This window comes from Tomitella fengzijianii (assembly GCF_007559025.1).
Classification (GTDB): Bacteria; Actinomycetota; Actinomycetes; order Mycobacteriales; family Mycobacteriaceae; genus Tomitella; species Tomitella fengzijianii.
Window position 1 is genome coordinate 1,717,795 of the sequence record NZ_CP041765.1, and the last position, 57,671, is coordinate 1,775,465.

General features: G+C 69.9%; 45 protein-coding genes, 1 tRNA gene and 1 pseudogene (2 of these 47 only partly in view). 28 read left to right on the top strand and 19 right to left on the bottom strand.

Annotated elements, in window-relative coordinates; all coding sequences use genetic code 11:
- Together FO059_RS07820 and FO059_RS07825 are read right to left on the bottom strand one after the other, a co-directional pair.
- A protein-coding gene (locus tag FO059_RS07820; RefSeq protein ID WP_143907769.1) for an ABC transporter ATP-binding protein crosses the window boundary here: on the bottom strand, positions 1-410 show its start. 3,277 nt of this gene lie to the left of the window's left edge; the window shows 410 of its 3,687 coding nt (coding positions 1-410); its start codon is at positions 408-410; its stop codon lies beyond the left edge, outside the window.
- A gap of 232 nt (positions 411-642) precedes the next feature.
- Positions 643-1,422: a hypothetical protein gene (locus FO059_RS07825; RefSeq protein WP_143907771.1), complete on the bottom strand. Its 780-nt coding sequence runs from the start codon at positions 1,420-1,422 to the stop codon at positions 643-645.
- A gap of 94 nt (positions 1,423-1,516) precedes the next feature.
- On the opposite strand from FO059_RS07825, the gene FO059_RS07830 reads away from it, so the two are divergent.
- The gene (locus FO059_RS07830; RefSeq protein ID WP_143907773.1) at positions 1,517-3,031 is read left to right on the top strand and encodes a DHA2 family efflux MFS transporter permease subunit; all 1,515 of its coding nucleotides are present in this window, start codon (positions 1,517-1,519) and stop codon (positions 3,029-3,031) included.
- Here FO059_RS07830 and FO059_RS07835 read toward each other — a convergent pair.
- A complete protein-coding gene (locus FO059_RS07835; RefSeq protein ID WP_143907775.1) occupies positions 3,012-4,322 on the bottom strand; it encodes a D-arabinono-1,4-lactone oxidase in 1,311 nt (436 codons plus the stop codon). The genes FO059_RS07830 and FO059_RS07835 overlap by 20 nt on opposite strands.
- A 218-nt stretch (positions 4,323-4,540) precedes the next feature.
- On the opposite strand from FO059_RS07835, the gene FO059_RS07840 reads away from it, so the two are divergent.
- Positions 4,541-5,203, top strand: a complete 663-nt coding sequence (locus FO059_RS07840) for a TetR/AcrR family transcriptional regulator (protein WP_158726750.1) — start codon at positions 4,541-4,543, stop codon at positions 5,201-5,203.
- A 131-nt stretch (positions 5,204-5,334) separates the two neighbouring features.
- Here the strand turns inward: FO059_RS07840 and FO059_RS07845 are convergent, their stop codons facing one another.
- Complete coding sequence (locus tag FO059_RS07845; protein WP_143907778.1) at positions 5,335-7,131, bottom strand: AMP-dependent synthetase/ligase; 1,797 nt, start codon at positions 7,129-7,131, stop codon at positions 5,335-5,337.
- A 170-nt stretch (positions 7,132-7,301) separates the two neighbouring features.
- Here FO059_RS07845 and FO059_RS07850 point away from each other — a divergent pair, with 170 nt between their 5' ends.
- Entirely contained in the window at positions 7,302-8,006 is a 705-nt protein-coding gene (locus FO059_RS07850) for an alpha/beta hydrolase (RefSeq protein WP_143907780.1), read from the top strand.
- On the opposite strand, the gene FO059_RS07855 is transcribed toward FO059_RS07850, so the two are convergent.
- Positions 8,007-8,759 carry a heme peroxidase gene (locus tag FO059_RS07855; RefSeq protein WP_143907782.1) on the bottom strand — a complete coding sequence of 251 codons (753 nt, stop codon included), beginning with the start codon at positions 8,757-8,759 and terminating at the stop codon, positions 8,007-8,009.
- A 270-nt stretch (positions 8,760-9,029) separates the two neighbouring features.
- Here FO059_RS07855 and FO059_RS07860 point away from each other — a divergent pair, with 270 nt between their 5' ends.
- From FO059_RS07860 to FO059_RS07880, 5 genes are all read left to right on the top strand, one after another.
- Positions 9,030-11,051: a DEAD/DEAH box helicase gene (locus FO059_RS07860; protein WP_143907784.1), complete on the top strand. Its 2,022-nt coding sequence runs from the start codon at positions 9,030-9,032 to the stop codon at positions 11,049-11,051.
- 214 nt (positions 11,052-11,265) lie between these two features.
- Complete coding sequence (locus tag FO059_RS07865; protein ID WP_143907786.1) at positions 11,266-12,396, top strand: NDMA-dependent alcohol dehydrogenase; 1,131 nt, start codon at positions 11,266-11,268, stop codon at positions 12,394-12,396.
- Positions 12,393-13,829, top strand: coding sequence for an aldehyde dehydrogenase family protein (locus tag FO059_RS07870; protein ID WP_233267041.1), 1,437 nt, complete (start codon positions 12,393-12,395; stop codon positions 13,827-13,829). Before FO059_RS07865 ends, FO059_RS07870 begins: the two co-directional genes overlap by 4 nt.
- 230 nt (positions 13,830-14,059) lie before the next feature.
- Positions 14,060-15,235: an acyl-CoA dehydrogenase family protein gene (locus FO059_RS07875; protein WP_143907788.1), complete on the top strand. Its 1,176-nt coding sequence runs from the start codon at positions 14,060-14,062 to the stop codon at positions 15,233-15,235.
- 9 nt (positions 15,236-15,244) lie between these two features.
- Complete coding sequence (locus FO059_RS07880) at positions 15,245-16,372, top strand: acyl-CoA dehydrogenase family protein (protein WP_143907791.1); 1,128 nt, start codon at positions 15,245-15,247, stop codon at positions 16,370-16,372.
- Between the two features lie 131 nt (positions 16,373-16,503).
- On the opposite strand, the gene FO059_RS07885 is transcribed toward FO059_RS07880, so the two are convergent.
- Together FO059_RS07885 and FO059_RS07890 are read right to left on the bottom strand one after the other, a co-directional pair.
- Entirely contained in the window at positions 16,504-16,782 is a 279-nt protein-coding gene (locus tag FO059_RS07885; protein WP_143907793.1) for a GNAT family N-acetyltransferase, read from the bottom strand.
- 201 nt (positions 16,783-16,983) lie between these two features.
- Entirely contained in the window at positions 16,984-17,721 is a 738-nt protein-coding gene (locus tag FO059_RS07890; protein WP_143910560.1) for a lytic transglycosylase domain-containing protein, read from the bottom strand.
- Positions 17,722-18,414: 693 nt separating this feature from the next.
- Between FO059_RS07890 and FO059_RS07895 the strand changes: the two genes are divergently transcribed.
- Positions 18,415-20,034 carry a carboxylesterase/lipase family protein gene (locus FO059_RS07895; protein ID WP_143907795.1) on the top strand — a complete coding sequence of 540 codons (1,620 nt, stop codon included), beginning with the start codon at positions 18,415-18,417 and terminating at the stop codon, positions 20,032-20,034.
- Positions 20,035-20,390: 356 nt separating this feature from the next.
- On the opposite strand, the pseudogene FO059_RS07900 reads toward FO059_RS07895, so the two are convergent.
- Positions 20,391-21,092 (bottom strand): annotated as a pseudogene (locus tag FO059_RS07900) (DUF1906 domain-containing protein); the annotation flags it as partial.
- Positions 21,093-21,241: 149 nt separating this feature from the next.
- A complete protein-coding gene (locus FO059_RS07905) occupies positions 21,242-21,934 on the bottom strand; it encodes a DUF4232 domain-containing protein (protein ID WP_233267043.1) in 693 nt (230 codons plus the stop codon).
- 282 nt (positions 21,935-22,216) lie between these two features.
- On the opposite strand from FO059_RS07905, the gene FO059_RS07910 reads away from it, so the two are divergent.
- Entirely contained in the window at positions 22,217-23,086 is an 870-nt protein-coding gene (locus FO059_RS07910; protein ID WP_143907801.1) for a uracil-DNA glycosylase, read from the top strand.
- Positions 23,087-23,138: 52 nt separating this feature from the next.
- On the opposite strand, the gene FO059_RS07915 is transcribed toward FO059_RS07910, so the two are convergent.
- From FO059_RS07915 to FO059_RS07925, 3 genes are read right to left on the bottom strand one after another with little or no spacing between them, the layout of a single operon-like run.
- Complete coding sequence (locus FO059_RS07915; protein WP_143907803.1) at positions 23,139-24,230, bottom strand: CobW family GTP-binding protein; 1,092 nt, start codon at positions 24,228-24,230, stop codon at positions 23,139-23,141.
- The gene (locus FO059_RS07920; RefSeq protein WP_233267044.1) at positions 24,227-24,814 is read right to left on the bottom strand and encodes a DUF309 domain-containing protein; all 588 of its coding nucleotides are present in this window, start codon (positions 24,812-24,814) and stop codon (positions 24,227-24,229) included. The genes FO059_RS07915 and FO059_RS07920 overlap by 4 nt, the downstream gene beginning before the upstream one ends.
- Positions 24,811-25,866 (bottom strand): tellurite resistance/C4-dicarboxylate transporter family protein, encoded by a 1,056-nt coding sequence (locus FO059_RS07925; RefSeq protein ID WP_158726752.1) that lies wholly within the window; start codon positions 25,864-25,866, stop codon positions 24,811-24,813. The genes FO059_RS07920 and FO059_RS07925 overlap by 4 nt, the downstream gene beginning before the upstream one ends.
- 383 nt (positions 25,867-26,249) lie before the next feature.
- Between FO059_RS07925 and FO059_RS07930 the strand changes: the two genes are divergently transcribed.
- The 4 genes from FO059_RS07930 to FO059_RS07945 all read left to right on the top strand — a co-directional run bounded on the left by FO059_RS07930 (position 26,250) and on the right by FO059_RS07945 (position 30,528).
- Positions 26,250-27,329 (top strand): Re/Si-specific NAD(P)(+) transhydrogenase subunit alpha, encoded by a 1,080-nt coding sequence (locus tag FO059_RS07930; RefSeq protein WP_372497920.1) that lies wholly within the window; start codon positions 26,250-26,252, stop codon positions 27,327-27,329.
- Entirely contained in the window at positions 27,329-27,634 is a 306-nt protein-coding gene (locus FO059_RS07935) for an NAD(P) transhydrogenase subunit alpha (protein WP_143907811.1), read from the top strand. The genes FO059_RS07930 and FO059_RS07935 overlap by 1 nt, the downstream gene beginning before the upstream one ends.
- Positions 27,631-29,142, top strand: a complete 1,512-nt coding sequence (locus FO059_RS07940; RefSeq protein ID WP_143907813.1) for an NAD(P)(+) transhydrogenase (Re/Si-specific) subunit beta — start codon at positions 27,631-27,633, stop codon at positions 29,140-29,142. Before FO059_RS07935 ends, FO059_RS07940 begins: the two co-directional genes overlap by 4 nt.
- Positions 29,143-29,271: 129 nt before the next feature.
- Entirely contained in the window at positions 29,272-30,528 is a 1,257-nt protein-coding gene (locus FO059_RS07945) for an MFS transporter (RefSeq protein WP_372497916.1), read from the top strand.
- Between the two features lie 57 nt (positions 30,529-30,585).
- On the opposite strand, the gene FO059_RS07950 is transcribed toward FO059_RS07945, so the two are convergent.
- From FO059_RS07950 to FO059_RS07965, 4 genes are all read right to left on the bottom strand, one after another.
- Positions 30,586-31,212, bottom strand: coding sequence for an HNH endonuclease family protein (locus tag FO059_RS07950; protein ID WP_143910562.1), 627 nt, complete (start codon positions 31,210-31,212; stop codon positions 30,586-30,588).
- Positions 31,213-31,452: 240 nt separating this feature from the next.
- Positions 31,453-32,781 (bottom strand): dihydrolipoamide acetyltransferase family protein, encoded by a 1,329-nt coding sequence (locus FO059_RS07955; protein ID WP_143907815.1) that lies wholly within the window; start codon positions 32,779-32,781, stop codon positions 31,453-31,455.
- Entirely contained in the window at positions 32,778-33,845 is a 1,068-nt protein-coding gene (locus tag FO059_RS07960) for an alpha-ketoacid dehydrogenase subunit beta (RefSeq protein ID WP_143907816.1), read from the bottom strand. The genes FO059_RS07955 and FO059_RS07960 overlap by 4 nt, the downstream gene beginning before the upstream one ends.
- A complete protein-coding gene (locus tag FO059_RS07965; RefSeq protein ID WP_372497919.1) occupies positions 33,842-34,963 on the bottom strand; it encodes a thiamine pyrophosphate-dependent enzyme in 1,122 nt (373 codons plus the stop codon). The genes FO059_RS07960 and FO059_RS07965 overlap by 4 nt, the downstream gene beginning before the upstream one ends.
- A 398-nt stretch (positions 34,964-35,361) precedes the next feature.
- On the opposite strand from FO059_RS07965, the gene FO059_RS07970 reads away from it, so the two are divergent.
- The 6 genes from FO059_RS07970 (at position 35,362) to FO059_RS07995 (ending at position 44,388) form a co-directional block, all read left to right on the top strand.
- On the top strand, positions 35,362-35,967 hold the full coding sequence (locus FO059_RS07970) for a hypothetical protein (RefSeq protein WP_143907817.1): 606 nt from the start codon (positions 35,362-35,364) through the stop codon (positions 35,965-35,967).
- 59 nt (positions 35,968-36,026) lie between these two features.
- Positions 36,027-37,550: an MFS transporter gene (locus tag FO059_RS07975; protein ID WP_233267046.1), complete on the top strand. Its 1,524-nt coding sequence runs from the start codon at positions 36,027-36,029 to the stop codon at positions 37,548-37,550.
- 176 nt (positions 37,551-37,726) lie between these two features.
- A complete protein-coding gene (locus FO059_RS07980; RefSeq protein WP_143907818.1) occupies positions 37,727-39,352 on the top strand; it encodes a substrate-binding domain-containing protein in 1,626 nt (541 codons plus the stop codon).
- Positions 39,349-42,318 carry a DEAD/DEAH box helicase gene (locus tag FO059_RS07985; protein WP_233267047.1) on the top strand — a complete coding sequence of 990 codons (2,970 nt, stop codon included), beginning with the start codon at positions 39,349-39,351 and terminating at the stop codon, positions 42,316-42,318. The genes FO059_RS07980 and FO059_RS07985 overlap by 4 nt, the downstream gene beginning before the upstream one ends.
- Positions 42,315-43,070, top strand: coding sequence for an SWIM zinc finger family protein (locus tag FO059_RS07990; RefSeq protein ID WP_143907819.1), 756 nt, complete (start codon positions 42,315-42,317; stop codon positions 43,068-43,070). Before FO059_RS07985 ends, FO059_RS07990 begins: the two co-directional genes overlap by 4 nt.
- Before the next feature lie 319 nt (positions 43,071-43,389).
- Entirely contained in the window at positions 43,390-44,388 is a 999-nt protein-coding gene (locus FO059_RS07995; protein ID WP_233267048.1) for an MBL fold metallo-hydrolase, read from the top strand.
- 8 nt (positions 44,389-44,396) lie between these two features.
- Here FO059_RS07995 and FO059_RS08000 read toward each other — a convergent pair whose 3' ends face one another.
- Together FO059_RS08000 and FO059_RS08005 are read right to left on the bottom strand one after the other, a co-directional pair.
- The gene (locus tag FO059_RS08000; RefSeq protein WP_143907820.1) at positions 44,397-45,287 is read right to left on the bottom strand and encodes a phosphatase PAP2 family protein; all 891 of its coding nucleotides are present in this window, start codon (positions 45,285-45,287) and stop codon (positions 44,397-44,399) included.
- A gap of 147 nt (positions 45,288-45,434) precedes the next feature.
- Positions 45,435-45,506: transfer RNA gene (locus FO059_RS08005), tRNA-Arg, on the bottom strand.
- 195 nt (positions 45,507-45,701) lie between these two features.
- On the opposite strand from FO059_RS08005, the gene argS reads away from it, so the two are divergent.
- The 5 genes from argS to thrB are packed head-to-tail and all read left to right on the top strand — an operon-like array spanning position 45,702 to position 52,121.
- Positions 45,702-47,354, top strand: coding sequence for an arginine--tRNA ligase (gene argS / locus FO059_RS08010; RefSeq protein WP_143907821.1), 1,653 nt, complete (start codon positions 45,702-45,704; stop codon positions 47,352-47,354).
- A complete protein-coding gene (gene lysA, locus FO059_RS08015) occupies positions 47,351-48,766 on the top strand; it encodes a diaminopimelate decarboxylase (protein WP_143907822.1) in 1,416 nt (471 codons plus the stop codon). Before argS ends, lysA begins: the two co-directional genes overlap by 4 nt.
- Positions 48,767-48,769: 3 nt before the next feature.
- Positions 48,770-50,083, top strand: coding sequence for a homoserine dehydrogenase (locus FO059_RS08020; RefSeq protein ID WP_143907823.1), 1,314 nt, complete (start codon positions 48,770-48,772; stop codon positions 50,081-50,083).
- Positions 50,080-51,162 carry a threonine synthase gene (gene thrC, locus FO059_RS08025; protein WP_143907824.1) on the top strand — a complete coding sequence of 361 codons (1,083 nt, stop codon included), beginning with the start codon at positions 50,080-50,082 and terminating at the stop codon, positions 51,160-51,162. Before FO059_RS08020 ends, thrC begins: the two co-directional genes overlap by 4 nt.
- A 35-nt stretch (positions 51,163-51,197) precedes the next feature.
- Positions 51,198-52,121, top strand: coding sequence for a homoserine kinase (gene thrB / locus FO059_RS08030; RefSeq protein ID WP_143907825.1), 924 nt, complete (start codon positions 51,198-51,200; stop codon positions 52,119-52,121).
- Positions 52,122-52,193: 72 nt separating this feature from the next.
- On the opposite strand, the gene FO059_RS08035 is transcribed toward thrB, so the two are convergent.
- Positions 52,194-53,816: a long-chain fatty acid--CoA ligase gene (locus tag FO059_RS08035; protein WP_143907826.1), complete on the bottom strand. Its 1,623-nt coding sequence runs from the start codon at positions 53,814-53,816 to the stop codon at positions 52,194-52,196.
- Positions 53,817-54,554: 738 nt separating this feature from the next.
- Between FO059_RS08035 and rho the strand changes: the two genes are divergently transcribed.
- The 3 genes from rho to prfA all read left to right on the top strand — a co-directional run.
- Positions 54,555-56,543, top strand: a complete 1,989-nt coding sequence (gene rho, locus FO059_RS08040; protein ID WP_372497915.1) for a transcription termination factor Rho — start codon at positions 54,555-54,557, stop codon at positions 56,541-56,543.
- A gap of 130 nt (positions 56,544-56,673) precedes the next feature.
- Positions 56,674-56,901, top strand: a complete 228-nt coding sequence (rpmE, locus tag FO059_RS08045; RefSeq protein WP_143907827.1) for a 50S ribosomal protein L31 — start codon at positions 56,674-56,676, stop codon at positions 56,899-56,901.
- A gap of 118 nt (positions 56,902-57,019) precedes the next feature.
- Positions 57,020-57,671 carry the 5' portion of a peptide chain release factor 1 gene (gene prfA / locus FO059_RS08050; protein ID WP_143907829.1) on the top strand. 428 nt of this gene lie beyond the right edge of the window, so the window shows 652 of its 1,080 coding nt (coding positions 1-652); it begins with the start codon at positions 57,020-57,022; the stop codon falls past the right edge of the window.

A 57,671-nucleotide genomic window follows, 5' to 3' on the forward strand; every position in this document is an offset into this window, starting at 1 on the left:
ACGGCGAAAGCCAGCACGAACTGCAACGCCGACCCGACGACCATCGGGAACATCGCCAGCAGTCCTTGGGTCAATTGCAGGTCGGTGATGGACCGCGAGACCACCTGGCCGGTCCGGATTCGGTCCTGCGCGCGGCCGTCGAGCTTCTGCACGGTGGACAGGAGCCGCAATCGCAGGTCGTGTTGGACGTCGAGTGAGAGTCGCCCGGCCAGCACGCGGCGACCGAACATGCAGGCCCAGCGGACGCACGCCAGCGCCGCGATGGCCGCCGCGATGCCGGCGATGGTCGCGGTGCGACCGGCGGTGGCGTCGTCGAGCGCGCTGCGGGTCAGCAGCGGGAACGTGAGCTCCATGATGGTGGCGCCCGCCGACATGGCCAGCGCGCCGAAAAGCACGCCGCGGCGCGCCATGCATGTGGCCCACAGCCGGCGCAGCCATCCGGGTGGTGCGGATGCGCGGGAGGTAACGATGGCTTTCGGACGGGCGGCGTTCACCGCGCCGGCTTCCTCACCGGTCGGCTTCCGTCACACGGCGGCGCCCATACCCGCGCCGCCGGAGCGCGCCTGACAGAAACGTACGTGACGGGAACGCACGTGACAGCGGCGTGCATGAAAGGGGCGCACCGGCCCGATCGATCCCATATCAGCGATCGTATGCCTGGCCCGGGACGATGACGACCCGGCTTCCCGCTTCAGTGAACTCCAGGCTGTCCGCCAGGGCGGCGGCGGACGTCGATTCCATGCGCACCCTGGACTGGCAGATGAGGCCGCTGTCGAGGGCGTCGCCCACGGCGATGCCGGCGACGGTCCGGGCGTGTCCGCGCCGCCGGGACTCCGGTGCCGTGACCACGCGCAGATCTGCGAGAAGGTGATGTGCGGTGGTGTATCGGGCCAGTGCCACCCGCGACGAGTCGTCGAGCACGAGGGTGTACACCGGCGCGGCCTGGTCGGGCTGCCGCCCCGCAGGTTCGGCGCGTTCCGGCCCCGGCGCCGGGTGCAGTGCGCACACGATGTCCGCCGAGTCGTCGGCGGGCGCGGCGTCGAGGACCCGCGCGGCGTCGAGGGGACTGCGGGACACCACCGGCACTGCCGTTCCCGGTGGCGTGGAGGGCTCGTAGTGGTCGCGGAACGCGAGTCGTTCACGCGCCGCGGTGCGCATCCCGGCGCCGGGATTCCGCGCGGCGACGGCGGCCACCGCGGTGCCGTCGAGGAACGCGCCGGACGGCAGCTCCGCGACGGCGTCGACGAGATGGTCCGGGCCGCGCAGCGCGGAGGCGCCGAAGAGCTCGACGAACTCGAGGCCGGGCAACGCGTCGTCGCGGACCAGTGCGCGCTCGCCCGTCCGGGTGAAGGCGGCGTCATCCGGCAGTCGAAGGCCACGCGACCAGGCGAGTCCGACGACGTCGATGGTGTGTGAGTCCACGTGCCTCCTCGGGTCTCGATGCGATGGCCGGGGGGTATTCTTCCAGCCGGGCCGGCCGCGGTCCGGTGCAGCGTGGAGGTGAAGGGTTCGTCCTGTGAACGACAGCGTACGACCGTGGCCGGCGCTGTGGGCGCTGTGCCTCGGCTTCTTCATGATCCTCGTGGACAGCACCATCGTGTCGGTGGCCATGCCGGCGATCATGGAGGGCTTGGACGCCGACCTCAACGCGGTCATGTGGGTAACGAGCGCCTACCTGGTCGCCTTTGCGGTGCCGCTGCTCATCACCGGCCGCCTGGGCGACAGGTTCGGGCAACGGCAGATGTACCTGGCCGGGCTCGTGGTGTTCACTGCGTCGTCGGCGTGGTGCGGATTCTCCGGGGGCGTCACGATGCTGATCGTGGCGCGGGTGTTCCAGGGGATCGGCGCAGCGATCATGACCCCGCAGACCATGGCGGTGATCACCCGGGTGTTCCCGCCGGACCGGCGTGGCCGCGCGATGGGGGCATGGGGTGCGGTCGCGGGCGCCGCCACGCTGGTGGGGCCGCTGCTGGGCGGCGTGCTCACGGACTCGCTGGGCTGGGAGTGGATCTTCTTCGTGAACATCCCGGTCGGCGTGATCGGGTTCGCGCTGGCCTGGGCGCTCGTCCCGGACCTTCCACGCCGTTCGCACACTTTCGACATCCCCGGCGTGGTGCTCAGCGGGGCCGGCGTCTTCCTGCTGGTGTTCGGGATCCAGGAGGGTCAGAAGTACCGCTGGGGGACCATGACCGGCTTCCTCTCCATTCCGCTGCTGATCGGCCTCGGCGTGGTGCTGCTCGCGGTCTTCGTATGGTGGCAGTCGCGCACCCGCGCGGAGCCACTGGTGCCGCTGCGGTTGTTCCGGGATCGGAACTTCACGCTGGCGAACATCGCCATCGCATCCATGGGGTTCGCGATCACCGCGTTGGTGCTGCCGCTCATGCTGTTCACGCAGCTGGTATTGGGATACTCGCCCACCGAATCGGCGTTGGTGATGACGCCGATGGCGGTGCTGACCGGCGTGCTCGCGCCGTCGGTCGGCAGGCTCGTGGACCGGGTGCACCCGCGCTACATCGCGGGCCCCGGCCTGCTTCTGCTGGCGGTGTCGGTGCTGTGGTTCAGCCTGATCATGGAACCGGGCGTGCCGGTCTGGGAGTTGCTGCTGCCCGTGGCGCTGATGGGGGTCGCCAACGCCACGATCTGGTCGCCGCTGTCCGCGACGGCCACTCGTAACCTGGCGATGGACGTCGCCGGGGCCGGCTCGGGGGTGTACAACACCACGCGTCAGGTCGGGGCGGTGCTGGGCAGCGCCGCGATCACGGCGGCGATGTCGGCGCGGCTGGTGGCGGGCGGGCTTTCCGGGGCCGGTGGTGGTGAGCAGGCCGCCGCCGGCGGAACGCAGCGATTGCCCGAATTCATGCGGGACGCCTACGCGCTGGCGATGGGGCAGTCGATGCTGGTTCCGGCCGCGGTGCTGTTGATCGGAGTCGTCGCCGCACTGTGCTTCGAACGACCGAGCCACGCGGGCATGCGCCCCCTCGCGGATCGGACGACGGAACCCGGCAGGATCCTCAGCCCAGAACGCGGGTGAGGTAGTCGTTGCCGAACACCCGGTCCGGGTCGTACTCGTCGCGGGCCGCGACGAAGTCGTCGAAGCGCGGATATGCGGGACGCAGGTCCGGCGCGGCCCGGCGGTGGAGTTTGCCCCAGTGCGGCCGGCCGTCGACCGACCGTGCGATCTCCTCCACCGCGCGGAAGTACTGCCGGTGATCCTGCTTCCAGTACACGTGAACGGCCACGTAGGCGGTGTCGCGTCCGTGCGCGGTGGACAGCCACACGTCGTCGGCCGCGGCGAAGCGGACCTCGATGGGGAATCCGATCCGATGGCCACCGTCGGTCAGCAACCGGTCGATCCTCTCGAGCACCCCGGGCAGCTCTGCGACCGGGATCGCGTACTCCATCTCCCGGAATCGCACGCGCCGCGACGAGGCGAAGACATGGTGGGCGGCGTCGGTGTACTCGCGGGCCGAGAGCAGGCGCGCCGCGGCGGCGTTGGCGTGCGGGATGACCGCCGGCACGTGCGTGGAGACGGCGTTGATCGCGCCGAAGACGGTGTTGGACAGCAGTTCGTCGTCGATGTATCCGCGGACCCGCCCTACGGGGCGCAGCGGCGTCGAACCCGGTAGCCGGGTGTTGCGCTTGGTGAGGACGCGGCGCGTGTGGGGCCACCAGTAGAACTCGAAATGGTCGATGGCGGCGCGGATGCGGTCCAGGTCGGACAGCACGTCGTCGAGCGGCTCCGGCCGCTCCTCCGCGTGCATGACGTACGCGTTCCGGCAGTCGATGGTCATCTTGGTGAGGACGCCGAGTGCGCCGAGGCTGAGCCTTGCGGCCTGGAACAGCGTGGGGTTGTGCTCGGCGGAACACGCCACCGTGTCGCCCGCGGCGGTGATGATTTCGAGGCCCACGACCTGCGTGGCCAGGCCGCCGAAGGCTGCGCCGGTGCCATGCGTGCCGGTCGCGATGGCGCCGGCGAGCGTCTGCACGTCGATATCGCCCAGGTTGATCATCGACAGGCCCAGTGACCACAGCAACTCGTTCAGGCGGTCCAAGCGCGTGCCCGCACGTACGGTGACGTGCGCACCGGTGGCAGTGGGCACCACCGATTCGATCCCGGTCAGGCGATCGAGGTGGATGTGCATTCCGTCGGTGACCGCGACCGGCGTGAAGGAGTGGCCCGCGCCCACCGCCTTGACCGGTACCCCGGAGGAGGACGCCTGCCGCACCAGGCGTGCGACCTCGTCCGCGTCTGCGGGGTGTGCGACGACCTGCGGTTCGGCTCGGGCGCAGTCCGCCCAGTTCCTCCATGTAGTACCGGTCACATCACCAGTATGGACTGGACGATGGTCCAAGGCAATTTGGGGCGGTGGAACCGCTCTGGTGCGGGGTATGCCGCCCGCAGCGCCCGGTGTGGTGAAAAGATCACGGGCAGTGGAATGTGATCCAGTGGAGGTTCGGGCCGCGAAGGGCGGCGCGGCAAATGGATCCGGGGCGCGGGCCCCGGTCTGGCAGTCAGGACGGTGGACAGGTGACAGGTCGAATGGTCAACACTCGGTTGCCCGCTGAAGAACGCCGCGCGCAGTTGGTCCACGCTGCGTTGACCCTGGCGGAGGCGGAGGGCTTCGGGTCGGTCACGATCCGTCGCGTGGCGGACGAGGCGGGGGTGTCGCTCGGGGTGGTGCACTACTGCTTCGAGAGCAAAGAGGAGCTGATGGCGGCGGCCATCAGCAACATCGTCGCCATGCTCGGCGAGGCGATGGCGGAGGCATACGCCCCGGACGAAGGCGCGGAGCAGGTTCCGCAGGGGCGTGAGGGTCTGCGCGAATACCTGCGCCGCGGGGTCGAGAACATGTGGGGCCTGATCGAGGCCACCCCGAACGTGCAGCTGCTCACCTATGAGATCACCACCTACGCCTTGAGGCGGGGCGCCGGGCAGGAGGGGTCCGACCGGGACGCCGCCGCGCACGCGCTGGCCGCACGGCAGTACATCGTCACCGACTCGGTGGCGGTCGAGTTCCTCGAGGAGGCCGCGCGGGCGTCGGGAGTCCAGTGGGCTCGGCCGGTGGAATACGTGGCACGCGTGTCGTTGACGTTCATCGACGGCCTCGTGCTGCGCTGGCTCGTCGACCGCGAGTCGGAAACGGCGCGCTTGCAGTTGGGCGACTTCACGGATTTCGTGGTCGAGCTCGCCGACGCCGACTGACGCCGACTTCTGCCGACTGGTACCGGCGCCGACTGACGCAGGTGCGTCGTCGACGGCATGACCGCAGGCCGGGCACCGCCCGGCCTGCGGCGTCGATCATGCGACGGGCTTCGACGCCGGATGCTCGGGATTCACTTGGCGTAGAGAGCCTCGATGTCGCCCGCGTAGGTGGAGCTGACGACGTTGCGCTTGAGCTTGAGCGTGGGGGTGAGCTCGCCCCCTTCCACGGTGAAATCGGTGGTGAGCACGGAGAACTTCTTGACCTGCTCTGCCCGTGACACGGCCGCGTTGGCCGTCTGCACTGCGGAGTCGATCTCCGCCACCAGGTCCGGGTCGGTGGCCAGCGCGGTCATCGACGTGTCGGCGGGTTTTCCGTTGCGCTCGAGCCAACCCGGGACCGCCTCCGGGTCGAGCGTGATGAGGGCGGCGATGAACGGCTTGGCGTCGCCGACCACCATCGCCTGACTGATGAGCGGGTGCGCCCGCAGGCTGTCCTCGAGTCCGCTCGGCGCCACGTTCTTGCCGGCTGCGGTGACGATGATCTCCTTCTTGCGGCCGGTGATGAACAGGTAGCCCTCCGCGTCGAGCCTGCCCAGGTCTCCGGTGTGGAACCAGCCGTCGCGGATGGAGTCCGTGGTGGCGGCCTCGTTCTTCCAGTAGCCGTCGAAGACGACGTTTCCCTGGAGCAGCACCTCCCCGTCGTCGGCGATCTTGACCGCGCAGCCCTCCACCGGCCTGCCCACCGATCCGATGCGCTGGGCGTTCGGGGTGTTGACGGTGACGGCCGCGGTGGTCTCGGTGAGTCCGTAGCCCTCGTAGATGGTGACGCCGACGCCCCGGTAAAAGTGGCCCAGTCGCGCTCCGAGGGGTCCGCCGCCGGACACCGCGGCCTCGCACCTGCCGCCGAGCGCCGCCTTGAGCTTGCTGTAGACGAGCTTGTCGAAGAGCGTGTGCTTGAGGTTGAGGACGAGTCCCGGGCCGCCGGTGTCGAGGGACTTGCTCCACTCGATGGCGGTGGACTCGGCGGCGGCGAAGATCTTGCCCTTGCCGCCGTCCTCGGCCTTCTGCTTGGCGGTGTTGTACACCTTCTCGAACACGCGGGGGACCGACAGGACGAAGGTGGGCTGGAACACGGCGAAGTGGTCGACGAGGTTCGCGATGTCGGCTGTGTGGCCCACAGTGATCTTGGACATGAACGCGCCGACCGAAATGGCGCGGGCGAAAATGTGGGCGAGAGGCAGGAACAGCAGCGTGCTCTTGCCCTCCGTCATCATGTCGCCCAGCGAAGCGCTCGCCGCGGCGCCCTCGGAGAGCAGGTTGAAATGCGTGAGCTGCGCGCCCTTGGGGCGGCCGGTCGTTCCCGAGGTGTACACCAGGGTGGCCGCGTCGGCGGCGCGCACGGCGGTGCGGCGGGCGGTGACCTCGTCGTCGCCGATCCGCGCCCCGCGCTCGACCAGCTCGTCGACCGCGCCACGGTCGCCGTCGAACATCAGCATCTCTTCGACGTTGTCGAGTCGGTCGACGACCGCGCGGGTGACGTCGGCGTGTTCGTCCGATGCGACGATGAGCATCCGGCTGCCCGAGTCGGACAGGATCCACTCCGCCTGGTCCGCCGAGGAGGTCTCGTAGATCGCGACAGTGCACGCGCCGACGGTCCAGATGGCGAAGTCCAACGCCACCCACTCGTACCGGGTGGGGGACATCAGAGCGACGCGATCGCCGTGGCCGACACCGGACGCGATCAGTCCCTTGGCCAACGCCGTGACTTCGTCCGCGAACTGCGCCGCGGTCACATCCGTCCACGCGCCGGCGACCATGCGCCGGAACGGTACGACGTGCGGGGACTCCTGGGCATATCGGTAGACGGTGGCTGAGAGCGAATCATCGTCGGCGATCGTGTAGGACGCCTGAACCGCCAGCTCGGTCATGAGAACCCCCTTCGTTGGCCGGTGGGACGGTGACCGCCCTCACCTGGTCGCTGTGAGTCAAACCATAGCCGATGGTTCCTGCGGCAGCGAGAACGGTTACCGGCCGGTAGCGATCCGCGGTGCGGCCGGGGCGGTCCGGGCCGGGGGCGTAGCGGTGCGATGATCACGGAATGCCGTTCTTCGCCGGGGCCTCGGGGCAGGTGTTCTACCGCAGATGGCGATGCGCGGGATCGGTCGACAGGCCGGCGGTCGTCGTGCTGCTGCACGGTCTCGGGCAGCACAGTGGCGACTACGGCCGGTTCGCACGGCTGCTCACCGGGCGCGGCATGGAGGTGTGGGCGCTGGACCACGTGGGGCATGGGATGACGGAGGGCGAGCCGGGGCGGATCGGGTCGATGGACGGCCTCGTGGAGAACGCGCGCAGACTGACCGATCTCGCCGGGCGGGGCGGCGGGCGACGTCCGGTGCTGGTCGGACACTCGCTCGGCGCCGTCGTGGCCACCGACCAGGCGATGCGTATCCCGGAGCCGTGCGCCGGGCTCGTGCTGTCCGGGGTGCCCTTCGCGCCGCCGGTTCCGGGGCGTTCGCCGCGGCCGGGCGACGACGCTCCGGACGTGGTGGAACGGCGTGCTGAGATCGACGACGTGCGCCGCCGCTTCGTGCGCGATGCGCGCGTTCCGGCCCTGGTTCTGCACGGGGCCGATGACCGCATCGTGCCGGCGGAAGGGGTGGTGCGCGCGCTGCACGGCCGCGGCGGCGACACCAGGATCGTCGTCTACGACGGTGCGGGACACGATCTGCCGCATGAACACGTCCGCGTCGCTGTCGCCGACGCGATCGCGGAGTTCACCGCCGGGCTCGGGGGTGCGCGATGATCAGGCGGCGGCCAGCGGCGCGGTGGACGCGAGGGGGATGGCGGCGGGCGCCGCGCGGTTGAGCTCCCACCGCCAGACCGCATGCTCGAGCTCCACGGGGGTGGTCTCGACGGCGTCGGCGGCCGCTGCGACCAGCGCGTGCACCTGCCGGGGGCCGGGAGCGTCGGAGGCGTGCGCGACACCGAGCGCATCGGCGGCGAAGGCGCTTGTAAGCGAACCGGGGAGGATGCCGGGGGCGCCCGCGAGCATCAGCAGATAGGTCCAGTTGACCTCGTCCGTGGTGCTCGAGGCGGCCAGCCAGGCGTCGCGGATGGCGTGATGACGGCCGGGGTCGGCGGTGGCGGCCCGCAGGTCTTCCACGGTGTCGACGCCGAGGGCGCGCAGGCGTTCGGCCGTGTCCTGAATCGCCATGGCGCGGACGGCGTTCGCATCTCCATAGGGCATCTTGTAGCGGCCGACCTTCCCGCTCCACACCAGCGATCCCCCCACCTGCTCGAAGGTGCGCAGGAGATCTCGTGCGCCGTCGACGACATCGTCGACGCCCTGGGCGCGCCGGTACGCCCGATACCGGTCCACCGTGAGCACCGACTTGTCGTATTCGGCGGCGGTGGACTGCACGGCGTCGATGATGCAGAGCGCGAGGCTGCCGTGGAATCGGTCATGACGCGTCCAGGTGTGCGGATCGCCGAGCCGGACGCGTACCGCTTTGACGAATGCGTCCAGGCTGTCGGTGTTGTCGGCGGAGTTCGTCACGGTCGCCCCTCACGTGTCGGCTGCGGTGCTCATCGGTGCCGGCCGCGCTCGGCCGGGGTTCTGCGGTGCCGCCCGGCGGGACGGGGCGCGCATCGGTCGATCCTCTGGCGTGTTCATCGACCACCGTGACCCGGCCGTTACCTATTCGTGTTGTGCGCCTGCCCCGGTGCGGTGTGCCGGGGGCGCGGAGCGACGAGGCGGGGGCAGGGCCGGGCGGAGGGGTGATGCGACGCGGAGACCGGCGCCGGAATGGTATAAAATGCTGGGCAAATGACTGATGATGACAGCGTCGGCCCCCGCGCGGGCGAGCCTCTTTCCGGCAAGCCTCTTTCCGCCGAGCCTCTTTCCGCCGACGAGCCCACTCCCACTGAAGACACTTCCACTGCAGGGGCCTCCGCTGCAGACGGCGATCCCGCCGGGCGGCGCCCGGACGCGCGATCGGAGGGCGGGCAGTCCGCCGGCGGCCGTGACGCCGGCGGAGGGTCGGCTGAAGCGTCCGCCACCGGCGCAGCGCCGTCGGCCGAGCTCTCGTTCTCCGAGCTCGGCATCGCGCCGGAGGTGCTGCGTGCGCTCGGCGACGTGGGCTACGAGACGCCGTCGCCCATCCAGGCCGAGACCATCCCGCTGCTGCTCGCCGGTCGCGATGTGGTGGGGCTGGCGCAGACCGGGACGGGCAAGACCGCCGCGTTCGCGGTGCCGGTCCTGAGCCGGATCGTGCCCGGCGGCAAGAAGCCGCAGGCGCTGGTGCTGGCCCCCACCCGTGAGCTGGCCTTGCAGGTGTCGGAGGCGTTCGGCAGTTACTCGGTCCATCAGCCGGGTGTGCACGTGCTGCCGATCTACGGCGGCCAGAGCTACGGCATCCAGCTTTCCGGCCTGCGGCGCGGAGTGCAGGTGGTGGTCGGTACGCCCGGCCGCATCATCGACCACCTCGACAAGGGCACTCTGGATCTGAGCGAGCTCGAGTTCCTGGTGCTCGACGAGGCCGACGAGATGCTCAAGATGGGCTTCCAGGAGGACGTCGAGCGCATCCTCGCCGACACTCCGGCCTCCAAGCAGGTCGCGCTCTTCTCCGCGACGATGCCGGCGGGCATCCGCAAACTGTCCAAGAGGTATTTGGACAACCCCGCCGAGGTCACGATCAAGGGCAAGACGGCCACCGCCCGCAACATCACCCAGCGGTGGGTGTCCGTGTCGAATCAGCGCAAGCTGGACGCGCTCACGCGCATTCTCGAGGTCGAGGACTTCGACGCGATGATCATCTTCGTGCGCACCAAGCAGGCGACTGAAGACCTCGCGGAGAAGCTGCGCGCACGGGGGCTCGCCGCCGCGGCCATCAACGGCGACATCGTCCAGGCGCAGCGCGAGCGCACCATCGGCCAGCTCAAGGACGGCCGGATCGACGTCCTCGTGGCGACGGACGTGGCGGCGCGCGGGCTCGACGTCGACCGGATCTCACACGTCGTCAACTACGACATCCCGCACGACACCGAGGCGTACGTGCACCGTATCGGCCGCACCGGGCGTGCGGGCCGTGCGGGGCAGGCGCTGCTGTTCGTGTCGCCGCGAGAGACCCGCCTGCTCAAGTCCATCGAGCGCGCCACACGCCAGCCGCTCGAGGAGATGAGTCTGCCGACGGTCGACGACGTCAACGCCCAGCGTGTGGCGAAGTTCGCCGATTCGATCACCGCGAGCCTCGAGGCGCCGATGGTCGAACTGTTCCGCCAGCTGGTCGAGGAGTACCAGCGTGAACACGACGTGCCGATGGTCGACATCGCGGCGGCGTTGGCCACCCAGTCCCGCGACGGCGAGTCGTTCCTGCTGGCGCCGGAGCCCGAGCGGCGCGATCACGGCAAGGGGCGCAAGAACGACCGGGACCGCGGCGGGCGCGATCGGCCGCGGGGGCACCACGGCGGGGGCTTCTCCACCTACAAGATCCAGGTCGGCCGTCGTCACGGTGTGCAGCCGGGCGCGATCGTCGGTGCGCTCGCCAACGAAGGCGGCCTGGGCCGCGCGGACTTCGGTCATATCAGCATCCGCGGCGAATATTCACTGGTGGAGCTGCCCGCGGACCTGTCGCGTGAGACGGTGGCCGCGTTGCGTCACACCCGGGTGTGCGGTGAATTGATCGACCTCAAGCCGGACAGCGGTCCGCCGTCCGGGGCTCCGGGGTCCTTCGGAGGTAAGGGCCGAGGCGGCGGGCACCGCAAGGGCGGCCGCGGTCCGCGTGACGGGGACCACGGAGGCAAGCGCTCCGGCGGCGGCCGGCGTAAGTGGGACGGCCCGCGGGGATAGCCTCCACGCCGATAGAACGCGTTTCAGTTCGGCCGGTGCGTTCGCCGCCGACGCGCCGCAGAGTTTCTGCGCAGCGCGGTGACCGGTGGTGCAACCGCTCTGTGGAACATGTTCCTGTATCGCTCTTCACAACTGCTGCCCGATTGTTTATCTTCGAACAGTGACGGTGCGCCCTTCCGGGCGTCTCCGAGGTTCGACGAAAGGCCAGACGGGCATGAAGACCAAGGGTGCGATCCTGCGCGGACTCAACCAGCCGTGGAGCGTGGAGGAGATCGAGGTCGGCGATCCGCACGCCGGCGAGGTGATGGTGGAACTGCACGCGTCCGGCATGTGCCACTCGGATCATCACCTGGTCACCGGTGACACGCCGATGCCGGCGTTCCCGGTGATGGGCGGGCACGAGGGCGCGGGCAAGGTCGTCCAGGTGGGCGAGGGCGTCACGGACGTGAAGGTCGGAGACCACGTGGTCTTCTCCTTCATCCCGTCGTGTGGCAAGTGTGAACCGTGTGTGACAGGCCATTCGAACCTGTGCGACCTGGGGATGTACCTGCTCACCGGCGAGTCGATCAGTGACGGCACGCGGCGCATCCAGACTGCGGCCGGCGAAGACGTGATCCCCATGTGCCTGCTGGGCACGTTCTCGCCGTACGCCACCGTGCACATGTCCTCGGTGGTCAAGATCGACGAGGACATCCCGTTCGAGGTGGCCTGCCTCGTGGGCTGCGGCGTGACGACGGGCTGGGGCTCGGCGACCAACGTCGCGGAGGTCGAGCCGGGCGAGACGGTGATCGTCGTCGGCGCCGGCGGCGTCGGCATGAACTCCGTCCAGGGGGCGGCGGTCTCCGGAGCCAAGCGCGTGATCGTCATCGACCCGTCCGAGTTCCACCGCGAGGAGGCGAAGAAGTTCGGGGCCACCCACGCCTACCCGTCCATGGCCGAGGCGATCGCGCCCGTCATGGAGATGACCTGGGGCAAGATGGCCGACAAGACGATCATCACCGTCGGGCGGATCAACGGCGAGGACATCGATCCGGCGCTGACGCTGACGAGGAAGGGCGGCCGGGTGACGGTCGTCGGCATGGGCGGCATGGGCGACATGGACGTCAAGCTCAACCTGTTCTTGTTCACCATGCTGCAGAAGGAGCTGCGCGGAGCGATCTTCGGCGGCGCGAACCCCAAGGCGGAGATCCCGGATCTGCTGTCGATGTACAAGGCGGGCAAGCTCAACCTGGACGACCTGGTCACCAAGACCTACTCCCTCGAGGAGATCAACCAGGGATACCAGGACATGCTGGATGGCAAGAACATCCGTGGGGTCATCCTGTACACGGACGAGGACAGGTGAGCGGGCACGACGGGGGGATCCTGGACCGGACTCGGATCTACGTCGACGGTCGGTGGACGGCGTCCGCCTCGCCCGATGTGATCGACGTGGTCGACCCGACGACCGAACAGGTCATCGCGCGGGTGGCCGATGGCAGCGCGGCGGACGTTGACCTCGCCGTCGACGCGGCGCGCAGAGCGTTCGACGGGTGGTCCGCTCTGTCGGGGGCGGAGCGGTCCACTCATCTGCAGAGGGTGGCCGACGGCTTGGCCGCCCGTTCCGAGGAGCTCGCAGAGCTCATCGCGCGGGATATGGGTATGCCGGTGCGGCTGGCGGCGCCGATCCAGATCGGGATGCCGACGGCCAATATGGGTGTGTTCGCGCAGCTGGCCGGCTCGTACGGCTTCGATGCGGAGGAGATCGGCAACTCGCTGATCGTGCGTGAGCCGGTCGGCGTGGTCGGCGCGATCACGCCATGGAACTACCCCCTGCACCAGGTGGTGCTCAAGGTGGGTGCCGCGCTGGCCGCGGGGTGCACCGTCGTACTCAAGCCGACGGAGGTGGCGCCCCTGGTCAGCCATGCGCTCGCCGAGATCATGGACGAAGCGGGGCTGCCGGCGGGTGTGTTCAACCTGGTCAGCGGTACCGGCCCCACAGTGGGGGAGGCGATCGCCCGGCATCCGGGCGTCGACATGGTGTCGTTCACGGGATCCACCGGCGCGGGCAGGCGTGTGGCCGCGGTGGCGGCGGAGACCGTCAAGCGGGTCGCGCTCGAGCTGGGCGGCAAGTCGGCGAACGTCATCCTCGAGGGCGCCGATCTGACGAAGGCCGTTTCGGACGGGGTGTTCAAGTGCTTCTTGAACTCCGGGCAGACCTGCACCGCGCTCACCCGGATGCTGGTGCCGCGTGAACGACTGGCCGAGGTGACGGAACTGGCCGTGGGCGCGGCGCGGCAGTTCGCGCCCGGTTCGCCGTTCGACGACGCGGCCAGGCTCGGTCCGCTGGTGAACGCGCGTCAACTCGAGCGGGTGCGCGGCTACATAGAATCCGGGGTGGCCCAGGGCGGGGAGCTGGTACTCGATGGCAGGGAGACGGGGCTCGACTCCGGATACTTCGTGGGCCCCACTGTGTTCAGCGGAGTGACTCCCGACATGACGATCGCCCGGGAGGAGATCTTCGGTCCGGTGTTGTCGATCATGGCCTACGAGGACGAGGACGACGCCGTGCGCATCGCCAACGACTCCGAGTACGGGCTGTCCGGCGGCGTGTGGGGTGCCGACCCCGACGCCGCCATCGCCGTAGCGCGGCGTATCCGCACGGGACAGATCGAGGTCAACGGCGGCTCGTTCAACACGGCCGCGCCCTTCGGCGGGTACAAGCAGTCGGGGATCGGACGCGAGGGCGGCGTATACGGTCTCGAGGAGTTCCTCGAGATCAAATCGATCCAGCGTTGAGCACAGGTCGGCACCGGAGCGGTGCCGACCGGGACCGGGCGCGGCCCGTGGTGATTCCACGGGCCGCGCCCGGTTTTCTACGTGCGGCGTCGGGCGGCGGGCAGGTCGGGGGCGCCGCGGTTCGCCTCTCTTGTACTTGACGTCAAGTTCAACTTATGATTCTGTTGAGACGACGCACACAACCGGCCCGGCCGGGTCTGCGGCTTCCGCGAATCGTCGAAAGGACCTTCATGCAGTTGGCATTGTCGGAGGAGGATCGCGCGTTCCAGCAGGAGATGCGCACGTTCTTCACCACGAGGATCCCTGCGGAACTGCGCTCGCGCCTGGATGCGGGCGGGGAGGCGGACCCCGAGGTCCTGCGCCGCACGCAGCGCCTGCTGAATGAGGCGGGGCTTGCGGTACCGGGGTGGCCGGTCGAGTGGGGCGGCCGTGGATGGACCGACGTGCAGAAGCACGTCTGGCTCACCGAGATGCAACTGGCGTCCGTGGCGGAGCCGCTTGCTTTCAACTGCGCCATGGTGGGCCCGGTGATCGCGGCCTTCGGTTCCGAGGAGCAGAAAAAGCGCTTCCTTCCGGGTACGGCGAACCTCGATATCTGGTGGTGCCAGGGATTCTCGGAGCCGGAGGCGGGGTCGGACCTCGCCTCGCTGAAGACTCGCGCGGTGCGGGACGGCGACTCCTACATCGTCAACGGTCAGAAGACCTGGACCACGCTCGGGCAGCATGCCGACTGGATCTTCTGCCTGGTGCGCACGGACCCGGACGCGCCGAAGAAGCAGGCGGGGATCTCGTTCCTGCTGATCGACATGGCCACGCCCGGGGTCACGATCAGGCCGATCAAGCTGATCGACGGCGGCCACGAGGTCAACGAGATCTTCTTCGAGGACGTGCGCGTTTCCGCGGAGAATCTCGTGGGCGAGGAGAACGCCGGCTGGGGCTATGCGAAGTTCCTGTTGGGCAATGAACGCGTCAATGTGACACGCCTGGGGTTCTCCAAGGTGCGCATCGCGTTGGCGAAGGAGCATGCGGCCGCGATCCGCGTGGGCGACGGCACGCTCCTCGATGATCCGCTGTACGCCGCGCGGATCGCGCGCCTGGAGAACGAGTTGCTGGCATTGGAGCTGACTCAGATGCGTGTGGTCGCGGACTCGGCGGACGGCCGGCCCAATCCGGCCTCGTCGCTGCTGAAGCTGCGCGGGTCCGAGTTGCAGCAGGCTGCCACCGAACTGCTGATGGACGTGGCGGGGTTCGATTCGCTGCCGTTCCGGGCCACCGAGGACGTGTCGAGCCCGCAGTGGGCGCAATCGGCCACGCCGTCGTACCTGAACTTCCGCAAGGTGTCGATCTACAGCGGATCGAACGAGGTCCAGCGCACGATCATCGCCAAGTCGATTCTGGGATTGTGAGGAACCGCCGTGGATTTTTCGTACACCGATGAACAGAAGATGCTGGTCTCGGCAGCAGCAGATCTGTTCGACAAGGCCTACGACCCCGAGTCGCGCCGCGAGACCGTATCGACGGCCCTCGGCTGGAGCAAGGACGTGTGGGCGCAATGCGCCGAGATGGGTCTGCTCGGCCTGCCGTTCTCCGAGGCGGACGGCGGCATGGGGGCGGGGCCCATCGAGGTGATGGCGGTGATGACCGAAGTCGGCCGCCGTCTCGTGCCGGAGCCGATCCTCGACGTGGTGGTCGTGGCGGGCGGCGTGATCGCGCAGCAGGGTACGGCCGAGCAACGGGCGGAGTGGCTGCCGGCGATTACCGCCGGTGAGCGGCTGGTGGTGCTGGCGCATCACGAGCCGGGCAGACGGTGGCCGGTGCGGAGCGTCACGACCGCGGCGCGCCGGGAAGACGGCCGATGGCTGATCTCCGGCGTGAAGAATCCCGTCTCCCACGGAGATTGTGCAGACACCGCGATCGTCAGCGCCGCTTTGCCGGACGGCGGTACGGGACTGTTTCTTGTGAGTGCCGACGCGCAGGGGGTGGAGCGTACCGGCTACGCCACGCACGACGGTCTGCGCGGCGGTCAGTGGCGCCTGGACTCCGCGGAGGCGGAGCCGCTCGGCGAGTCCGCCGACTGCACCGGGGTGATCCGCGACGCGGAGGTGCGGGCGCAGGCAGGCCTCGCCGCGGAGGCGGTGGGCGCGATGGACGAGGCGCTGCGCCTCACCACCGACTACCTGAAGACGCGGCGGCAGTTCGGTGTGCCGCTGGCGACGTTCCAGACGCTTACGCAGCGGGCGGCGGACGTCTATGTGCTCGTCGAGTTGGCGCGCAGCATGAGCATGTACGCATCGATGTCGCTGGCGGACGGCAACACCGACACGACGGTCGCGTCGAGGGTGCAGTTCCAGATCTGCGAATCCGCGCGCGCGGTGGGCCAGGAGGCGATCCAGATGCACGGCGGGATCGGTGTCACCGACGAGTACCCGGTGAGCCACTACGCGAGTCGGCTCCTGGCGATCGAGCACACTCTCGGCGGACGAGAGGAGCACCTCCGCGTCCTGATCGACGGTGTGCGTGCCTACGACGTGGTCGAGCTGTAGAGAGGCGTGGTCGAGCCGAAGTCGTCGACGGGCGCGACTGCAGGCGCAGACGGCCCGGCGGCACAGTGTGCCGCCGGGCCGTCTGCGTCGTCACGCTGCACGAACGACGTGCCTGAGGATGTGGCCGAGCGTCAGGCCACGAGGTCGTTGTACTGCGGATGCGCCTCGATGAAACCGAGTACGAAGCTGCAGGAGGTGACCACCCGTTTGCCCTCCGACCTCGTCGTGTCGAGGGCACGCTCGATCAGCGCGGACGCGAGTCCTTGACCTTCGAAACGGTTCTTGGTGACGGTGTGATCGAAATTGCGGGTGTCGCCGAAGTCGACGTAGTCGGCGTACGCGCCCACCTCCTCGCCCACATAGATCTCGAAACGCTCAAGGTCCGTGTTGTGCAGGATTGTGTGTGCCACCGGAGTCTGCCCCTCTCATCCGAGGATCTGCATTGTCACGGCTGCTGTTCGCGGGTGCGCTGTCCTGTTTGGCCCGAGGGGCCGACAGACCATAGGCGGTTGCCGCGCGACGACCGTATCTCCAGGTTAGCGCGTTCCGGCGGGAACGGGGAGGGAACTGCACGTCCGCAAGCCCGGTGCAGCAGGAAGGGCCGGGTGCCGCTACATCCTGCTGTAATCGTGCGCGAATCCGAGGACCTTGTCGGCGTAGACGGTCGACTGGTTGTACCGCAGCACCGCGGTGAGGACGTTACCGGGATCGCGCAGGTCGAGCCCCCCGTCGCACAGGTACTTGCCGGTGGTCAAGGCGGAGTCGTAGAGGTTCTGCGGGTCGGCTTCTCCGTCACCGTTGCCGTCGGCCGCGTACTGCGTCCAGGTGGACGGGATGAACTGTGTGGGGCCTACGGCGCGATCGTAGGCGGCATCGCCGTCGAGGCGTCCCCCGTCGGTGTCGGTGATCGTCTGGTTGCCGCCGAGGCTGCCGTCCAGGCGCGGCCCGTAGATCGGATCGAGGAGGGTGCCTTGCGGATCGGTGGCGCCGTGGTCCGCGTGTGTCGATTCGACCCGTCCGATGCCCGCGATGAGGGTCCAGTCGATGCCGCACTGTGGCATCTCGTCGGCCAGGACCTCGGCGGCGTGCGAGTATGCCGCGAAGTTGATGTCCGGCATGCCGCCTCGTGTGACGTCGCCGGGCAGGCCGGCAGGGCGTGGCAGCCCGGGGGGAGCGTGCGGGGTGAGCGATCCCGTGGACCCCGCGGGTGCCGCAGCACCGCCGGCCGGGGATTGCTGCGTGAGTGCTGCGGGCGCCTCGACGGGCGCCGCGGAGACATCGGAGCCTGCGGGCTCGGACGCGTGCAGCGGCGCCGCGGAGGCCGGAATCACGGCTGTGGTCATCGACATCGCGAGGACTGCGGTGGGAACGAGTGCGCGGGCGGTACGCCGGAACGGGGCGCGGTCTGAGGTGCTGTGCACGTGGCTCCTGGTGGTATCGGTGGTGGGTCGGGTGCGCCGTACTTCCGCGTGTCGGTGGCGTGTGCGGGTCGGCCCGGCCCCGGGCCGTCGGCGACAGTACCGTCAAATCGTGATCATGTCGTTATGCAAGCGTTATAAAACGGTCTTCTTGTGGCTGACGTGACGAACGAGGCGCTTCTATAACAAGCGTCCAGTCGCTTCGTGTTGCCCCTCGGGCGCCGAGCGGGATTCGGATGCGGGACCGTGGCCTGCGCGTATGACCACGCGGCGACCCGCTGCCGGCGTGCGCCGTCCGCGATCCGCCGGGGACCGGGGCGCCCGCGGTGACAACTGTCACTTCGCGGCGTCGAGAGCGCGCGGAGAGACGCTCCCGCCACGCGGGCCCCGCGCTACGGACGTATCGCTGCGCTAGCGTCGCGGGTGCAGTGGAACAGGCTCCGTCCGCGCCGACCGGGCGCCGGGTACGGGGAACATGCCGGTCGCCGGGGACCGTGTCGCTGACAGCGGGAGTGCGGTCGGCCCGCCGCGCGGGCCGGATCGGCGCGAATGAAGGAGAGTGTCGCTGATGTGCTGGAACGCCCCCGTGGTGCAGGCCGCGCAGAGACGGCGCACCGCCGCGTGATGAGCGACGGTTCCGAGGGCCGCGGGGCCGGAACGGCGGCGCGGCGGGAGGCGGGGGACACCCCTTCACTGGTGGTCGAGCCGCCCTGCGGTGCGGTGCGCGGGCACCTCGACCGGTGGGCGGGCACGACGGAAGAAGGGATGCGGGAGGTCTTCGCGTGGCGGGGCATCCCCTACGCCGCCCCGCCGGTGGGGATGCGGCGGTTCCGGGCGCCGGAGCCGGCCGCCGGGTGGAACGGGGTGCGCGATTGCGCAGAGTTCGGGCCCGTCTGCCCGCAGGCGGAGGGTATGCCCATCGAGGCCGAACTCGTCCGTGACGAGGACTGCCTCAACCTGAACGTGTGGGCTCCGCGGCCGGACCGTGGCCTACGGCCCGTGCTCGTGTGGATCCACGGGGGAGCGTACTTCCTGGGGGCGGGTTCGCAGGGGATCTACCGGGGGCAACGGCTGGCCGCGGAGGGGGACGCGGTGGTGGTGACCTTCAACTACCGGCTGGGAGTCCTGGGGTTCGTCTCTCTGGACTCGATGTCCACCGATGCAGGCGCCTTCGACTCCAACGTCGGGTTGCGTGACCAGCTCGCGGTGCTGGAGTGGGTGCGGGACAACATCACCGCCTTCGGCGGCGACCCGGACAACGTGACGGTCTTCGGAGAATCGTCAGGCGGCGGCGCGGTCACCACACTGATGGCGGTGCCGCGCGCGGAGGGGTTGTTCCACCGGGCGATCGCGCAGAGCTCGCCGGCCACCTCCGTGTACGGCATGCGGCGAGCCGAGTCCCTGGCCCGTCGACTGCTGGCACTTCTGGGCGTGGCGGCCGACCGCGTGGATGAGCTGCGGGCGATGCCGGTGTCCGCGCTCGCCGTGGCGAGCGGCCGGTTGTCCGCGGACGTGTCCGGATCCGATCCGGGCACCCTGGCCATGGCTCCCGTGGTGGACGGGGACTTGGTGCCGCGGTATCCGGTGGCCGCCTTCCAGAAGGGTTTGGCGCATCGGGTGCCGCTGATCATCGGAACCAATCGTGACGAGGCGTCGATCTTCCGACTACTGCGTATGCAGATGATGCCGGTGACGCCGCAGTCGGTGTACCAGATGCTGGCGGGTGTGCTCGCCGCGAATCCGGACGTTTCGCCCGAGCGGGTGGCCGCGATCATGTCCGGATACCGGGAGTTGCCGCGTACGAGGGGCGCTGTCGCAGTCTCGCAGGACGCCGCGTTCCGGATGCCCGCAGTGTGGATCGCGGAGGCCCACAGCCGTTTCGCGCCGACGTGGCTGTACCGGTTCGATCACGCCTCGCCAATGCTGCGCGCGGCCCGCGTGGGTGCGGGGCATGCCACGGAGGTTCCGTATGTTTTCGGAACGTTCGGGGCGATGCGTCGGGATCCGACGTTCGTGTTGGGAGGCAGACGCGCGGCGGAACGGGTTGCTGCGCGGACCCGCTCGCGTTGGCTGACGTTCGCCCGCACCGGCAGGCCCGACGGAGACGGCGCTGCCGATTCGTGGGCGGGCTACGACGAGCGCGGGCGCCGGACGCTGCTGATCGACCGCCGGGACCAGGTGGTGGTGGATCCGGATAGGAGGGCGCGGTCGTTGTGGGGTAGCAGAGTGCTGGGGTTCCCCTGAAGGCCCGGCGCGGTGCCGCGTTGCAGTTGGTGGGGGATCGGCGGGTGCTGGGGTTCCCCTGAAGGCCCGGCGCGGTGCCGCGTTGCAGTTGGTGGGGGATCGGCGGGTGCTGGGTTTCCCCTGAGGGCCCGGCGCGGTCAGCCGATTCGGGCGGCGAGTCGACCGGCGAGTCCGATGGCCCTGTCGGCGAGTCCGGTGGCGCGGTCGATCAGGTGGTCGGCGTTGCCGAACAATGCTCCCGGGTCGCCGGCGGACTGCGAGAGTCGGCCTAGGGTCTGCTCCGGCGGTGCGTCTCCGGTTCCTGGGGCCGTCTGCGTCACGGAGGTGTCCGGGTGGGGGGTCGGGCCGCCGTGGGCGGACCATTGGCCGTAGTCGCTCTTGCGGATCGTGTTGAGGTCGATGCCGACGCCGTCCACCTTGTCGGAGTCGATGGCTCGCTGATGCAGGTGTGCTGCGTCGTGGATGCGCCCGTCGCTTCCCCAGTCGTGCTGCCAGAAGTAGGCGCCCACACCTGCGGCGAGCGCCCAGTCGATGGTCGGGGCGTTGCAGTAGACGCCGGTCCGGCCGTGGCCCAGGACGCTTTCGCAGCCTTGGAGGAACGGCAGGACCTGGGCGTCGAACTGTGCGCGTGTGGGATTCGAGTCGATGGACATGTAGATGGGGGCGCGGGCGGCGCCGCCGGCCGCGCGGTGCAGTTCGAGTCCACGCGTCGCGTGGTGGACGCCCGCGTCGTGCCCGCCGAGCCAGTCGGAGGTGTCGCCCTTTCCGTACTGATAGCACGAAACGACTTCGAGGCCCGCGTCCTGCAGTGCGTCGGCTTCGCTGCGTGCCATGGGTTTGCCCGTCATCCAGTCGGCTCGCGCGTCGGAGCAGTATCGAATGGCGCCCTTGTATCCGGCCGCCCGGATGGAACGGGCGGACGGGACGCCTGCGGAATAGTCGATCAGGGTGCCCAGCCCTTCGGCGCGGGCGGCGGGGGCGGCGATGAATGCCAGACCGGCGGCGGCGGTGGCACCGGTGACGAGCGTGCGCAGCGCATCGCGACGAGACAGTTCCACGGTGACCTCCAGCTGGACCCGATCCGGGTTTGCGATGTGACGCAAGTGATGGTTGTTGCGTAGAAGTCAACTATTTATGCGCGCGTGTTGCAAGTGAAATCTGTGAAAAGCGTGAATTCGTGCCGCCCGGCCGGGCTCGGCCGGCCGGGTCAGGAGCCGTTGCCGGGCACGACCGGCGTGACGTCGAGCTGCGTCACGTTCGGGGACTTCGTGGCGCACCCGGTGGTCGCGTGCGGGAGGACCACCGAGCCGGTATCGCCGGGCGGATAGACCCGCAGCCCGGATACGGCTGTCGGTCGGCATTCCTCGGCCGGATAGTTCTGTACGTTCGCAGCGCGCACCTGCGCCGATGCGCTGTTCCCCGGGGCGACCAGCACGGTCTGCTCGGGGCGCGGCGAGCGGACGGCGGCGGATCCCACCTGCGTCGTGCCGTCCTCCCCGACGTAGGAGACGCCGGGGAACCCGAACAGGGTGCACGACGTCGCCGAGGTGTTGGTGAACACGAGAGTGAGAATCGTCGAGCCCGCCGCGCCGCCCACTCGCCCGAACGCCACGTCCAACGCGCCGGAGGAACAGGCCGGAGCGTCCGCGCCGGGGGGCGGGCCGGCGGCGGGCGTCGCAGGAGCCGCGGGTGGAGGCGCCGCAGGCGGGGGCGACGCGGATGGATGCGGCGCGGACGGCGTGGTGACGGGGGTGGGTATGGCCTGCGGGGTCCGCTCGGCCCGGCTCGGCTGCGTCGCACGGGCCTGCAGCGACGGAACGGTCGTCTCCTGCGCGGAAGGTTCGGTGATCGCGCTTTCGCAGCCGGCGACGGTGATGGCGGCCGCGAGCGCCAGTACCACTGGGGCGAGTCTCCTGAGCGCGCTGCCTGTGGGGGCGACCGGGCTGTGCGCGCGGCCACGGTGGAACGCACGTTCGCGGGCGGCTCGGGGCACCTTCCGCGGGTCCGAGCCCGCGGAATCCGAGTGCCGCGCCGGTGTCCTCATAACCCCGAGGCTACGCGGGGCCCGGGACTGTCAGGGGAACGACGCGAACCATGCGCGCCCGTGCCGTCCGCCGACCGTCGGCGGACGGCACGGGGATAGGCTGGGCCACGGCCGATCGGTGCAGCGAAGGGAGCCGGCGTGGACGGTTCGGAACTGCTGCCGCACCCGCTCGTCGGGGGAGCATTCCCTTCCCCGGTACCGCCCGGCACCGGGTGGCCGGATGACCCGGCCGACTCCTCGACGCCGGTGGCGGCCACCCCCGCCCAGGCCGCATCGCTCGCCGGCGCCGCGGTCGATCTCGACACGCTCGACGCTCGTATCTCGGTGTGCCGGGCGTGCCCGCGGCTGGTCTCCTGGCGTGAAGAGGCCGCCGTCACCAAGCGGAAGTCGTTCGCCGATCAGCCGTACTGGGGGCGTCCTGTGCCCGGGTTCGGCGATGAGGCCCCGGAGATCCTGGTCGTGGGCCTCGCGCCGGCGGCGAACGGCTCCAACCGCACCTCGCGGATGTTCACCGGCGACCGCGCAGGCGATTGGCTCTACGCCGCGTTGTACCGGGCGGGTTTCGCCGCCATCCCCACGAGCACGCACGTGGGGGACGGTCAACGGCTGCGCCGCGTGCGCATCATGTCCGCGGTGCGGTGCGCGCCGCCCGGCAACAAGCCTGCCACGGCCGAGCGGGATGCGTGCGCGCCGTGGATGGCGGCCGAGCTCGCGTTCGTCCTGCCGACGGTGCGGGTCATCGTCGCGCTCGGGGGCTACGGATGGGACGCGGCACTGCGCTCGTTGCGCGATGCCGGAGTGCGGATACCCAGGCCCAAGCCCCGGTTCGGGCACGGCGCGCGGGCCGAGGTCGAGACCTCCGACGGACGTCGCATCATCGTGCTGGGCTGCTTCCACCCCAGCCAGCAGAACACCTTCACCGGCAGGTTGACGGAGCGGATGCTCGACGAGCTGTTTGCGGACGCGAAAGCGCTGTGCGCAACGCGCGGCGTGGCGCGCGGCGAGTAGGACCGCAACGCCGCGGCCCCACCGTCCGCGGTATGCCGGTCCGGTAGCGGCGTCAATCGAGGTAGCGCAGGATCGAGAGCATCGCCTGCGTATCCGGCGGCTCGTCCGCACGTATCCGGCAGGCGTCGAGCGCTGCGATCAGCGCCGGTTCGTCGATCCCCGTACCGATGGCGACCAGCCGGGTGCCGGGGGAGGGCGCGCCGGCCGCATCCGACAGCCGATCCCCGGATACGCCGTTGGAACGCCGCCGGGCATGGATGTACCGGCCGACGGTCTGGATCTCGAAGGTGCCGCAATCCTCCGGATCCGCCAGGGCCACGAGGCCTTTGGTCCGGTACAGGCCCGCAGGCGCGTCTTCGAGGAGGGCGGCCAGCCGGCGCGGGTGCAAGGGCCCGTCGTGGATGTAGGAGACGGTGTCGTACCCGGCATGGAGGTGCGGTGCCGCGGCGTCGGGTTCTTCCCCGCCGCCGCCCGCGGTGCCGCTCAGCGGGTCGCGCAGCATGTCATCGAGCGTCATCTGGCGTGGCGATTCCGGCGCCGCGGCGTGCCGTTGCTCGTCGAAGAGCAACGAGGGGTCGACGCGGCCGTGGGACGTCTCGATCACGGGGACCGGACCGCACACCGACGAGACGGCCTCACGGACCGCGGCGAGATCGGCGGGGGAGACCTGATCGGTCTTTCCGATGACCACGAGGTCCGCCAGCCGCACGTGCGCGTCGAGTTCCGGATGCAGCCGGCGGGTTTCCGGGAAGGACGCGGCGTCGACGACCTCGATCAGCCCGCCGTACCGGATGTCACGGGAGGCGCTGCCGACGACCATGCGGATGAGGCTGCGCGGCTCGGCGAGCCCGCTGGCCTCGATCACGATCGCGTCGACGCCGCGGGGTGAGCGGGCGATTCGTGCCAGAGCGACATCGAGTTCGTCCCCGTCCACGGCGCAGCACACGCATCCGTTCCCGAGGTCGACCACCCCATCCACCTGCCCCGCCACGAGCAGAGCGTCGATCCCGACGGCCCCGAAGTCGTTGACGATGACGCCGAGGCGCACGCCGATCGAGTTCGACAGCAGGTGGTTGAGCAGTGTCGTCTTGCCGGCACCGAGGAACCCGGCCAGGACGACCACCGGCACGGGTGCTGCGGTCACTGCGGGCCACCCGTCTCCGGTGCGCCGCTGCGGCTGGCGAAGCCGTCCTGGCGGCCTGCCTGCAGCCGTGGGGGTTCGAGCCAGGTCGGCTCAGGCTGCGATCGGGCGCTGTCGAGTCGTGCTGACCGGTCGGCGCACCAGGCGCGGATACCCGGCACGTCGACGCCGAACGGCGGCGCCGCGGCGAACGGTGAGATCGTGGTGGCGGCGCGGTCCAGGACGGCGGCGGCTCCGGCAGGGTTCCCGCGCGCCGCGTGGGTGATTCCGACCGCCAACTGGGCAAGGCCGCGCCATAGGGGTTTGTCGGCGCCGGCCGTCTGCTTCCAGTGGTCCTCGAACACGTCGTGCGCGTGGAACGGCCGGTGGTGGTCGAGCAGGTCCTGGCCGAGGTCCAGCGTCTCTTCCGGGGTGCGCGCAATGCCTTCCGGCTGGCGGGGCACGCCGGTGGCGCCGTGCGGGAGCGGCCGCCCCAGGGCGTCGCGCGGGCGGTCGTTCTGCGCGCGCCCGCGTGCGTCGCGTGCGCGTCGACGCGGGGTCGGGTCGGCACGTGCGGATGAGCGCTGCTCAGGGTCGTGGCGGGTCACGCATGCATTGTGCGTGATCGTGCCGCACGGTGGGAGGCGGCCAGCTGCGTTAGCAGTACCGTGCAGGTCAGAGCCCATATGACGAGGGCAAACCATGCCTCCCATCGGCCCACGTCGGCGAGCCAGCCGGTGCCGTGGATGGTCCCGAGTTGCCGGCTGGCCTCGCCGTACATGCCGATCGGGAACACCATCGACCACCAGGCCGTCCGGAAACGAGGAACGCCGGGGCGGCGTGACAGCTGCCAGACGAACAGCACGATCAGGAGCGGGACAAGCCACGTGGAGAAAGACCACAGGACCATGGATACGGTGGCGACAACGTCCGGCTCGAGGAGGGACTGCTCCGAGCTCAGCCCCAGGATCTGGGCGCCGGCGAGGACCGTGATCGCCGCCGAGCCCATGAAGATCCAGTAGGGGGCCACGGTCTCGCGGGGCGCGAGGCGGTGCAACATGAGTCGGGAGAATTCGAGGGACGCGATCAAACCGAACTTGACGACTCCCACCGACCAGCACAATGCCGCGAACGTCGCCAGACCGTGGGAGCCGAAATGCGTCGCGTACGCGCCGCAGACCACGGCGACGGACTGCGTCGAGACGACCCAGAGAAACCACGTGCCGTCGACCTGCGACAGCTCGTCGGTGAACGAGCCGCGCTTCGCGTTGGCGGCCGCGGCGACGGTGCGGGCGGTGACGGTGTATCCGAGGATCACCCACGAGGCGATGGCGATGACGACGAAGGCCAGCGCGGCGATCCGAAGATCGAGGAACGCGTAGTGCGCTCCGAGAACTCCCGACGCGGCCACGAAGGTCAGTGTCATGAAGCCGCCGTCGCCGGCCGCCCGGTGATGTTCCCAGCGGAACAGCACCCGTACCGTGAGAGTGAAGTACGTCACGTTTGCGACGGTGAACATCACGGCCGCGACGATGTGTGCGCCGTTGTTCAGGATCGCCGTGGAGACGATCCCCGTGGCCATGACGAAGGCGAAGGCCCCGCGCCAGAGATCCCGCGGTGCGAGGTCGGGGTCCGGGGAGGTGTCTGTCGACGTCGTCACGCGGATCAGCCTATGGGCGGGCGCGTGGATCGGCAGCCGATTGCACCCCCGTCCGCGGGTGCCGGCCGCGTGGATGGGGCCGCAGCAGGGCCGGTGAGGGACTGCTGACATACTCGGCTGACATCGGTGTGATTGCGGAGGACGATGCCTCCCATCGGTTTTTGCGGCGGACCCGCCGCTGGTTATAGTCACCCGATCCCCGGGACGGATGCGGACACGATTCGCGTCGCGGGCACGGCCCTCCCACGGGGGACTCTTCAGATCGTGGGCACGACGCAGGTCGATAGCACAACGCAGGTCGAAAGCACAAAGCAGGTAGAAAGCACAACGCAGAAAGTTTCAGACACTTGGATTCAGCACAGAGCGGTAAGGCTCAGGGTGCCGTGGTGGGCGTGGTTCGGGAGACGAACGACGGCGAGCGCCGCGTGGCTTTGGTGCCGAAGGTAGTGGGCAAGCTGGCCGGCAAGGGCGTGCAGGTGGTCGTCGAGGCGGGCGCCGGCGCGGGGGCGTTGATTCCCGACGACGCCTATGTCGAGGCCGGAGCGCAGATCGGTGATCCCTGGTCTGCGGACGTGGTGGCCAAGGTCGCCGCGCCGGATGCGGGCGAGCTTGCCCGCATGCGTCCGGAGCAGACGCTGATCGGGTTTCTGAACCCGCGCGGAAACGCCGACGGCATCAAGGAGATCGCGGCGGCGGGCGTCCAGGCGTTCGCGGTCGAGGCGATCCCCCGGATCTCTCGCGCGCAGGCGATGGACGCGTTGTCCTCGCAGGGCAACGTGTCCGGCTACAAGGCGGTGATCGTCGCAGCCTCGGAATCGACCCGGTTCTTCCCGATGCTCACCACGGCGGCGGGCACGGTCAAGCCGGCCACTGTGCTGGTCCTCGGCGTCGGCGTGGCCGGGCTGCAGGCGCTGGCCACGGCCAAGCGCCTGGGCGGACGCCCCACCGGCTATGACGTGCGCCCGGAGGTGGCCGATCAGGTGCGGTCCGTCGGTGCGCAGTGGCTGGATCTGGGTATCGACGCCGCCGGTGAGGGCGGTTACGCCCGCGAGCTCACCGAGGCCGAACGTGATCAGCAGCAGCAGGCCCTCGAGGACGCGATCAAGGGGTTCGACGTGGTGATCACCACCGCGCTGGTGCCGGGGCGCCCGGCCCCGCGGCTGGTGACTGCCGCCGCTGTCGAGGGTATGCGCCCGGGCAGCGTGATCGTCGATCTGGCCGGTGAGACCGGCGGCAACTGCGAGCTCACCGAGCCCGGGCAGACCGTGGTCAAGCATGGGGTGACGATCGTGTCGCCGCTGAACCTGCCGGCGACGATGCCCGAGCATGCGAGCGAGTTGTATTCGCGCAATGTCCAGGAGCTGCTCGAGCTGATGCTCGACGACGACGCGCGCCTGGCCCCGGATTTCTCCGATGAGATCCTCGCCGCGGCGTGCGTGACCCGGACCGAGGAGGACCACTGATGTACACCGGACTGTTGGCGAACATCGCGATCCTGGTGCTGGCCGGGTTCGTCGGGTTCGCCGTGATCTCGAAAGTCCCGAACACCCTGCACACCCCGCTGATGTCGGGCACCAACGCCATCCACGGCATCGTCGTGCTCGGCGCGCTGGTCGTGCTCGGTTCGCTGCCTGCGGACGCGGGATGGGGCGTACGGATCATCGCGTTCGTGGCGCTGGTGTTCGGCACGCTCAACGTGATCGGCGGCTTCGCCGTCACCGACCGCATGCTGGGCATGTTCAAGGGTAAGAAGGAGGCGGCCAAGTGATCCTTGCTGCTGCGCATACCGCCAGCGAGGGGCTGCACTACACCGTCCTCGCTCTCTACATCGTCGCGTTCGGCATGTTCATCTACGGCCTGATGGGGCTGACCGGGCCCAAGACCGCGGTCCGCGGCAACTGGATCGCCGCGGTGGGCATGCTCATCGCGGTGGCCGCCACGCTGTTGCAGGTTTACAACGACGGCGCCGTCTCCGACGACGGGCATGGCCGGGTCGGCGTGCCCGCGATCAACTGGATCCTCATCGCCGTGGGCCTGGTCCTGGGCGTGGTGCTCGGAGTCCCGCCGGCGCTCAAGACCAAGATGACCGCGATGCCGCAGCTCGTCGCCCTGTTCAACGGGGTCGGCGGCGGCACCGTCGCCTTGATCGCCTGGGCCGAGGCCTCGGAGACGAACGGCTTTTTGAACTTCCACGGTGTCGAGCCGGCCTCGCCGATGGTGGTCGGATCGCTGATCGCCGCGATCATCGGTTCGATCTCGTTCTGGGGCTCGTTGGTGGCGTTCTCCAAGCTGCAGGAGATCATGCCCAAGGGGCTCGAGAAGTTCGCCACCGGCAACGCGAAGTGGTTCCAGCTGGCGAACATGGTGCTGCTGGTCGTTTCGATAGCGCTCGCCGTGGTGATGGGCGTGCGCGCGGCGACCAACGACGGCACGTCGATCTGGTGGATGGTGGGCCTGCTCATCGCCGCCGGGATCATGGGCCTGTTCGTGGTGCTGCCGATCGGCGGCGCGGACATGCCGGTGGTGATTTCGCTGCTCAACGCGATGACCGGCCTGTCCGCGGCGGCGGCGGGCATCGCGCTCGACAACACGGCGCTGATCGTGGCGGGCATGATCGTCGGCGCGTCGGGGTCGATCCTGACCAACCTGATGGCCAAGGCGATGAACCGGTCGATCCCGGCGATCTTGTTCGGCGCGTTCGGCGGCGGCGACGCCGCGGCGGGCCCGGCCGGCGATGCGGGCGGCACGGTCAAGTCCACCTCGGCGGCGGATGCGGCGATCCAGATGGCCTACGCCAACCAGGTGATCGTGGTCCCCGGCTACGGCCTGGCCGTGGCGCAGGCGCAGCACACGGTCAAGGAGATGGCCAGCCTGCTCGAGGACAAGGGCGTCGAGGTCAAGTACGCCATCCACCCGGTCGCCGGCCGGATGCCGGGGCACATGAACGTGCTGCTGGCCGAGGCGGACGTGGAATACGACGCGATGAAGGAGATGGACGATGTCAACGGCGAGTTCGGCCGTACCGATGTCGCCGTCGTGATCGGCGCGAACGACGTCACCAACCCGGCGGCGCGCAATGATCCGTCCTCGCCGATTCACGGCATGCCGATCCTGAATGTGGATCAGGCCCGCTCGACGATCGTGCTCAAGCGGTCGATGAGCACCGGCTACGCGGGCATCGACAACCCGTTGTTCTACGCGGACGGCACGTCGATGCTCTTCGGCGACGCGAAGAAGTCCGTCGAGTCCGTCATCGAGGAACTCAAAGGACTCTGACACGCAGAGAACACCGAAGGGCGTCCTGCACGGACTCACCGCGGGTCCCGCCCGGCTCAGGCCGGAGCGGGGCCCGCGTGCGTGCGGGGTCCGCCCGTCCGGCCGGAACGTGCGAAAGGCGAGTGCTCGATGATGCGGCTCGGACGCGACAGCGCCGCGCGGGCTCCGATCCCACGGTCGATCTGGGTCCTGGTGACGGCGGCGTTCGTCATCGCGCTGGGCTTCGGACTGGTCGCGCCTGTGCTGCCGCAATTCGCCAAGAGCTTCGACGTGGGCACCACCGCGGCGACGGTCATCGTCAGCGTGTTCGCGTTCTTCCGCCTGGTCTTCGCTCCGGCGGGCGGGCGGCTGGTGAACCTGCTGGGCGAACGGTGGGTCTATCTCACTGGCCTGTTCATCGTCGCGGTGTCCACCGGGGCGTGCGCTTTCGCGGCCAACTACTGGCAGCTCCTGGTGTTCCGGGGATTGGGCGGGATCGGGTCCACGATGTTCACCGTCTCCGCGATGGGCCTGCTGGTGCGCCTGGCGGATCCGGCCGCGCGGGGCCGCGTGACAGGCCTGTACTCCTCGGCCTTCCTGGTCGGGAACATCCTGGGCCCCGTGTTGGGCGGCCTGCTGGCCGGGTTCGGGCTGCGCGTGCCGTTCCTGGTGTATGCGGCGGCGCTGATCGTCGCGATGTTCGTGGTGGGCCTGCTGCTCAAGGACGTGCACCCGGCGAACGGTGAGGAGGCGGCGGAGAGACCGAGCATGGAACTCCGCGAGGCATTGGCCCACCGCGCGTACCGCGCGGCACTGGTGTCCAAGTTCGCCAACGGATGGTCGTCGATGGGCGTCCGCGTGGCGCTCGTCCCCCTGTTCGCCGTCGCGATAGGCGCCGGCGAGAGCATGGCGGGGGTCGCGCTGGCGGTGTTCGCCGTCGGAAACGCGGCGGTGGTGATCCCGGCGGGCCGGATCGCCGACACCCGCGGCCGCAAACCGATGGTCCTGGCAGGACTGGCCATCACCGGCGTCGGCACCGCCGCTCTGGGATTGTCCGCCGGTTCGGCGATGCTGGTGGCGACCTCGTTCGTCGCCGGTGCGGGGGCGGGTCTGCTCAACGCGCCGCAGCAGGCGGTGGTGGCGGATCTGATCGGCGCCGACCGCCGCGGCGGCAGCGTGCTCGCGGGCTTCCAGATGCTCTCGGACGTCGGTGCGATCGTGGGTCCCATCGCCGCCGGCTTCCTGGCCGAACAGCTCTCGTACCCGGTGGCGTTCGCGGTGACAGGGGCCATCTGTCTGCTGGCCGCGGTACCGTGGTTCGGCGCGCCGGAGACGCTGAGCGCTGCGAGGCGCGGCGGCCCGGACGAGATCGTGCCAGGGGAGGGGTCCGGCGTCGATCGTCGCTGACCACGCCGACGCCGGCCCCGCGACCGCGCCGTCGACGAAGAACCGGGGCCACGTGCCTCAACCGCACCGTTCGGCGATGCCCGACAGCACGTCTCTGTCCCCGGCGGTGATGGGCAGGGAATAGCGCACAGCGACGGTGAGATACTTCGCCGCGTAGAAGCAGCGGTAGGCCGCGTCGGCCGGTACCCAATCCTGCGGGGTGGAGTCGCTTTTGCGCATGTTCGCCGGGCCGTCCACGGCCAGCAGCTCGAAGTCCACGTCGTTGGCGAACCGTCTGCGCATCGCGGGCGCCCACGCGTGGGCGCCGAGATCCCATGCGGCGGCGAGCGGGATCACGTGGTCGATCTGCACCTCGCCCGCGTCGGCCTTGCGGAACGCTATGCGGTCACCGGTGTAGGGATCGTCGAGCGCGCCGGCGACGACGACGCAGCGCCCGGTGCCTGGCCGGAACCGCACCCCGGTCATCGTCCGGGCGAGTACGTCGTTGCGGGTGTCGCATCCGTTGTGGGACAGGGGAGCGGTGGTCGCGTCCGTCCACGCGGCGCCGAACACGCAGCCCTCGCCGGGGCCGCAGTCGCGTTCGTACCCCGGGACGTCGGGGCGTGCGGGGATCACCTCGACGGCGGCGAGGAGGGTGCGGATCCGCGATCCCGGGGGACTGCCGGGGGCCGGTCGGTCGGCCATCGGCGTGAACGCCGCGCAGCGATGCACCAGGAGCACAGCCGCGATCAGCGCGATCAGCCCTGCGGTTCGTGCCAGGACCCCCGCCCACTCCACGCCGCACCGACCGGCGCGTCGTGGTTCGCCTCCCCATGGCAGAGTGCCGGGCCCTGACGTCTTGTCCCCCCGCGACATCGTCCCCCGTCCTGGATGTCCTTGTGCCGGATCTCTTGCCCCCGGTGGCTCATTGTCCCCCCGGCACCGTCAGCCCGCCAGGCCCAGTGGATTCTCGATGGACTGCGCCACGGTTGCGAGGAACCGGCCCGCAAGCTCGCCGTCGATGAGCCGGTGGTCGAAGGACAACCCGAGCGTCGCCACCTCACGGATCACGAGGTGGTCGTCGTGGACCCAGGGCCTGCGCTCCACGGCGCCGAGGGACAGGATGGCGGCCTCGCCGGGGTTGATCACCGCTGTGCCCGCTTCCAGGCCGAACACGCCGATGTTGGTGATCGTGAACGTCCCGCCGCGGAGGCGTGCAGGGGGAGTGCGGCCCGCCCGTGCCTCGTCGACCAGCTCGTCCAGCGCGGAGGCGAGTCCGCTCAGCCCTAAGGATTCCGCGGCGCGGATGTGCGGTACCGATAGCCCGTGCGGTCCGGCGACGGCGACCCCGAGATTCACCCGGGAATGCTCGATGATGTCTGCGGAGTCCTCGGCCCAGGACGCGTTGACGAGGGGGTGGCGGACGAGGGCGACGAGAACGGCCTTGGCGACGAGGGTGAGCGGGGAGAGCCGAACCTCCGTGCGGTCCTCGCCGTCTGCGCCGTCGCCGCGGAGCCTGCGCAGCAGCGACATCGCGGAGGTGAAATCGGCCGTGCGGAAGGCCGTGGCGTGCGGGACCGAGCGCGCGCTCGCCGAGACCGCCGCGGCCGTGGCCCTGCGGAACGCGTCCGCGGGGGTCCGGATGCCGTCCCGTCCTGCTCCGGCGCGTCGGGCGACGTCGGCTTCGGTGATGACGCCGTCGGCGCGGGCCGGACGCACGGCGGTGATGTCGACGCCGCGCTCGCGGGCGGCCTTGCGCGCGGACGGCTTCGCGCGGATCGCCCCTGCCGCATCGGTATCGGCACCGGTACCGGCACCGGCGCTGGTGGCCGGCGTTCCGTGCGACCTGCGGCGCCATCCGGCCCGGCCCGGCCTGTGCGGCAGTGGGCCTGATCCCACCAAGGTGGGTGGAGCGGCGTCGTCGGCGCGCGCCGCGGCAGGAGGCTCGCCCGTCGCGGACGAGTCCGGCCGGGCGGCGTCATCGGCGGCGACTTCCAGGCCGGCGTCGGAAGAGGCGGTGCCGGAGCCGCCGCCGTCGTCGATGGTGACCAGCTTTTCGCCGACGACGACGGTCGCACCCGGCTCCGCATGGAGGGCGGCGACGGTGCCGGCGAACGGCGCGGGCAGCTCGACCACCGCCTTGGCCGTCTCGACCTCGCACAACGGCTGGTCCAGCTCGACGGTGTCCCCGACCGCCACCGACCAGGACAGCAGCTCCGCCTCGGTGAGCCCTTCCCCGAGGTCGGGAAGCAGGAACTCCGCGGGCGCACTCACTGTGCCAGCACCTGATCGAGGGCGTCGAGTATGCGGTCGACGTCCGGAACGAAGTGCGATTCGGCGCGGGCGGCCGGATACGGCGTGTGGAACCCGCCGACACGCATCACGGGAGCCTCCAGTCGGTAGAAGCAGCGTTCCGTGACACGCGCGGCCACCTCTGCCCCGAGCCCCATGAACACCGGCGCCTCGTGGGCCACCACCAGTCGCCCCGTGCGCCGCACCGACTCCTCGACCGTGTCGAAGTCGATGGGGGAGAGCGAGCGCAGATCCACCACGTCCACGCTGCATTCGCCGACAGCGGTCTCCGCGGCCTCGACGGCAGTGGCGACGAGTGCGCCGTACGTGACGATCGTCGCGGAGGCTTCGCCGTTCCCGAAGGTCATCAGGCGCGCGCCGCCGAGCGGCTCGGCGGGCGGCGCGGAGAAATCCACCGGCCCCTTCTCCCAGTACCGGCGTTTGGGCTCGAAGACGATGACCGGATCGGGTGCGGCGATCGCCTGACGGGTCATCCAATAGCCGTCCGAGGGGTTCGACGGGCTGACCACCCGGAGCCCCGCGGTATGCGCGAAGTACGCCTCCGGGGATTCCGAATGGTGCTCCACCGCGCCGATCCCGCCGCCGAAGGGGATCCGGATCGTGAGCGGCATCCCGACGGCGCCGCCGGTGCGATTGTGTATCTTCGCCACCTGCGTGACGATCTGGTCGAACGCGGGGTAGACGAAACCGTCGAACTGGATCTCGCAGACCGGCCGCTTACCTCGCAACGCCATCCCGAAGGCGGTACCGACGATGCCGGACTCGGCGAGGGGCGTGTCGATTACCCGGCGCTCGCCGAAGTCCTTCTGCAGACCGTCGGTCACGCGGAACACGCCGCCGAGCCGGCCCACGTCCTCGCCCATGATCACGACACGGTCGTCGTCTTCGAGAGCGCGGCGCAACCCCGCTCCGATCGCGGGGGCCAACGCCAGACGTGCGGCGCCGCCGCGCTGGTCCGCAGGGGCGACGTCTGCGCCTTCCTCGCGTGGCGCGACCGGGACGACGGGGGCGTCTGTGGCGGTCATCGTGGGGCCTCCTGACCTGTCGACGATCCGACGGGGCCGGCTGCGGCCGCCTGGCCGATCGATGCGAGGTAGTCGGCGTAGGCCCGGCGCTCTTCGTCGATCAAAGGGTGTGGAGCCGCGTAGACGTGCGCGAAGATCCCCGCCTCGTCGGGCTCGGGCAGCTCCGCGCTCGTCCGGCGGAATCGCTGTGCCGCCTCGTCGGCGGCCGCGCGCACCGCGTCGTCGTCCGATCCTGCGAGCATGCCGCGGTCGGCGAGGAATCCGCGCATGCGCTCGACGGGGTCCCGGGCGCGCCACGCCTCCATCTCTGCGGCGGACCGGTAGCGCGTGGGGTCGTCGTTCGTCGTGTGGGGGCCGAGTCGGTAGGTGACCGCTTCGACGAAGTACGGTCCGCCGCCGGCGTGGACATGGGCGGTCGCAATGCGGGTGGCGGCCAGGACGGCGAGCACGTCGTTGCCGTCGACCCGCAGGGACGGGATGCCGAAACCCTGTGCGCGTTGCGCGGGTTGCACGGCCGTCTGCTGCGCGACGGGGACACTGATCGCGTACTGATTGTTGGTGCAGAAGAACACCACGGGGGCCGTGGCGACGGCGGCGAAGTTGAGTGCTTCGTTCAGGTCGCCCTGGCTCGTCGCCCCGTCGCCGAAGAACGCGATCGCACCGTCCTCGGTTCCGTCGAGGGCGGCCGCCATCGCGTACCCGGTGGCGTGCAACCCGTGGGCCCCCACGATGATCGCGGGGTTGGTGATTCCGAACTCCGCGGGGTCCCATCCGCCCAGCGCGCTGCCGCGCCACATGGGCAGCACCTGTTCCGGCGGGACGCCTCGCAAGTAGGCCATGAGCGACTCGCGGTAGCTGATGAACAGATGGTCGTGACTGTCCGACGCCCGCGCGGCGCCCACCAGCACCGCCTCCTGGCCGGCGATCGGCGCCCACAGCGCCAGCGTGCCCTGGCGTGCCAGGGCGAGGCATTGCTCGTCGATGCGGCGAAGTACGGCCAGGTCCCGGTAAAGCCTCAGCAGCGCGCCGCGGTCATCGATGACGTCGCCGAGCCGGTCCCTGAGAGCCGGGGAGTCGGCCTGGTCCGCGGCGGGCCCCATCACGCCCGATGTGGGCAAGGGGCCGGAAAGAGGTGTGCGTTCGGCGGTCATCGTCGCCTCCTCGTGCCCGTCCGGAGATCTTCCGGGGCGGGAGACTGCCTCCTGGTGACCCGCGCCGCTCCGGCACCGCACCGGCCCGGTCGGGGTCGGAACACGGCGTCACCGCAGCCGGCGCCAGGCCCGGTGGGGCTGTGCGCCGTGCGCGCGTCCTGCCTCCAGGATGCCCCCTTTTCGGCTCGGCGCACACCGATTCGCCGATGTCACGGGATCCTGGAGTTTTCGGGTACGGCCGATCGGCCGGCGTCCTACGATGAGATTCAGCTCACCGAATGTCGGCGATCACCCCGGAGTTCGCAGGCGGGGCCGTCCAGTCGATCCACTGCCGACGTGCGACTGCCCCGCTGGAAAGGCGCATTATGAGCAATTTCTGCATTCGTCCACGCGGAACCGCCGTCCGCTCCGCGGGAGCGGCCATCGGGCTGTGCGCCGTCGTGGTCCTCACCGCGGCCGGCTGCGGCAGTTCCGGCGACTCCGGCTCCACTGCCGAAAGCTCGCCGCCCACCACGGCGGCGGAGCATACGACGGGGGCGGGGGCCGCCGATTCCAGCGGCCTGACCCCGCAGGAGCAGAGCGACATCACCTCGGCGTACGAGACGTTCTTCTCCGGCAAATCGGATGCGCAGACCAAGCTGGGCGTGATCGAGGATCCCGACCGCTTCGCCAAGACGATCAACGCCCAGTCCTCGTCCGGACTGGCGGAGTCGACGTCGGTCACCGTGGGGCAGATGAGCCTCGTGAGCCCGGGCCGCGCGTCGGTCGTCTACACGATCCTCATGGACGACAAGCCCGTCCTGCCCGACCAGACCGGATACGCGGTCGAGGTCGATGGCAAGTGGAAGGTGTCCGCGTCGTCGTTCTGCGGGTTGCTCACGCTGGAGAACGGCGGCACGCCGCCTGCGGAGTGCGCCGCGCAGGGCGGAGCCCCGGCGGGGACGGGTGCCCCGGCCACCCCGACGAGCTGAACTGAAGGCCGGCGTTGTCTACGGGCACCACGGCGGCCGGCGCGACCCGGCCGCAACGCGTGGCACTGGGCACGGTCTGCGCCGTCCTGTTCCTGACGTTCATCGACACGACGATCGTCTCGGTGGCGCTCGGCGACGTGCAGTCCGATCTGCACGCCGGGGTGATCTCACTGCAGTGGGTGGTCAACGCCTACACCCTGGTGTTCGCCAGCCTCATGCTGACGGCGGGGACGTTGGGCGACAGGCTCGGCCGCAAGCGGGTCATGGTCGCGGGGATGGTCGTGTTCTGCATCGGATCGTTGATCGCCGCGGTGGCCCCCACCGTGACCCTGCTCATCGTGGGCCGGGCGGTGATGGGGATCGGCGCCGCGGGCTCGGAGCCGGGAACCCTGTCGGTGATCCGCCACGTTTTCCCGGAGGAACACGGTCGTGCCAAGGCGATCGGGGTGTGGGCGGCCGTGTCGGGAGTGGCGCTGGCGCTCGGCCCGGTGGTGGGCGGCGTATTGGTCGGGGCGTTCTCGTGGCGGGCCATCTTCTGGTTCAACGTGATCCTCGGGGTGGTCCTGGTGGCCGCGGCTCTCCTGTGGGTGCCGGAGAGCCGGGACCGGCAGCAGGGCCGGCTCGACATTCCGGGATTCGTGCTGGGTTCGACATTTCTCGCCTGCGTGATCTACGCGGGGATAGCGGGACAGGAGGTCGGTTACTTCGCCGGCAACGTATTGACGCTATTCGCGGTGGGCGCGGTGGCACTCGTCGGCTTCATAGTTGTCGAACTGCGCGCGGACAATCCGATGTTCGACTTCCGCTATCTGCGGATCCCCATCGTCGGCAGCGCGCTGACTGTGGCGTTCACCATCTATTTCGGCATCTTCTCGATATTCTTCTTCACCGCGTTGTACCTGCAGGAGGTGGTGGGATACTCGGCGTGGCGTACGGCCGCTGTGTTCGCGCCGATGGCGGTCGCTATCGTCGTCGGTTCACTGATCGCGGGCGCGTGGGTCTCGCGTTCGATGCCGAGCATTCCGATGATCGTGGGCTGCGCGCTCGCGGGCGGCGGAATTCTCCTGACACGGCCGTTGCTGCACCAGGACGCCGATTTCACGGTGCTGGCACTGTCGTTGATGGTCGCCGGCGTGGGCTTCGGCATCGCCGTGGTACCGCTGACCTCCGCAGTGCTGTCCGGAGTGCCCGGCGAGCATTCCGGGATGGCGGCGGCGGCGACCAACACGATGCGCCAGGTGGGTGCGGTGATCGGGGTCGCGGCGCTGGGCGGATTGGTCAACGCCAACCTGACCAGCGGACTCAAGTCGCGGCTGCGCGAGCTGGGCATCCCGCCCACCTTCGACTCGATCATCATCAACGGCATCGAGACCGGAAAGGTGCCGGAAGGGGCCGGCGGCGCGGACAGTTACGAGCAGACCTACGGTTCGATCGTCGTCAAGGTGATCCAGGCCACCTATGAGGCCTTCCATGCGGGTCTCGATACCGCGCTGCTCGTCTCCGGGCTGCTGATCTTCCTGGCCGCCCTCGTGGTGCTCGCCGGCGTGTTCCGCCAGCGTGCACGCACGAGAGCGCGGTCGTGATCGGCTCGGCGGCGCGGTGATCCAGCGCGACATGTGACCGAGGTGACGTGCGTCCAGGTGCCTGTCGCTAGTATGTTGCGGGGTCGCGGGGCCGCCCGGGACACGACCGACGATGAAGCGAGCACATCGGCGGTCCGGCCGGGTCGGGGCCGGTGCCGTGCGCGGAAGGACGATCAATGGCCGGGGGTCGGCACCAGGCTGCCAACAATTCAGGCGGTGTGCTGCGCTACGCCGCGCTGGCGGTGATCGCCGTCGTGGTTGTCGTAGCAGGCATCGTGGTCTTCCAAGTCGTGCGGGGCAGCGGCTGCTCCTCGACCACCGCAGTCTCGGTGGACGTGGATCCGGCCCTGGCGCCGGCGGTGCAGCAGGCCGTTTCGGCGGTGCCTGAGGAGGACCGCGGGTGCACGGACTTCCAGGTGACCGCGCGTGAGTCGGCCACCACGATCAACGCGCTGCTGCACGGGCTCGACGGCCCGCAGTTGTGGATCCCGGAATCCGCACGCTGGGTCACCAAGGTCAATCAGGCCGCGGATGTGCCCGTCGATATCGACACGCCGTCCGTGGCCTCCTCGCCGGTCGTCGTCGCGGCGGTCGCGGGCGCGGTCCCCAACACGCGCGCGTGGACCGACGTGCTGCGTACACCCGGTATCCGGCTGGGGAATCCGCAGGCCAGCGCGGTCGCGGAGGCTCCGATCCTCGCGGCTGCGGCCGAGCAGCAGGCCGCGGGGACCGATCCGGCGGCGGCGGAACAGGCCATGGTCGCGGCGGCGCAGGCGCAGAGCATGCAGCTGAGCGCCGATGCGGAGACGGTGTCCGACGGAGCGGCCCGGCCGGAGGACATTCTTGACTCCGGCAAGGGGCCGGCGGTGGTCACGGAGCAGCAGGTCGTGCAGCTCGGCGGCGGCTACCAGGCCGCGGTTCCGGACACCGGGACGGTGATGATGGACTACCCGCTCGTGGTCACGGCGAGCAGTGAAGCGCGGGCGGATGCGGCCGAGCGGGCCGACGATCTGGCCTCCGTGCTCGCCTCCGATACGGGCCGGAAGGCCCTGACCTCCCACGGTTTCCGCGTGGACGGCGTGCCGCTGCCGGGCGGGGCCGGAGTCGGCGACGTGCCGGCGCTGGCGATCTCCGATCCGGCCGCAGCCGAGGCCGCGTTGAAGAAGTGGAACGTGCTGGCGGTTCCGGTGCGCAGCCTGGTCCTGTTCGACGTGTCCGGTTCCATGTCGTATGTCGCGGACGAGCAGAACAGCCGCATGCAGCTCACGCAGAAGGCGGCGCGCATCGGCGAGAGCCTTTTCCCGGACAACACCCAGCTCGGCGTGTGGGCGTTCTCGCTGAACCTGGACGGGCCGCAACGTGACTACAAGGAACTCGTGCCCATCGAACGGCTGGACGCGCAGACCGGCAAGGGGACGCAGCGCGAGGCCGTGGGTGCGGCGGTCGACCGGCTGGGCGGGCTCGTCGGCGGCGGCACCGGGCTCTACGACACGATCAGTGCCGCCTACCGGCAGGTGCAGTCCACGTATGATCCCAACGCGGTCAATTCGGTCATCGTGCTCACCGACGGCGAAAACGAGGACCCGGTGAGCCTGACCAAACAGCAGCTCCTCCAGCAGCTGCAGGAGGAGGCGGACCCGGCGCGCCCGGTTCTCATCATCACGATCGGCATCACGGAGGACGCCGACGAGGCGGTGCTCAAGGAGATCTCCGCCGCCACCGGAGGATCGAGCTATCTGGCCCGGGACCCGGCGGACATCCCGCAGGTGTTCGCGCAGGCGATCGCACAGCGCGGCAAGTGACGGCCCTACCACCCGCGGCCGTCCCCGTGGGACTGCACGCGCGGTGGGACGAGGACGCCGGGCTGCTGGTCTGGAGCGCTGAGCAGGGCAGGGTGCGGTTTCTCGCGCGCGCCCTGGGGCGCCGCTCCCCGCGCCACAGCGTGCGGATGCCGTGGCAGGAGGATTCCGACACCGGGTTCGAGGCCCTCGGCTTCGCACCCTCGGCGGCCGCGGACCTCCTGTCGTCGCTGGGGACGGAATCCGCGCCGGTACGGCCCGAGGAGACGGGGGAGGATCTCGCGTACCTGGCCTCGGTGGTGGCGGGGATCGGCCGATGGGCGGCCGCGGGGCAGGTGGTTCCGGATCTGCGCCGGGTCGACGACGAATGGTGGCCCCGCTGGTCGTTGGTGTGGAGCGCGCCGCAACGGGCTTGGCGTGCCGAGTGGACGGCCGCCATGCCGCCGTCGGTGCATGGCGCGGGTGCCGATCCGGCGGCCGCGTTCGACGACTTCGCCGCAGCGATGACGGATGCGGTGGTCCGCAGGCGCATCGCACGAGGAGGGGTGCGGTCGGCCCCGCCGACGCACCCGTTGTGGTCGGCGCTAGTGGCCGGAGACCCGGTGGCGGAGCACGGGGCCGCAGCGGCAGGGCGTATCGCAGCATGGCACGACGGTGCCCGGTCCGGCGGAATGCAGCTGGTGCTGCGTCTGCTCGAACCGCCGGATTCCGCGGACGTCGCCGCGGACTACGGTGCCGACGCGCCGGCGCCCGGCGTCGGGCGGGCATACGAAGGTGATGCGGCCTCGGGCGATGACGCCGTCGGCGGCGTTTCGGCCGTCGGCGGCGTTTCGGCCGTCGACGACGGCTTCTGGCGTCTCCAGGTGTGCGTGCGCAGCGAGGACCGGGCCCCCGTGCCGTTGTCGTTGACGCAGGCGGACCGTGAGTCCGTGCGCCTCTGCCTCGGAGCGCTCGAAGAGGCGATGCGCGTCTACCCGTTGTTGCGTGAGCTCCCCCGGGACAGGGATTCGCTGGACATGCTCATGCCGGAGGCCGCCGTGTCGGACCTGGTGCAGCATGGTGCGACGGTGCTTTCCGCCGCATCCGTCACGGTGCTGCTGCCCCGCGCGTGGCGGGTCGTCGAACCGACGGTGCGGGTGCGGGTTTCGTCACCGGACGTGCCCGCCGCGCCTGGCGAGGCGAGAACCGGCCTGGACCACCTGGTGGAGTTCGACATGGAGGTGGCGCTGGGCGACACGGTGCTGCGGCCCGGCGAGCTCGACGAACTGGCCCGCCGACAATCCGACCTGGTCAAGCTGCGCGGCGAGTGGGTGCGTGCGGACGGAGTCGCGCTGCGCGACGCCGCGCGTTACCTGTCCGCGCGGCGGGGTGATCCCGCGACGCTCGCCGCGCTGCTGCGCGCCCTCGCCACGGACCCGCCGCCGGTGCCGCTCGGCTCCGTTTCCGCGACGGGATGGGTCAAGGCGCTGTTCGGTGAGGAATCCGCGGCGGACCGGGCTGTCCAGGCGCCGCGTGGCCTCGATGCGGAGCTGCGCGACTACCAGTTGCGCGGACTCTCCTGGCTGTCCTACATGTCCGACCTGGGCCTGGGTGCGATGCTCGCCGACGACATGGGCCTGGGCAAGACCGTCCAGGTGCTCGCATTGGAGGTCCGCGCGCGCGAGCGCGGCGCCACCCGGCCCACACTGGTCGTCTGCCCGATGTCCGTGGTCGGCAACTGGGAACGCGAGGCGGCGCGGTTCGCGCCGGGCCTCCGGGTCCACGTGCACCACGGGGCGGGGCGGCCGCACGGAGAAGTGCTCGCCGCCCGCGTGGGCGCGTCGGACCTGGTGCTGACCACCTACGCTCTGCTCGCGCGCGACGTCGAGGAGCTGCGCGGATTGCGATTCGAGCGTGTGGTGCTCGACGAGGCCCAGCACATCAAGAACGAGCGCACCGGGCAGGCGCGCGCCGCGCGCAAGCTCCAGGCCCGTCACCGGCTGGCGCTGACGGGTACCCCCGTCGAGAACCGCCTGTCGGAACTGCGGGCAATCCTCGACTTCGTCAATCCCGGCATGCTCGGCAGCGCGGCCAAGTTCCGCACCTCCTTCACCGTCCCCATCGAGACGGAGCGCGACCCGCATGCTCTCGCCCGTCTGCGTGCGGTGACGGCGCCGTTCGTGCTCCGGCGGGTCAAGACCGATCGATCCGTCGTCGCCGACCTGCCGGACAAGCAGGAGATGACCGTCCGGGTGAACCTGACGGCGGAGCAGGCGACGCTCTACCAGGCCGTGCTGGACGACCTTGAGGAGAAGCTGCAGGGCGCGCAGGGGATGGCGCGGCGCGGTGCGGTGCTCACGGCGCTGCTGCACCTCAAGCAGGTGTGCAATCACCCGGCGCACTATCTGGGCGACGGGTCGTCGCTGATGCGTCGTGGCCGGCATCGCAGCGGCAAGCTCGCGTTGGTGGAGGACGTGGTCGGCGATGTGCTCGGCGACGGGGAGAAGGCCCTGTTGTTCACGCAGTTCCGTGAGTTCGCGACGATGGTGGGCCCGTGGCTCGCCGACCGTTTCGGTCTCGACGAGGTGCCGGTGTTGCACGGTGGCGTGGCCCGCGGCGCCCGCGAGGGCATGATCGCGGCGTTCCAATCCGCCGGGGGGCCGCAACTGATGGTGCTCTCGCTCAAGGCGGGCGGCACCGGGCTCAATCTCACTGCGGCCAACCACGTCGTGCACCTGGACCGGTGGTGGAACCCCGCGGTGGAGGACCAGGCCACCGACAGGGCGTTCCGTATCGGGCAGACCCGTGACGTGCAGGTGCGCAAGCTGGTGGCCGTCGGGACCCTGGAGGAGCGCATCGACGAGCTCCTGGCGGGCAAGAGCGAGCTGGCGGAGCTCAGCGTGCGGGGCGGGGAATCGTGGGTCACCGAGCTCGACGACAAGGCGCTGCGCGTCCTGGTCGCTTTGGGGGAGGAGGCGCAGGGCGAATGAGCCGACGTCACCCGACCCCGCGCGGACCGGGCCTGGTGCTGCGGAGCTCGGGAAGCGGCACCGGCTGGGGCGCACGTCTGACGCATGCGCTCGAGCGGATCATCGACGCGGACGCACTCCAGCGGGGACGCAGGGTGGCGCGTTCCGGCTACGTGCTCTCACTCCGGATCACGCCCGGGGCGGTGCGCGGCGTGGTGCAGGGCTCGCAGCCGGACCCGTTCGAGACGGTGTGTTCGGTACGGGAACTGGACAAGTACGACCGCGCGGAGATCGTCGCGCAGGTCCGCGCCGAGCCGGGCGTCCTCACCTCGCTGGCGTCGGGAGTCGTGCCGGCGTCGCTGGCGGAGCGACTGCTGCCGGCGGATTCCGCGGACCTGGATTTCGAGTGCAGCTGCCCGGACTACAGCTGGCCGTGCAAACACGGCGCCGCACTGCTGCTGCTGGCCGCCCAGGAGGTCGGATCGCGGCCGCTGCAGATCCTCGCCCTGCGCGGGTTGGCGGTGGAATCGCTGGTCGAGGCGGTCGCGGCAACGCCGGACGAGGACTCGGTGCCGGCGGCGGCCGAAGGTGCTGATGCGTTCGCCGTGCGCGGGACCCTGCCCCGGCTGCCCGAACCGGCGGCGGACGCCGAGCCGGCGATGGAGCTGCTGGACACGTCGCGCCTGCGTGGCGTCCTGCGCCTGTGGGGCCCGGACACCTCCCACGCCGAACGGGAGCTGCGCGCACTGTACGGGCGGTTCATGGCGGACTGAGCGGCCTCGAGGGGCCGACGGGGCGCGGCTGTCGGCCGCCCGGCGCCGTTGTCTTGTCGGGACGGGCGTTCCAGTATGCGGGACCCTGCCTGCTGCTTGGGGGTGCGGCTGTGGTCACAATGGCAGGAGCGGATGCGGGCGGAGTGCCCGTGTTCGGGCACTCGGCTTCGGGAACCCGGCAGCGTGAGGCCCTTCGAGGAGGCCCGGAACCGGGCGACGAGGACACGAGGTGGCGTTGATGCAGGCAGGGCGCGGTGGGAATGCAGGTGCAGGGCCGGATGGGGACACCCGGCGGGACGGTGCCCCGGGTGCCGGGGCGGTGGATCTGGGCGACGGCGTCTGGCAGCTCGCCGTCCCGTTCCCGAACCCGCTCAAAGCCACCCTGGTCTACGCGATGGAGTCACCCGGCGGTCTGGTTCTGGTCGATGCGGGCTGGGACGGGGACGAATCCTGGGCGGGCCTGACCTCGGCCGTCGAGGCCACCGGGCACGCCATGTCCGACGTGGAGGGAGTGGTGCTCACCCATTTCCACCCGGACCACACGGGTCTGTGCGGTCGTGTACGGGAGGCCTCGGGCGCGTGGATCGCAATGCATGACAGCGATTTCCATACCTTCGACCTGATGACCGGCGGCCGCGACGCGGCCTGGCTGGACGAGCAGACGGCCAACCTGCGGGCGGCCGGCGCGTCGGAGGAGGACCTTGCCGCGTACCGGGAGGGCACCGAGACGGCACCGCCCACGACGCGCGCATCGCGGCCCGACCGACTGCTGGCGGACGACGAGAAGATCCAATTGGCGGGCAGGACGCTGCGCACCGTGTGGACGCCCGGCCACACCCCGGGGCACGTGTGCTTCGCGCTGGACTCCGCCGACATGGTGTTCACCGGCGACCACGTCCTGCAGAAGACGACGCCGCACGTGGGAAATTTCGTCTTCCCTCTTGAAGAGCGCGATGCGTTGGGCGAGTTCATGCGGTCGCAACGCAAGATCTCATCTATGGGCATCACGCGCGCGTTCGGGGCGCACGGGACCCCGATCGCCGATCTGGCCGGCCGCTCCGCCCAGCTCCTTGCGCATCACGAGGACCGACTCGACGACCTGTGCCGGGATCTCGAGGGCGGCGCGCTGACGCTGTGGCAGATCGCGTCGCGGATGCAGTGGTACCGGCCGTGGGGCGAGCTCCCGGTCATGGGCAAGCAGATGGCGCTGTCCGAGGCCGCGGCGCATCTGCGGCATCTCGTCGGCACGGGGCGGGTGGTGCAGGTCGAGGACTCCGACCCGGCCCGGTTCGTGAACGCCGCCGGCGAGCGGGCCTAGCCTTCTCATCACCCCGCCGCGGGAGCCTCCTGGACCGCGGCAGTATCCGCCGCACCGCCGGTCTGCACGGCGTCTCCGTACTGCACGGCACCAGGTTCCTGCGCAGTATCGCCGGATGCGGTCCGCCCCTGGGAACCGGCCGCGTCGCGGTCGTCCCGGCGTCCGATGACCTCCTTGACCGGGTCGTCCGGGAACGGGGAGGACGGGCGTGGCGCGCGCGGCGCGACGACCTCGCCCGGCCCCGCCAGCGCCGGGTACCGGCGGAGTACGCGGGGGATGGCGGCGTTCCATACGCCGCAGAACGCGATGATCGCACCCGAGGCGGCGAGTACCGCGCCCACCGTGTCGGTGAGGTAATGGGCGCCCGCGATGACACGCGCGAACATCACCAGCACCACCAGGAGGACTCCCGCGGTGGCGATGGTGTCGCGTCGATCGGTGCGACGGGCCAGGAAGAATGCGGCGAAGACGAGCGAAACCGCCAGCGCGGTGTGCCCGCTGGGGTACGAGGGGCCGTCGGCCACGTCGAAAGGCGGACGCGGACGGTCGAATACGTACTTGAGCACCATCACGCACCCCCATCCGACGCCGACGGTGAGGACGGTTGCGAGAGCTGCGAGCCTGCGGCCGCGCAGAATCAGGGCGGCACACCACACGCAGAGTATCGCCAGGCCCACGACGGACGAGAATCCGACGGTGACGATGGACACCAGCCCGTGAACCCAGCCCGAATCGGCTGCGCGCAGCTCGGCCGATACGGCGTCGTCGCGGGCGGTGAGCGCATCGGTCCCCGTGACGACCGCGCCGAGGACGAGCGCGGCGGCCAGTAACGGCAGGGAGACCGCCGGCCAGGCGCGGATCTTCGGCATGGAGCAGATGCTGCGGGTTTCAACTGGCACACGACGATTCTGCACGTTTGCGCGCGTGCGCGTCGGCTGCGGCGCGCCCGCCACCCCCGTGATGGCGGCCGGGTGACACCGAAGGGCCGGCGAGACGTGGTCTCGCCGGCCCTTCGGTGTCGTGTTCTCCGCGGACTTCCGCTGCGGTGCCCCCGGCAGGATTCGAACCTGCGCACCCGCCTCCGGAGGGCGGTGCTCTATCCCCTGAGCTACGGGGGCGCGCCTGTGGGAAATCAGGCGTGCCGTTCGGCAGGAACGACACTAGCGCATCGTCCGCCCGATCCGAAAACCGGCGGTTCGTCCGGGCGTGCGGCCGCCCGGTCCCGTCGAGGTGCGGCCGCGCGGAGTCGCCGGTGCGACGGGGAACGGTGTCGGATGTCGTACCGCTGCCGTCAGGCAATAGGATGGGCGTCTGTGACTCCCGCCGATCTCGCAGAACTCGTCCGCGCCACCACGCTGAAGGTCCTGGCCGCCGCAGGCCTCGACGTCTCCGTCGTCCCGGAGGCCCTGACGGTGGAGCGGCCCCGCAACCCGGAGCACGGCGACTACGCCAGCAATATCGCCATGCAGATCGCCAAGAAGGTCGGCCGCCCGCCGCGTCAGCTGGCCGAACTCATCGTCGCGGAGCTTGGCGAGGCGGACGGGATCGCGGCCGCGGAGATCGCGGGACCGGGCTTCATCAACATCCGCCTGGGGGCCGCCGCGCAGGGGGCCATCGTGGAGCGCGTGCTCGATCAGGGGTCCGGTTACGGCGCCGGCGATGCATCGTCGGGCCGCCGGATCAACCTGGAGTTCGTCTCGGCCAACCCCACGGGACCGATCCATCTCGGCGGAACCAGGTGGGCGGCGGTGGGCGACGCCTTGGGCCGCGTGCTTTCGTCGCAGGGCGCCGACGTGACCCGCGAGTACTACTTCAACGACCACGGCTCGCAGATCGACCGGTTCACCGATTCCCTCGTCGCGGCGGCCACCGGCGGGCCCACCCCGGAGAACGGCTACGCGGGCGAGTACATCTCCCAGATCGCCGCCGACGTGCTCGAGCGTCGCCCCGACGCGCTGGCGCTCCCCGATGCGGAGCGGGCGGAGGCGTTCCGCTCGATCGGCGTCGAGCTGATGTTCGCGCACATCAAGAGCAGTCTGTCGGAGTTCGGCACCGAGTTCGACGTCTATTTCCACGAGAACTCGCTGTTCGAGTCGGGCGCCGTGGACCGCGCGGTCGAGGAGCTCGAGAAGTCCGGAAACCTCTACGAGGCGGAGGGCGCCTGGTGGCTGCGCAGCAGCGACTTCGGCGACGACAAGGACCGCGTCGTCATCAAGAGCGACGGCCACGCCGCCTACATCGCCGGCGACATCGCCTACCTGCGGGACAAGCGGGCCCGCGGATTCGACCTGTGCATCTACATGCTCGGTGCCGACCATCACGGATACATCGGCCGGTTGAAGGCGGTGGCAGCGGCGTTCGGCGACGACCCGTCGAGTGTCGAGGTGCTGATCGGCCAGATGGTCAACCTGGTCCGTGACGGTGCCGCAGTGAAGATGAGCAAGCGCGCGGGCACGGTGATCACGCTCGACGATCTGGTCGAGGCCATCGGCGTCGACGCGGCCCGCTACGCGCTCATCCGGTCGTCCGTCGATCAGTCCCTCGATATCGACCTGGAGCTGTGGGCCAGCAGCAGCAATGAGAACCCGGTGTACTACGTGCAGTATGCGCACGCGCGCCTGTGCTCGCTCGCGCGCAATGCGGCGGATCTCGGCGTCTCCGCCGACGTGGCCAGGCTGGACCTGCTCGACCACCCCCGCGAGGGCGACCTGATCCGCACCATCGGGGAGTTCCCCCGCGTCGTCGCCACCGCCGCGGAATTGCGCGAGCCGCACCGAGTGGCGCGCTACCTCGAGGAGCTGGCGGGAACCTATCACCGCTTCTACGACTCGTGCCGGGTGCTGCCGCGCGGCGACGAGGAGCCGACGGCGGTGCACTCCGCGCGTCTCGCATTGTGCAGCGCGGCCCGGCAGGTGGTGGCCAACGGGCTGGGTCTGCTCGGAGTGACGGCCCCGGAGAAGATGTGAACGCGCACCCGGCAGGAGAAGGACACGTGGAACCAGCGCACGCGGACGGACTACCCGAGCGCCCGGCGGATGCGGAGGAGGCCGGGCGGATCCCGGCGAAGGTGTGGCCGCGCGGTTGCGCACGGGGCCGGGACGGCGAGGTGCGTCTCGCGGGCGTCCCGGTGACGGCGCTCGCGGCCGAGTTCGGCACCCCGCTGTTCGTCGTCGACGAGGACGACTTCCGGGGCCGCTGCCGGGAGATGGCCGCGGCCTTCGGCGGCGCCGCCAACGTGCATTACGCGTCCAAGGCGTTCCTTTCGGCGGAGATCGCACGCTGGGTGGCCGACGAGGGGCTGTCGCTGGACATCGCCTCCGGCGGCGAACTGGCGGTGGCGCTGCACGGGGGGTTTCCCGCCGGCCGGATCACCATGCACGGGAACAACAAGTCCGTGCAGGAGCTCGGCGCAGCGGTCGCGGCGGGCGTCGGCCACGTCGTCGTCGACTCGATGCAGGAGATCGTGCGGCTCGACGATGTGGCCGGGCAGGCGGGCGTGGTCCAGGACGTGCTGGTCCGAGTGACAGTGGGCGTGGAGGCGCATACCCACGAGTTCATCGCGACAGCACACGAGGATCAGAAGTTCGGGTTCTCCCTGTCGTCGGGAGACGCGATGGAGGCCGTGCGTGCGGTTTTCGCGGCGCAGAATCTGCGTCTGGTGGGGCTGCACAGCCATATCGGCTCGCAGATCTTCGAGATCGACGGTTTCGAGCTCGCCGCGCACCGCGTGATCGGGCTGCTCGGCAGAATCGTCGAGGAATTCGGTGCGGAGCGCACCCGGCGGCTCGACACCGTCGACCTGGGTGGCGGCCTGGGCATCTCCTACACGCCGGCCGAGAACCCGCCGCCGGTCGCGGAACTCGCCGCGAAGTTGACGGAGATCGTCGCATCGGAGGCTGCCGCGGCCGGGCTGCCGGCGCCCCGGCTCACCGTCGAGCCCGGACGGGCGATCGCGGGGCCGGGTACGGTTACGCTGTACGAGGTCGGCACGGTCAAGCCGGTGACGGTCGGGTCCGGTTCGCAACGCCGCTACATCAGCGTCGACGGCGGCATGAGCGACAACATCCGCACTGCGCTGTACGACGCCGAGTACGACGTACGCCTCGTCTCGCGCGCGTCGGCGGCCGAGCCTGCCGTATCCCGAGTCGTGGGCAAGCACTGCGAGTCCGGGGACATCGTGGTGCGCAACGCCTGGTTGCCCGAGGACCTCGCCCCGGGAGATCTGCTCGGCGTCGCGGCCACGGGCGCTTACTGTTATTCGATGTCCAGTCGGTACAACTTGATCACCCGTCCCGCGGTGGTGGCCGTGCGCGACGGTGCGGCGCGGCTGATCCTGCGCCGGGAAACCGTGGACGACCTGCTCAGCTTGGAGGTTTAACTGATGGCCCACCGGGAAATCGGCGTGGCGGTACTCGGTCTCGGCAACGTCGGCAGCGAGGTCGTCCGCATCCTGCGCTCCGCGTCCGCGGACTTCGAGGCGCGTGTCGGCGCGCCGTTGGTGCTACGTGGCGTCGCGGTGCGCAGCCTCGGGCCGGATCGCGGCGTGCCAGAGGACCTGCTCACCACGGATGCGCAGGGACTCGTGGAGAGGGACGACGTCGATATCGTCGTCGAAGTGATCGGCGGCATCGAGCCGGTCCGCACACTCATCCTCACGGCGTTGCAGTCCGGCAAGTCCGTCGTCACCGCGAACAAGGCGTTGCTGGCGGATTACACGGGTGAACTGGCGTCGGCGGCCAAGAACGCGGACGTCGACCTGTACTTCGAAGCCGCCGTTGCGGGCGCGATCCCGGTGGTACGACCGCTGATGCAGTCGCTCGCCGGGGACCGCGTGGACCGCGTCGTCGGAATCGTCAACGGCACAACCAATTACATCCTGTCGGCCATGGACGCCACGGGCGCCGACTACGCGGACTCGCTCGCGGACGCGCGCAGCCTCGGATACGCGGAGGCGGATCCCACGGCCGATGTGGAGGGCTACGACGCCGCGGCCAAGGCTGCGATCCTGGCGTCGCTCGCGTTCCACACCCGCGTCACCGCTGCAGACGTCTACCGCGAGGGCATCTCCGCCATCACCGCAGCTGATCTCGCTTCCGCGCGTGCGGTGGGGTGCACCGTGAAGCTGCTCGCGATGTGCGAGCGGGTCCCCGGTCGGCCCGACGTCGCGGACGGCGAGGACTGGGTGTCCGCGCGCGTGTACCCGGCTCTCGTGCCATTGACGCATCCGCTCGCCAACGTGGACGGCGCGTTCAACGCCGTGGTCGTCGAGGCGGAAGCGGCGGGCCGGCTCATGTTCTACGGGCAGGGGGCGGGCGGCGGACCCACCGCGTCCTCCGTGCTGGGCGACCTCGTCAGCGCCGCGCGCAACAAGGTGCACGGCGGCAAGGGCCCGGACGAGTCCACCTACGCCGGGCTGCGGATCGGCCCGATGGGCGATACGCCCACCCGCTACCACGTGTTCATGGAGGTCACCGACAGGGTCGGCGTGCTTTCCGCGGTGGCGGCAGAATTCTCCAAGCATGATGTGAGCATCTCGGTGGTGCGGCAAGAGGACACCGAGGTCGGCGCATCGCTCGTCGTCGTCACCCACATGGCGCTCGAGTCCGCGCTCCGTGACACCGTGGCCGCGCTGGAGAACCTCGAGTATGTCAACGCTGTCACGAGCGTGCTGCGAATGGAAGGCACCGGAGAATGAGCACCCAGCACACCCCAGTCCATCGCGCGTGGCCCGGACTGATCGAGGCCTACCGGGACCGTCTGGCCATCGGGGAGGGGTGGGACCCGGTCACCCTGTTCGAGGGTGGGACACCGCTCGTGCCGGCGCCGCACCTCTCGGAGGCCACCGGCTGCCAGGCCTACCTCAAGGTCGAGGGCCTCAACCCCACCGGGTCGTTCAAGGACCGCGGGATGACCATGGCGGTCACCGATGCGCGCGCTCGCGGTCAGCGTGCAGTGCTGTGCGCCTCGACGGGCAACACGTCCGCGTCCGCGGCCGCCTACGCGACCCGGGCGGGGATGACCTGCGCAGTGCTGGTGCCCTCCGGCAAGATCGCGATGGGGAAGCTGGCGCAGGCGGTCATGCACGGCGCCAAGATCATCCAGGTGGACGGCAACTTCGACGACTGCCTCGAACTGGCCCGCAAGACCACCAGCGAGTATCAGAGCATCGGGCTGGTCAACTCGGTCAATCCGGTGCGCATCGAGGGGCAGAAGACAGCCGCGTTCGAGATCTGCGACGTGTTGGGCGAGGCGCCGGATATCCACGCACTGCCGGTCGGCAACGCCGGCAATATCACCGCGTACTGGCGCGGATACAGCGAATATCAGGCGGACGGCGTCACCGGGAAGCGCCCGCGGATGCTCGGGGTGCAGGCCGCGGGCGCAGCGCCGCTGGTATCGGGCGCTCCTGTGAAGAATCCCGAAACCATCGCCACGGCCATCCGCATCGGAGCGCCGGCGTCATGGAACGGTGCAGTGGCGGCGAAGGAGGAGTCGGGGGGACAGTTCCGTGCGGCCACGGACGACGAGATCCTGGCCGCGTACCGGTTCATCGCCGGCCGTGAGGGCGTGTTCGTCGAGCCCGCCTCCGCCGCGAGCGTCGCCGGCGTGCTGGCGGCCGCAGAGGACGGGTGGCTCAAGCCGGGGCAGACCCTGGTGTGCACGGTGACCGGGAACGGTCTCAAGGATCCCGACACGGCGTTGCTGGGGATGCCCGAGGTCAAGCCGATCGGCGTCGATCCGGTCGCGGTGGCCGCGGCGTTGGACCTGGCCTGATGTCGCGGACCGCGCAGACTATCGAGGGACATGCGATGACCGAGGTTCTCCCGCAGGGTGTGCGGTCGCGGGTGAGGGTGCCCGCGTCCAGCGCGAACCTCGGCCCGGGGTTCGATTCTCTGGGTCTCGCACTCGGGATCGACGACGAGATCGAGGTCTCCACCACCGCGTCCGGTCTGGACGTGCATGTCGAGGGGGAGGGGGCGGGGGAAGTGTCCCTCAGCTCCTCACACCTCGTCGTCCGCGCGGTCGAGCGCGGTCTCGACGCGGCAGGCATCTGGGCGACCGGACTCCGTGTCGGGTGCCGCAACGCGATTCCGCACTCGCGGGGCCTGGGCTCGTCGGCGGCTGCGGTCGTCGGGGGGCTCGTCGCCGCCAACGAACTCGTCGCCGGGACCTTCCCGGAACACCGGTTGACGGACGAGCAGCTGCTGCAACTGGCCTCCGAGTTCGAGGGGCACCCGGACAACGCCGCAGCCTGCATTTTCGGCGGGGCCACAGTGTCCTGGTCGGACCACTGCGGCCCGGACCGCCGGTATTCGACCGCGCCGCTCGCCGTACACCCGGATATCCGCGCGCACGTGTTCGTGCCGACGACGCGGTCATCGACATCCGCGGCGCGGGGGTTGCTGCCGGAACAGGTCCCGCACACCGCCGCCGCGTTCAATGCGGGGCGTTCGGCACTCATGGTGGTGGCCCTGACGCAGCGGCCGGATCTGCTGCTCGAGGGCACCGAGGACCTCCTGCACCAGCCGTACCGCGCCGAGGCGATGCCGGAGTCGGCGCAGCTGGTGGCGGCCCTGCGAGAGCGTGGCATCGCCGCGGCGATCTCCGGGGCCGGCCCCACTGTGCTGGCGCTGAGCACCGAGCAACCGGGGGCGGCGGAGGCCGGGCTGGCGCGCGGCCTCGGGATGGCGATGCGATCGGTCGGAGTGGCGCGCGGTGCCGCCCGCGTCTGACGTCGCTGAACGGCGCGGCGGCCCCGCTCCCCGCGAGGGGAACGGGGCCGCCGCCGCTTGACCGGCAACGTCTCAGATGCGCTCCACCTCGAGGTCCCCGGCCTGGAAATCGGCGCGCAGACGCTTCTTGTCGAACTTGCCCACCGAGGTCTTGGGCACTTCGGTGATCCGGGCCCAGTTCTCCGGCAGCTGCCACTTGGCAATGCTTCCGGCCATGAAGTCCTGCAGCGTTCTCGGCGTGGTGTCCGATCCCTCTCGAAGCACCACGGCCACCAGCGGCCGCTCGTCCCACTTCTCGTCGGGGACACCGATCACGGCGGCCTCCAGGACATCCGGATGCCCCATGACGAGGTTCTCCAGGTCGACGGACGAGATCCACTCGCCTCCGGACTTGATGATGTCCTTGGACCTGTCCGTGAGGGTGAGGTACCCGTCGGCGGTGATCTTCCCGACGTCGCCCGTCCGCAGCCAGCCGTCGTCGAACTTGTCCGCCGCGTCGACGCCGTAGTACGCGCCCGCGATCCACGGCCCCCGCACTTCGAGCTCGCCCACCGACTCGCCGTCCTTCGGAACGATGGCGCCGTCGTCATCGACCAGGCGCGCCTCCACTGCGGCCGGGAAGCGGCCCTGCGTGTACCGGTACCGCCACGCGTCTTCGCCCTCCGCGGCGGCCGGCGGGTTGGCGACGGATCCGAGCGGGGACGTCTCCGTCATCCCCCAGGCGTGGAGCACTTTGATCCCGTACTGCTCCTCGAAGGCATGCATCAGAGACGGGGGCACGGCCGAACCGCCGACGACCACGAGCTTCATCGACGAGACGTCGTCATCGTGGTCCTCGAGGTGATGCAGCAGCCCCTGCCAGATCGCTGGGACGGCGGCAGCGAAGTTCGGGCGGACTTCGGCGATCATCTGCGCGAGCGGGGCCGGCTGCAGGAAGCGGTCCGGCATCAGAAGCGACGCGCCGATCATGAACGCTGCATATGGCATTCCCCAGGACATGGCGTGGAACTGCGGCACGATCGCGAGTGCGAGGTCCCCCTGCTTGAGCCCCATGCCGTCCGTCATGCAGACCGACATCGAATGCAGCCAGATGGACCGGTGCGAATATGCGACGCCCTTGGGGTCGCCCGTGGTCCCGGAGGTGTAGCACATGGCTGCAGCCGTCCGCTCGTCGAGTTCGGGCCAGTCGAAGTCGTCCGGCTCGTCGGCGATGAGCTGCTCCCAACTGTGCACCGTCATCCCGTCGGGGAGATCGATCTCCGGAGTCTGCGCACCGCTGACGACGATGTGCCGCACGGTCGTGAACTCGGCGAGCCGCGGTGCCAGCAACGGAATCAAGGTGGCGTCGACCAGGATGACGTGGTCCGCGGCATGGTTCACCACGTGCACCAACTGGTCCGGAAACAAGCGGATGTTGAGCGTGTGCAGCACGGCGCCCATGGCCGGGATGCCCAGGTAGGCCTCGAGATGCTCCTGGTTGTTCCACATGAAGGTGCCGACGCGCTGGTCGCCGGTGACCCCGAGACCGCGGAGCGCGTGCGCGAGCCGAGCACAGCGGCGACCGACCTCGGCGTAGCTTGCGCTGCGGGAGCCGTCGTCCGTCCACGTGACCACCTGGGCTTCACTGTGGACGGTGCTTCCGTAGCGCAGAAGTTGCGCGATCGAGAGCGGGGCCTCCTGCATCGTGCTGAGCATCGGATCTCCTGCCTGTGGTGGAACTCCGGCGGGGTGCCGGAAGTGATCACGACCATATCCTCAGTCCGCCGGAGGCGGGAGGGGGCTCGAACAGATCGAAACGCGCCGGAGGGTGTTGTTGCAGGGGGTGTGGGGGCGGGCTATCCTTGGGGGCGTCCGCATGTTTTGTGCAGATTCGCATGCTCGGCGAGTTCAAGCCGAACGGGTTGATGCTCGAGGGGTTCACTCTCATAGGGCTGCCGATCCGGATGCTGTTCCGTTGCTCCATCTCGACCGGACGATCATCATCGTGCAAGCGGTCGTTCAGGTGGTGGCGCGGTTCAACCGGGTCCCCTTCGAGGGTGATGTTCCTGTGGGGTCGACTCCGCGGCGCGAATCCCGGCGTCGGATCAGGTCAGTCGGCTGACGTTTCCCGTACCTTCCGCGTAGCTCATGCAGAAGGTCAGCGCTCGGTGCTTCTCTGCACTCGTGACGGGAGAGCGCTCGGCGGTGTGCCGTCCCATCGCTGCGGTCGTCGTGGCGGGGTACATGTTGTGTCCCGGTACGAGGGGCGGGGCTGCAGCGCCGGGCGTGAGCACCGGACCTGCCTCGCCTGCACGACGTGCGGTAACCGAAGACTCATCTCCATCGGTTCAGGCGGCTTCCGCCCGCCGATGGGTGTCAGCCCGTGAATATCGCGTAATGCGATCAACGGCCAGGCCCGGATGCGATCCGCGTCCGGGTAAAGAAAGGACCTCCGTGACCGATACGGAACTCATCAACACCGCAGGCGCCGCGCAAGGCGATTCCCGTGCGCGTGGCCGCGACAAGTCCGCGGTGTCGTCCATGCTTCTTCCGGAGTTGAAGGCGCTGGCCGTCCAGCTGGGGATCAAGGGCACGTCGGGTATGCGCAAGGGGCAGCTGCTCGCGGCGATCCAGGAACACCAGGCCGGAGGCGGGAACGCCAAGACCACCGCACCGGCCGGCCGACGCAAGGCGGCGGCACCCGCAGCCGCTGCCACCGAGACTCGAGGCGGGGAGGCGTCGGCGATCGTGGCCCCGGCGAACAACCGGCCCGGGGAGACGGCTCCGGCCGGCAGTGGCGCGGCAGACGGCGGCGATCGGCAGAAGCCGGAATCGGCGGCGCCCGAGGCGTCGGCGCGTGGCGAAAGGCAGGGGGATCGGCCCGACGTCACCGGTGGCGACAAGTCTGCACGCGGCCGCGGCGGCGAGTCCGGCGGTCGTGGCGAGGGAAACGGCCGCAGCGGCGACGACGACGGCAATCGCCGGGACCGCGGCGGGCAATCGCGTCGCGGCGGTCGTGACAACCGCGGCGGCGACAACCGCGGCGGCGACAACCGCGGCGGCGACAACCGCGGCGGCGACAAGAAGGGCAACGACAACCGCGGCGGCGACAAGAACTCCGAGAACCAGGGCGGGAACTCCGGCAACCAGGGCGGGAACTCCGGTAACCAAGGCGGGGGTCGTAACCGTGGCCAGGGTGACGGCGACGGTGGCGGCCGTCGTGGTCGCCGGTTCCGTGAGCGCAGGCGCGGGCGCGACCGCGGTGACCGCGGCGGTGATGTCGAGGTGCGCGATGACGATGTGCTGCAGCCCGTGGCCGGCATCATCGACGTACTGGACAACTACGCATTCGTGCGCACGTCGGGTTACCTCCCGGGGTCCAACGACGTGTACGTGTCGATGAACATGGTGCGTAAGAACGGGCTGCGCCGCGGCGACGCCATCACCGGTGCCGTCCGCGTCCCGCGCGACAACGATCACCAGAATCAGCGCCAGAAGTTCAATCCGCTGGTGCGGCTGGACACGGTCAACGGTTCCGACGTCGAGACGGCGAAGGCGCGTCCGGAGTTCTCCAAGCTCACGCCGCTGTACCCCAATCAACGGCTGCGTCTGGAGACCGAACCGAACCAGCTGACGACCCGGGTCATCGACCTGATCATGCCGATCGGCAAGGGGCAGCGCGCCCTGATCGTCAGCCCGCCGAAGGCCGGCAAGACGACAGTCCTTCAGAGCATCGCCAACGCGATCGCGACGAACAACCCCGAGTGCTATCTGATGGTGGTGCTCGTCGACGAACGGCCAGAGGAAGTCACCGACATGCAGCGGTCGGTGCGCGGCGAGGTCATCGCCTCGACCTTCGACCGGCCGCCTTCGGATCACACGGCCGTGGCGGAGCTCGCCATCGAACGGGCGAAGCGCCTGGTCGAATCCGGTAAAGACGTCGTGGTGCTGCTGGACTCGATCACGCGGCTCGGACGTGCCTACAACAACTCGTCGCCCGCATCGGGCCGCATCCTGTCCGGCGGCGTCGATTCGACGGCGCTGTACCCGCCCAAGCGGTTCCTCGGCGCGGCGCGCAACATCGAGCACGGCGGGTCGCTGACGATCATCGCCACGGCGATGGTCGAGACCGGGTCGCAGGGTGACACGGTGATCTTCGAGGAGTTCAAGGGCACCGGCAACGCCGAACTCAAACTGGACCGGAAGATCGCGGAGCGACGCGTGTTCCCCGCCGTCGACATCAACCCCTCGGGCACTCGCAGGGACGACCTTCTCCTGGCTCCAGAGGAGGCCGCGGTGGTGCACAAGCTGCGCCGCGTGATGTCCGGGCTCGATTCGCAGCAGGCCATCGACGTCCTGATGGAACAGCTGAAGAAGAGCAGGACGAACTACGAGTTCCTCATGCAGGTCTCGAAGACCGCACTCGGGGCCGCCCCCGAGTGAGCGCCCTGCGCCCGGTGCGGATTCCGGGAACAAAAACCGCTCTGACATACTTGTACGGTTGTGTCCGGTACCGGTTCACGTCGTCGGCCCGACTGCCGGCGGCGACCCGGGACCACTACGAGAGGACCCCATGAAGACTGGCATCCACCCCGAGTACGTCGCGACGACAGTCGTGTGCGGCTGCGGAAACACGTTCGAGACCATGAGCACCAAGGAAGACGGGCGTATCAACGTCGAGGTCTGCTCCAAGTGCCACCCGTTCTACACCGGCAAGCAGAAGATCCTCGACACCGGCGGCCGAGTCGCCCGCTTCGAGGCGCGCTACGGCAAGCGCACCAAGGGTTCTTCCGCCAAGTAGCCGTGCCGCCGGCGCCCGTCCTGCAGCCATCGCAGGCCGGGCGCCGGCGTCTTTCGGTCAGCGGCATCGGACTTCCGTCGGGTCCGGCCGGATGGCAGAACCTGAACCGAGGAGTGAGATGAGCGCGATGCGGCAGCCGTCGGCGATCGACGACATCCTTGCCGAACATGCAGGTCTGCAGCAGCAGATGTCCGACCCGTCGCTGCACGACGATCCGACGGCCGCCCGCCGAGTGGCCAAGCGATTCGCGCAGCTTTCGCCGATGATCGCGGTGCATGACCGTCTGGTGGCCGCCCGCGTCGATCTCGAGGCGGCGCGTGAACTGGCGGCGGAGGATGCGGCGTTCGCGCAGGAAGCACTGGCGTTGGAGGCCAGCGTCGAAGAGCTCGACGCGCAACTGACGGACTTGCTCGCACCCCGCGATCCCCACGACGGGGACGACGTCGTGCTGGAGCTCAAGAGCGGTGAGGGCGGCGAGGAGTCCGCGCTGTTCGCCTCCGACCTGGCGCGGATGTACCTGCGGTATGCCGAGCAGTGCGGCTGGAAGGTCGAAGTACTCGGCGCCTCCGTCTCCGATCTGGGCGGATACAAGGAGGCGACGTTGTCGATCAAATCGCGCGGCGACGGGCCCGACGGTGTCTGGTCGCGCTTGAAGTTCGAGGGGGGCGTCCACCGAGTGCAGCGAGTGCCGGTCACGGAGTCTCAGGGGCGCGTTCATACCTCGGCGGCCGGTGTTCTGGTCTACCCGGAGCCTGAAGAGGTCGAAGATG

Excerpts from the sequence above, each read along its gene's own strand:
- FO059_RS07890 (WP_143910560.1), bottom strand. The coding sequence starts at position 17,721 with ATGTCGATGACCACAGCCGTGATTCCGGCCTCCGCGGCGCCGCTGCAC.
- FO059_RS07845 (WP_143907778.1), bottom strand. The coding sequence starts at position 7,131 with ATGACCGAGCTGGCGGTTCAGGCGTCCTACACGATCGCCGACGATGAT.
- FO059_RS07980 (WP_143907818.1), top strand. The coding sequence starts at position 37,727 with ATGGCCGGGGGTCGGCACCAGGCTGCCAACAATTCAGGCGGTGTGCTG.
- FO059_RS08035 (WP_143907826.1), bottom strand. The coding sequence starts at position 53,816 with ATGCTCAGCACGATGCAGGAGGCCCCGCTCTCGATCGCGCAACTTCTG.
- FO059_RS07840 (WP_158726750.1), top strand. The coding sequence starts at position 4,541 with ATGGTCAACACTCGGTTGCCCGCTGAAGAACGCCGCGCGCAGTTGGTC.
- FO059_RS07860 (WP_143907784.1), top strand. The coding sequence starts at position 9,030 with ATGACTGATGATGACAGCGTCGGCCCCCGCGCGGGCGAGCCTCTTTCC.
- FO059_RS07960 (WP_143907816.1), bottom strand. The coding sequence starts at position 33,845 with ATGACCGCCACAGACGCCCCCGTCGTCCCGGTCGCGCCACGCGAGGAA.
- FO059_RS07895 (WP_143907795.1), top strand. The coding sequence starts at position 18,415 with ATGAGCGACGGTTCCGAGGGCCGCGGGGCCGGAACGGCGGCGCGGCGG.
- rpmE (WP_143907827.1), top strand. The coding sequence starts at position 56,674 with ATGAAGACTGGCATCCACCCCGAGTACGTCGCGACGACAGTCGTGTGC.
- FO059_RS07850 (WP_143907780.1), top strand. The coding sequence starts at position 7,302 with ATGCCGTTCTTCGCCGGGGCCTCGGGGCAGGTGTTCTACCGCAGATGG.
- thrB (WP_143907825.1), top strand. The coding sequence starts at position 51,198 with ATGACCGAGGTTCTCCCGCAGGGTGTGCGGTCGCGGGTGAGGGTGCCC.
- FO059_RS07990 (WP_143907819.1), top strand. The coding sequence starts at position 42,315 with ATGAGCCGACGTCACCCGACCCCGCGCGGACCGGGCCTGGTGCTGCGG.
- FO059_RS07875 (WP_143907788.1), top strand. The coding sequence starts at position 14,060 with ATGCAGTTGGCATTGTCGGAGGAGGATCGCGCGTTCCAGCAGGAGATG.
- FO059_RS07945 (WP_372497916.1), top strand. The coding sequence starts at position 29,272 with ATGATGCGGCTCGGACGCGACAGCGCCGCGCGGGCTCCGATCCCACGG.
- FO059_RS07950 (WP_143910562.1), bottom strand. The coding sequence starts at position 31,212 with ATGGCCGACCGACCGGCCCCCGGCAGTCCCCCGGGATCGCGGATCCGC.
- FO059_RS07970 (WP_143907817.1), top strand. The coding sequence starts at position 35,362 with ATGAGCAATTTCTGCATTCGTCCACGCGGAACCGCCGTCCGCTCCGCG.
- thrC (WP_143907824.1), top strand. The coding sequence starts at position 50,080 with ATGAGCACCCAGCACACCCCAGTCCATCGCGCGTGGCCCGGACTGATC.
- FO059_RS07935 (WP_143907811.1), top strand. The coding sequence starts at position 27,329 with ATGTACACCGGACTGTTGGCGAACATCGCGATCCTGGTGCTGGCCGGG.
- FO059_RS08020 (WP_143907823.1), top strand. The coding sequence starts at position 48,770 with ATGGCCCACCGGGAAATCGGCGTGGCGGTACTCGGTCTCGGCAACGTC.
- FO059_RS07865 (WP_143907786.1), top strand. The coding sequence starts at position 11,266 with ATGAAGACCAAGGGTGCGATCCTGCGCGGACTCAACCAGCCGTGGAGC.